Source organism: Bacillus sp. BS3(2021), from assembly GCF_021043345.1.
Classification (GTDB): Bacteria; Bacillota; Bacilli; order Bacillales; family Bacillaceae; genus Bacillus; species Bacillus paralicheniformis.
On sequence record NZ_JAJNDM010000003.1, the window covers coordinates 285152 to 342822 of the forward strand.

At 47.3% G+C, this 57671-nt stretch carries 59 protein-coding genes and 1 riboswitch (2 of these 60 running past the window's edge); of the genes, 11 read left to right on the plus strand and 48 right to left on the minus strand.

The annotated features are described in order from the left end of the window. From LQ247_RS09100 to LQ247_RS09120, 5 genes are all read right to left on the minus strand, one after another. On the minus strand, window positions 1-19 hold the 5' end (the start) of the coding sequence (locus LQ247_RS09100; RefSeq protein ID WP_020452354.1) for a PTS mannose/fructose/sorbose transporter subunit IIC. 785 nt of this gene lie to the left of the window's left edge; only the first 19 of its 804 coding nucleotides appear in the window; the start codon lies at window positions 17-19; the stop codon falls past the left edge of the window. 18 nt (window positions 20-37) lie between these two features. Then, on the minus strand, window positions 38-529 hold the full coding sequence (locus LQ247_RS09105) for a mannose/fructose/sorbose PTS transporter subunit IIB (RefSeq protein WP_023855343.1): 492 nt from the start codon (window positions 527-529) through the stop codon (window positions 38-40). After that, on the minus strand, window positions 529-966 hold the full coding sequence (locus LQ247_RS09110) for a mannose/fructose/sorbose PTS transporter subunit IIA (protein ID WP_020452356.1): 438 nt from the start codon (window positions 964-966) through the stop codon (window positions 529-531). Before LQ247_RS09110 ends, LQ247_RS09105 begins: the two co-directional genes overlap by 1 nt. A 200-nt stretch (window positions 967-1166) precedes the next feature. Further along, on the minus strand, window positions 1167-3953 hold the full coding sequence (locus LQ247_RS09115) for a sigma 54-interacting transcriptional regulator (protein ID WP_231005924.1): 2787 nt from the start codon (window positions 3951-3953) through the stop codon (window positions 1167-1169). Window positions 3954-4358: 405 nt separating this feature from the next. Beyond that, on the minus strand, window positions 4359-4817 hold the full coding sequence (locus LQ247_RS09120; protein ID WP_026579215.1) for a hypothetical protein: 459 nt from the start codon (window positions 4815-4817) through the stop codon (window positions 4359-4361). A gap of 120 nt (window positions 4818-4937) precedes the next feature. Here LQ247_RS09120 and LQ247_RS09125 point away from each other — a divergent pair, with 120 nt between their 5' ends. Next, on the plus strand, window positions 4938-5198 hold the full coding sequence (locus tag LQ247_RS09125; protein ID WP_023855347.1) for a YrhK family protein: 261 nt from the start codon (window positions 4938-4940) through the stop codon (window positions 5196-5198). 82 nt (window positions 5199-5280) lie between these two features. Here LQ247_RS09125 and catA read toward each other — a convergent pair whose 3' ends face one another. Next, window positions 5281-5931, minus strand: a complete 651-nt coding sequence (catA, locus tag LQ247_RS09130; protein WP_231005926.1) for a type A chloramphenicol O-acetyltransferase — start codon at window positions 5929-5931, stop codon at window positions 5281-5283. Between the two features lie 217 nt (window positions 5932-6148). On the opposite strand from catA, the gene LQ247_RS09135 reads away from it, so the two are divergent. Together LQ247_RS09135 and LQ247_RS09140 are read left to right on the plus strand one after the other, a co-directional pair. Further along, window positions 6149-6709: a bifunctional transcriptional activator/DNA repair enzyme AdaA gene (locus LQ247_RS09135; RefSeq protein WP_020452360.1), complete on the plus strand. Its 561-nt coding sequence runs from the start codon at window positions 6149-6151 to the stop codon at window positions 6707-6709. A 4-nt stretch (window positions 6710-6713) separates the two neighbouring features. Then, the gene (locus LQ247_RS09140) at window positions 6714-7283 is read left to right on the plus strand and encodes a methylated-DNA--[protein]-cysteine S-methyltransferase (RefSeq protein ID WP_020452361.1); all 570 of its coding nucleotides are present in this window, start codon (window positions 6714-6716) and stop codon (window positions 7281-7283) included. Here the strand turns inward: LQ247_RS09140 and kdpDN are convergent. The 7 genes from kdpDN to LQ247_RS09170 all read right to left on the minus strand — a co-directional run bounded on the left by kdpDN (window position 7256) and on the right by LQ247_RS09170 (window position 15625). Continuing rightward, a complete protein-coding gene (gene kdpDN, locus LQ247_RS09145) occupies window positions 7256-8404 on the minus strand; it encodes a KdpD-like non-kinase potassium sensor (RefSeq protein WP_023855351.1) in 1149 nt (382 codons plus the stop codon). The genes LQ247_RS09140 and kdpDN overlap by 28 nt on opposite strands. Before the next feature lie 69 nt (window positions 8405-8473). Next, on the minus strand, window positions 8474-9034 hold the full coding sequence (kdpC, locus tag LQ247_RS09150) for a potassium-transporting ATPase subunit KdpC (RefSeq protein WP_020452363.1): 561 nt from the start codon (window positions 9032-9034) through the stop codon (window positions 8474-8476). A gap of 12 nt (window positions 9035-9046) precedes the next feature. After that, entirely contained in the window at window positions 9047-11053 is a 2007-nt protein-coding gene (gene kdpB / locus LQ247_RS09155) for a potassium-transporting ATPase subunit KdpB (RefSeq protein WP_023855353.1), read from the minus strand. Window positions 11054-11132: 79 nt separating this feature from the next. Further along, window positions 11133-12806, minus strand: coding sequence for a potassium-transporting ATPase subunit KdpA (gene kdpA, locus LQ247_RS09160; RefSeq protein WP_025811077.1), 1674 nt, complete (start codon window positions 12804-12806; stop codon window positions 11133-11135). Window positions 12807-12831: 25 nt separating this feature from the next. Continuing rightward, window positions 12832-12909 (minus strand): K(+)-transporting ATPase subunit F, encoded by a 78-nt coding sequence (gene kdpF, locus LQ247_RS22300; RefSeq protein ID WP_116523382.1) that lies wholly within the window; start codon window positions 12907-12909, stop codon window positions 12832-12834. A 224-nt stretch (window positions 12910-13133) separates the two neighbouring features. Further along, window positions 13134-13276, minus strand: a riboswitch (cyclic di-AMP (ydaO/yuaA leader). Window positions 13277-13528: 252 nt separating this feature from the next. Beyond that, window positions 13529-14374, minus strand: a complete 846-nt coding sequence (locus LQ247_RS09165; protein ID WP_023855356.1) for an aldo/keto reductase — start codon at window positions 14372-14374, stop codon at window positions 13529-13531. A 30-nt stretch (window positions 14375-14404) separates the two neighbouring features. Continuing rightward, window positions 14405-15625 (minus strand): MFS transporter, encoded by a 1221-nt coding sequence (locus LQ247_RS09170; RefSeq protein ID WP_025811076.1) that lies wholly within the window; start codon window positions 15623-15625, stop codon window positions 14405-14407. Window positions 15626-15782: 157 nt separating this feature from the next. Here LQ247_RS09170 and LQ247_RS09175 point away from each other — a divergent pair, with 157 nt between their 5' ends. Both LQ247_RS09175 and LQ247_RS09180 read left to right on the plus strand, forming a co-directional pair. After that, a complete protein-coding gene (locus LQ247_RS09175; RefSeq protein WP_020452368.1) occupies window positions 15783-16160 on the plus strand; it encodes a winged helix-turn-helix transcriptional regulator in 378 nt (125 codons plus the stop codon). A gap of 19 nt (window positions 16161-16179) precedes the next feature. Continuing rightward, entirely contained in the window at window positions 16180-16845 is a 666-nt protein-coding gene (locus tag LQ247_RS09180) for a peptidase E (protein ID WP_231005927.1), read from the plus strand. A gap of 302 nt (window positions 16846-17147) precedes the next feature. Here the strand turns inward: LQ247_RS09180 and LQ247_RS09185 are convergent, their stop codons facing one another. Beyond that, window positions 17148-17975 (minus strand): uroporphyrinogen-III synthase, encoded by an 828-nt coding sequence (locus LQ247_RS09185; RefSeq protein ID WP_026579209.1) that lies wholly within the window; start codon window positions 17973-17975, stop codon window positions 17148-17150. A gap of 104 nt (window positions 17976-18079) precedes the next feature. Between LQ247_RS09185 and LQ247_RS09190 the strand changes: the two genes are divergently transcribed. Then, entirely contained in the window at window positions 18080-19024 is a 945-nt protein-coding gene (locus tag LQ247_RS09190) for a cupin (RefSeq protein ID WP_075213054.1), read from the plus strand. 42 nt (window positions 19025-19066) lie between these two features. Here the strand turns inward: LQ247_RS09190 and LQ247_RS09195 are convergent, their stop codons facing one another. Continuing rightward, window positions 19067-20020: an iron-hydroxamate ABC transporter substrate-binding protein gene (locus LQ247_RS09195; protein WP_231005928.1), complete on the minus strand. Its 954-nt coding sequence runs from the start codon at window positions 20018-20020 to the stop codon at window positions 19067-19069. 77 nt (window positions 20021-20097) lie between these two features. Continuing rightward, window positions 20098-20997, minus strand: a complete 900-nt coding sequence (locus LQ247_RS09200; protein ID WP_020452373.1) for a LysR family transcriptional regulator — start codon at window positions 20995-20997, stop codon at window positions 20098-20100. A 120-nt stretch (window positions 20998-21117) separates the two neighbouring features. On the opposite strand from LQ247_RS09200, the gene LQ247_RS09205 reads away from it, so the two are divergent. Both LQ247_RS09205 and LQ247_RS09210 read left to right on the plus strand, forming a co-directional pair. Continuing rightward, window positions 21118-22335, plus strand: coding sequence for an MFS transporter (locus tag LQ247_RS09205; protein WP_231005929.1), 1218 nt, complete (start codon window positions 21118-21120; stop codon window positions 22333-22335). Between the two features lie 146 nt (window positions 22336-22481). After that, the gene (locus tag LQ247_RS09210) at window positions 22482-22865 is read left to right on the plus strand and encodes a YoqO family protein (RefSeq protein WP_105980186.1); all 384 of its coding nucleotides are present in this window, start codon (window positions 22482-22484) and stop codon (window positions 22863-22865) included. Between the two features lie 25 nt (window positions 22866-22890). On the opposite strand, the gene LQ247_RS09215 is transcribed toward LQ247_RS09210, so the two are convergent. The 4 genes from LQ247_RS09215 to LQ247_RS09230 form a co-directional block, all read right to left on the minus strand. Then, the gene (locus LQ247_RS09215; RefSeq protein ID WP_144498630.1) at window positions 22891-26115 is read right to left on the minus strand and encodes a bifunctional cytochrome P450/NADPH--P450 reductase; all 3225 of its coding nucleotides are present in this window, start codon (window positions 26113-26115) and stop codon (window positions 22891-22893) included. A 33-nt stretch (window positions 26116-26148) separates the two neighbouring features. Beyond that, window positions 26149-26724, minus strand: coding sequence for a TetR/AcrR family transcriptional regulator (locus LQ247_RS09220; protein ID WP_023855364.1), 576 nt, complete (start codon window positions 26722-26724; stop codon window positions 26149-26151). Window positions 26725-26989: 265 nt separating this feature from the next. Then, window positions 26990-30133 (minus strand): S8 family peptidase, encoded by a 3144-nt coding sequence (locus LQ247_RS09225; RefSeq protein ID WP_231005930.1) that lies wholly within the window; start codon window positions 30131-30133, stop codon window positions 26990-26992. 170 nt (window positions 30134-30303) lie between these two features. After that, window positions 30304-30909 carry a class I SAM-dependent methyltransferase gene (locus LQ247_RS09230; RefSeq protein WP_023855366.1) on the minus strand — a complete coding sequence of 202 codons (606 nt, stop codon included), beginning with the start codon at window positions 30907-30909 and terminating at the stop codon, window positions 30304-30306. A 281-nt stretch (window positions 30910-31190) separates the two neighbouring features. Here LQ247_RS09230 and LQ247_RS09235 point away from each other — a divergent pair, with 281 nt between their 5' ends. After that, on the plus strand, window positions 31191-31352 hold the full coding sequence (locus LQ247_RS09235; protein WP_020452380.1) for a YjcZ family sporulation protein: 162 nt from the start codon (window positions 31191-31193) through the stop codon (window positions 31350-31352). 96 nt (window positions 31353-31448) lie between these two features. Here LQ247_RS09235 and LQ247_RS09240 read toward each other — a convergent pair whose 3' ends face one another. The 7 genes from LQ247_RS09240 to LQ247_RS09270 form a co-directional block, all read right to left on the minus strand. Beyond that, window positions 31449-31598, minus strand: a complete 150-nt coding sequence (locus tag LQ247_RS09240) for a hypothetical protein (protein WP_164468297.1) — start codon at window positions 31596-31598, stop codon at window positions 31449-31451. 172 nt (window positions 31599-31770) lie between these two features. After that, window positions 31771-31920, minus strand: coding sequence for a YrzI family small protein (locus LQ247_RS09245; protein ID WP_020452381.1), 150 nt, complete (start codon window positions 31918-31920; stop codon window positions 31771-31773). Window positions 31921-32324: 404 nt separating this feature from the next. After that, window positions 32325-32558: a YrhC family protein gene (locus LQ247_RS09250; RefSeq protein ID WP_011198155.1), complete on the minus strand. Its 234-nt coding sequence runs from the start codon at window positions 32556-32558 to the stop codon at window positions 32325-32327. A gap of 87 nt (window positions 32559-32645) precedes the next feature. After that, window positions 32646-33788, minus strand: a complete 1143-nt coding sequence (locus LQ247_RS09255; protein ID WP_025811067.1) for a bifunctional cystathionine gamma-lyase/homocysteine desulfhydrase — start codon at window positions 33786-33788, stop codon at window positions 32646-32648. 1 nt (window position 33789) lies between these two features. After that, window positions 33790-34713 (minus strand): PLP-dependent cysteine synthase family protein, encoded by a 924-nt coding sequence (locus tag LQ247_RS09260; RefSeq protein WP_144498622.1) that lies wholly within the window; start codon window positions 34711-34713, stop codon window positions 33790-33792. Between the two features lie 51 nt (window positions 34714-34764). Continuing rightward, window positions 34765-35460, minus strand: coding sequence for a 5'-methylthioadenosine/S-adenosylhomocysteine nucleosidase (gene mtnN / locus LQ247_RS09265; protein WP_231005932.1), 696 nt, complete (start codon window positions 35458-35460; stop codon window positions 34765-34767). 21 nt (window positions 35461-35481) lie between these two features. Further along, the gene (locus tag LQ247_RS09270; protein WP_231006001.1) at window positions 35482-36123 is read right to left on the minus strand and encodes a class I SAM-dependent DNA methyltransferase; all 642 of its coding nucleotides are present in this window, start codon (window positions 36121-36123) and stop codon (window positions 35482-35484) included. 189 nt (window positions 36124-36312) lie between these two features. Between LQ247_RS09270 and LQ247_RS09275 the strand changes: the two genes are divergently transcribed. Beyond that, window positions 36313-36516, plus strand: a complete 204-nt coding sequence (locus tag LQ247_RS09275; protein ID WP_023855370.1) for a YrzA family protein — start codon at window positions 36313-36315, stop codon at window positions 36514-36516. Between the two features lie 39 nt (window positions 36517-36555). Here LQ247_RS09275 and LQ247_RS09280 read toward each other — a convergent pair whose 3' ends face one another. The 21 genes from LQ247_RS09280 to cymR all read right to left on the minus strand — a co-directional run bounded on the left by LQ247_RS09280 (window position 36556) and on the right by cymR (window position 56896). After that, a complete protein-coding gene (locus tag LQ247_RS09280; protein WP_020452387.1) occupies window positions 36556-37248 on the minus strand; it encodes a YrrS family protein in 693 nt (230 codons plus the stop codon). A 58-nt stretch (window positions 37249-37306) separates the two neighbouring features. Further along, the gene (locus LQ247_RS09285; protein WP_145930163.1) at window positions 37307-39061 is read right to left on the minus strand and encodes a peptidoglycan D,D-transpeptidase FtsI family protein; all 1755 of its coding nucleotides are present in this window, start codon (window positions 39059-39061) and stop codon (window positions 37307-37309) included. Between the two features lie 54 nt (window positions 39062-39115). Next, on the minus strand, window positions 39116-39592 hold the full coding sequence (gene greA / locus LQ247_RS09290) for a transcription elongation factor GreA (protein WP_020452389.1): 477 nt from the start codon (window positions 39590-39592) through the stop codon (window positions 39116-39118). 238 nt (window positions 39593-39830) lie between these two features. Then, window positions 39831-40466 (minus strand): uridine kinase, encoded by a 636-nt coding sequence (gene udk, locus LQ247_RS09295; RefSeq protein ID WP_020452390.1) that lies wholly within the window; start codon window positions 40464-40466, stop codon window positions 39831-39833. A 4-nt stretch (window positions 40467-40470) separates the two neighbouring features. Continuing rightward, the gene (locus LQ247_RS09300; protein WP_020452391.1) at window positions 40471-41739 is read right to left on the minus strand and encodes a peptidase U32 family protein; all 1269 of its coding nucleotides are present in this window, start codon (window positions 41737-41739) and stop codon (window positions 40471-40473) included. A 14-nt stretch (window positions 41740-41753) separates the two neighbouring features. Further along, the gene (locus tag LQ247_RS09305) at window positions 41754-42683 is read right to left on the minus strand and encodes a peptidase U32 family protein (protein ID WP_020452392.1); all 930 of its coding nucleotides are present in this window, start codon (window positions 42681-42683) and stop codon (window positions 41754-41756) included. Then, a complete protein-coding gene (locus tag LQ247_RS09310; protein WP_145624158.1) occupies window positions 42680-43342 on the minus strand; it encodes an O-methyltransferase in 663 nt (220 codons plus the stop codon). Before LQ247_RS09310 ends, LQ247_RS09305 begins: the two co-directional genes overlap by 4 nt. A gap of 146 nt (window positions 43343-43488) precedes the next feature. Then, window positions 43489-44601: an endolytic transglycosylase MltG gene (gene mltG, locus LQ247_RS09315; RefSeq protein WP_023855374.1), complete on the minus strand. Its 1113-nt coding sequence runs from the start codon at window positions 44599-44601 to the stop codon at window positions 43489-43491. A 194-nt stretch (window positions 44602-44795) separates the two neighbouring features. After that, window positions 44796-45080: a DUF1292 domain-containing protein gene (locus tag LQ247_RS09320; RefSeq protein WP_016885528.1), complete on the minus strand. Its 285-nt coding sequence runs from the start codon at window positions 45078-45080 to the stop codon at window positions 44796-44798. Window positions 45081-45090: 10 nt separating this feature from the next. Further along, window positions 45091-45510 carry a Holliday junction resolvase RuvX gene (gene ruvX / locus LQ247_RS09325; protein WP_003183918.1) on the minus strand — a complete coding sequence of 140 codons (420 nt, stop codon included), beginning with the start codon at window positions 45508-45510 and terminating at the stop codon, window positions 45091-45093. Window positions 45511-45516: 6 nt separating this feature from the next. After that, complete coding sequence (locus LQ247_RS09330; RefSeq protein WP_003183920.1) at window positions 45517-45783, minus strand: IreB family regulatory phosphoprotein; 267 nt, start codon at window positions 45781-45783, stop codon at window positions 45517-45519. An 83-nt stretch (window positions 45784-45866) separates the two neighbouring features. Further along, complete coding sequence (alaS, locus tag LQ247_RS09335) at window positions 45867-48503, minus strand: alanine--tRNA ligase (RefSeq protein ID WP_231005933.1); 2637 nt, start codon at window positions 48501-48503, stop codon at window positions 45867-45869. Window positions 48504-48849: 346 nt separating this feature from the next. Then, window positions 48850-49908: an AI-2E family transporter gene (locus LQ247_RS09340; protein WP_023855376.1), complete on the minus strand. Its 1059-nt coding sequence runs from the start codon at window positions 49906-49908 to the stop codon at window positions 48850-48852. Between the two features lie 87 nt (window positions 49909-49995). Further along, entirely contained in the window at window positions 49996-50127 is a 132-nt protein-coding gene (locus tag LQ247_RS09345) for a YrzQ family protein (protein WP_003183926.1), read from the minus strand. A gap of 15 nt (window positions 50128-50142) precedes the next feature. Then, window positions 50143-50334: a hypothetical protein gene (locus LQ247_RS09350; protein ID WP_016885531.1), complete on the minus strand. Its 192-nt coding sequence runs from the start codon at window positions 50332-50334 to the stop codon at window positions 50143-50145. A 15-nt stretch (window positions 50335-50349) separates the two neighbouring features. After that, entirely contained in the window at window positions 50350-50814 is a 465-nt protein-coding gene (locus tag LQ247_RS09355; RefSeq protein WP_023855377.1) for a PRC-barrel domain-containing protein, read from the minus strand. An 88-nt stretch (window positions 50815-50902) separates the two neighbouring features. Then, complete coding sequence (gene recD2 / locus LQ247_RS09360) at window positions 50903-53299, minus strand: SF1B family DNA helicase RecD2 (RefSeq protein ID WP_023855378.1); 2397 nt, start codon at window positions 53297-53299, stop codon at window positions 50903-50905. 51 nt (window positions 53300-53350) lie between these two features. Beyond that, window positions 53351-54001, minus strand: a complete 651-nt coding sequence (locus tag LQ247_RS09365) for a tetratricopeptide repeat protein (protein ID WP_025811062.1) — start codon at window positions 53999-54001, stop codon at window positions 53351-53353. 94 nt (window positions 54002-54095) lie between these two features. Continuing rightward, a complete protein-coding gene (mnmA, locus tag LQ247_RS09370; RefSeq protein WP_050820726.1) occupies window positions 54096-55214 on the minus strand; it encodes a tRNA 2-thiouridine(34) synthase MnmA in 1119 nt (372 codons plus the stop codon). Window positions 55215-55319: 105 nt separating this feature from the next. Then, complete coding sequence (locus LQ247_RS09375) at window positions 55320-56459, minus strand: cysteine desulfurase family protein (protein ID WP_035338447.1); 1140 nt, start codon at window positions 56457-56459, stop codon at window positions 55320-55322. A gap of 20 nt (window positions 56460-56479) precedes the next feature. Then, window positions 56480-56896 carry a cysteine metabolism transcriptional regulator CymR gene (gene cymR / locus LQ247_RS09380; protein WP_023855382.1) on the minus strand — a complete coding sequence of 139 codons (417 nt, stop codon included), beginning with the start codon at window positions 56894-56896 and terminating at the stop codon, window positions 56480-56482. A 637-nt stretch (window positions 56897-57533) separates the two neighbouring features. On the opposite strand from cymR, the gene LQ247_RS09385 reads away from it, so the two are divergent. Then, window positions 57534-57671: the beginning of a replication-associated recombination protein A gene (locus tag LQ247_RS09385; RefSeq protein ID WP_105980170.1), read on the plus strand. Its footprint extends 1128 nt past the window's final position; only the first 138 of its 1266 coding nucleotides appear in the window; the start codon lies at window positions 57534-57536; its stop codon lies beyond the right edge, outside the window.

Genomic DNA, 57671 nt, shown 5'->3' on the forward strand with positions numbered 1-57671 from the left:
TAATTTGAATCGTTGACATGGCTTTAGAACCCTCCTTCTAGGATTTTATTGCGTTTCTTAAAATCTGCATAAAGTCTTCGCTCGAATCTGACGGCAGCTGCCTCAGTTCCAGCTTCACGCCCAATCCGTGCAATTGTTCAAACGATTTGATGTCCTTTTCAGTCACGCTTACCGATTTCGTGATTTGCCTGCGGTTATTCTCGAAGCGCATCCCGCCGACATTGACTGTTTCGATCGGAACACCTGCTTCGATTAAAGAAACAATGTCGCCCGGATTTTCGAATAACAGCATTGCCGTCGTATCTTCGTACCGCGGACTGTGAAACGCTTTGGCCATTTTGGAGATCGAAACGGCGCTGGCTTTCACATTTGAAGGTGCGACAGAAAGGATCAGCGTTTTTCTCATTTCGTCCTGCGCCACCTCATCAGAGACGACGATAATGCGGTCAGCAGCGTGGATTTTAATCCATCTTGTTAATACTTGGCCGTGAATAAAGCGGTCATCAATTCTTGCTAAAACGATTTTCATTACAATTCATCCTCTCTTCCCTGATTAGACTGACTGAATTTTTCCAATTGCTCGCTGCAGATTTGGAAGCATTCCCGGCTCATCTTTTTCAACTGGTTCAGCAGTTGTTTGAGCGGCATATGCTCCCTCAAGCTCAATGCCTCTAACAAAATCGGCAGGTTCACGCCGGCTGCCATATCGAATCTCCGCTCCTTCGCGATGTAAGGAGTCGCTGCGTTGTATGGCGTCCCGCCGAAAATATCCACTAAAAAAAGCACCTCGTGTTCCTCCGGAATGTCCTTCAGCGTCTGATGATATTTTTCTTGCAGTGTCTGAATGCCTTCCCCTTTCAGAAACGGCACCGCGATCAGGCTGTCTTCTTCTCCGAATATCATCCCTGAAGATTCTTTTAATGCTGTGGGAAAGTTTCCGTGGCCGCTGATAATGACTGTAATCATGTACATTGCTCCTTTCTTTTTTCGTTCGCTTATTTATAATGCAAGGATCGTGCCAACAAAGTTGTATTAAGCGCTTTCACTGTATCTCAAGACGAATGATTTTCAAGTTTGAAACACATTCAAGCATAAAAATAAACCTGTATTAAAATGGGATTCCACTTAATACAGGTTTACCTGAAAAAATCGCTCATGGAAAACAGCTATAACTCTTCAGAAAAGATGGTCGCGATAAATATTTTTTCATCTTCGCTGATCGCGAGTCCAAGCTTTTCTTCGTAAGGCTTTAATGTTTTCTCTGTGATGTGAAGAACGTTTTGAAGCTGATCATTCATTTCTTCTTCCTCAGGAAAAGCGATCGGATTCTGTTTGATCACCCTTTCAAAAGCAAAAGCGGTATGCATGATGACTTTGATCAGCACCGCGTTGCTGAATGTGATGCGCAGTTCGTCTTGAACCGTCTGAAGCCACTCCAACAGCATGTCTATCATATGATAGGGATTCAAAAAGACAAGATATTTTTTCAGGCTGTCTTCGCACAGCTCCTTCACCACCACATTTTTACCGGATAATCCGCCGCTCGCAGGGACATTGCCGTTTCCAATCACTTGCTGAATCACTTTTTCTCCTTCGCCTTCAATCAATACTTCTAAAGGCACGTGCGGAGCATCGATTTTAGGATTCTTCGTGCCCACCGTGGCAAGGATCTCATACGCTTTTTCAATTTCTTTCATGCGGCTTGCTAATTTGATCGATGACACCGTCAAAATGCTGATTTGTTCATCTGATGTCCTGCTCACGATTGCTGTTAAGATCTCTTCGAGCTTTTTCGCCGTTCCGCCGCCTGTCGTGCAAATGGAGACGATCGCCTTCTTTTTGCCTGAGACCCGCGGTTTATCGGCCCATAAATCGATGAAATCCTTTGTAACCGAATCATAGATGGCGTGCAAATTCAAATTCAAATAATTCACCTTGCGGACAGCATCAAGCACCATCGATGTCGTAACATTGCTGATCGTTTTTATTTTTACGCCCGTTTGTTGTTCGAGCCTTGTTTCCAGCATCGCAAGCGATCCCATGTCGACAAGCATTAATACGCCTTCTCCTTCATCAACCTGCTTCACTTTCTCCGCCAGACTGCTTACGATTTCCGCAGGTGAAACGGTCAAAGGCATATCAACCGCAGCAATCGGGGTGCTCCCCAGCAGTTCAGTGGCTACTTCAACCATAGAGCTCGCCGTGCTGTTTCCATGGGCCGCCACGACAATGCCCGTCCTTTTGTTTTCTTTCCATGATTTAATCGACTGAATCAGCATCGTCAAGTAGATGACTTCGATTTCCGGAACGGTTACTTTAAAATACGCTTGAATTTTATCTTTGAAAATCAGTGCGACCTCATATTCTTTCACATGGGTTTCCCTGATTTCATCTGTTTCCTGCGGGTTTAAAACATCAATCTGTTTTCCGCGCTTTAAAAATGCGGCGATGTGCATGCTCAGGAAATAGATGAATTTACGGTCGAATTTGCAGTCTAACTCATGTTCAGCGACTTCCTTTAATTCTTTCGTCATCTGAATCACGTCGTCTTCAACGAATTTGAGCAAGCTGTGGTTTTGAAGCATTTTCTGATTAAAAAAGCTTCTGACGTGCAAATGAATATCCGTTAAAATATATTGATTGATTTGTTTTTTTGTTAAGCCTTCTTTATTCAGGATTTTCGCTTTTTCTTCTATGACATGGTATAAGTTAAATGAGTCATCGATTTTCGTTGTATCATCTTCCACAATCGGAGAGATGATCGTTGTAATGTTGACGTATTCAGAAATCATTTTGCTCCGTTCGATATTTTTGCTGCTGGACATCCAGTCCTGTTTGATCTCATCGGGAAGATCCCGGACGGTCAGTTCAACAACCTCGTCTTTGTCAAGGTTATTTAAAAATCCGTGCGCACAGACCAGCTGCACATTTGATTTCAGCTGCCCGACATTTCCGAATTTTGCAGAATGAATCAATGCATTATAGACGTCGATATGAACATTTAAGTTTTTCTTGATCCGCTCTGCTTCTTTCCCCAATAAAAACGTTGTCAGCTCCACTCTTTCTCCAAGGGACCGTTCATCGAGCGACGGAATATGTACGGTCATCGGAATTCTCCGTAAAAATGTCTTCAGCAATGCAGAACTCGGGTTTTCTGTTGTTGCGCAGATAAACAGGACTTTTGCCGTTCGCTTATGCTCTGTTTCACCAAGCCTGTTGTATGTGCCGCTGTCAATGAAATAAAACAGCATTTCCTGCCCCTCCGGCGGGAGACGATGAATTTCATCCATAAACAGAATGCCCCCGTCCGCCTGTTCGACTAATCCTGCTTTGTCTTCGCCGGCACCTGTAAACGACCCTTTTTTATGTCCGAACAATTGCGAGAGCAATAATTGAGGATTGTTATAATAATCGGCACAGTTGAATGTGATGAACGGGGAATCGGGCTTCAATATGTCCGAATAAACGGCGAACTGGTAGATCCGGTTCGCAAACAGCGATTTACCTGAACCCGTCGGACCGAGCAGCAGCATGTGCAAGCCGTGCGGAGGATAAAAGACAGCCGCTTTCGCCTGAGAGATTGCCTTTTTCAAGCTCCCTTTAGCCCCGATCATGAGCTCGAGGGGATCGGCGGACATGTTGCGCGCCGGCTTTTTTTGGCCGTCAGCCAGCTGCTTCAGTTCTTCAACCTCCATCAACTCTGAGTTCCATTTGATGTTCAAGATGTTTTCAACGATTTCCACCGGGACATAGCGCACAGGGAACGTTTTAATCTTGATCACCTTTTTGGCACGAACGAGATTGTTTAATTCAAAGCTGACATTTGAACGCTCCATTTGCAGCTGACCGGCGATTTCTTGAGCCGAATTCCCTTGTATCTTTAAAAGCTGATGGATATTCGTTTCGCGAAAATTATCCAGCAGCTGATGGTAGATTTTATCTATTCTTTTCATATGTATCATCCTTTGTTCTCGATTGATCAGTAAAAAGGCGGCAAACTTCTTGAAGATTCAGAACTTTAAAGCCGAATCACGGGATAAAAAAAAGATCTTTTACAGATTGACAATCCTGACTCTCCTACTTTTATATCGATTTGTTCGTGCTCTCATGACACAGTCTGGTGTTTTTGCTTCATCATCATCCACAGAAACACCCCACCCAAAGTAGCAGCTTGTCAATAGTGTATCATTATTGAGAAAATATTGGTGAAAACATCCTGTATTTTTCTCTAAATGTAAATGTTTTGTGAAAGCTCTGCTGATCAACGTTCACTTCGATACCATGTTGGCCGAACGACCGGCTGCCTTAACTTTCACAAAAAAGGCCGTTGACGGTTCAACGGCCTCTATCTTTATGATTCATCTCCCTTTGAAAATAAACGATTCCTTTAAAAGTCTGCCTTCGCTCCCTTTTTCCGTCCAAATCAAGTCCACTTCCAATTCGGTCGCATTCTCTGCCAATAGCAAATTCCGGTGCTTGACAGGGCTTCCGTCATTTAAGCTTTTGGCTAAAGAGACCGCATTGTCGTGAGGAATATTCCAAAGCGAAAATTTCGTTGAAGAATTGGGTTCATTCCGATAGAGATAAATTTCCGCCGAAGCTATATCGTGTCCAATGTTTTTGATTTCGACAGCATAAGTATGAAACCTACCTTTTTCCGGCTTCGCCATTCCGTTTTTTGCTTCGGCTTTACCGATTTGAACTTCCCATTGTTTTGAAGCCTGTTTAACCGGCAATTCTTCAAACGTCAGCGCTTTTGTTTCAATTGTCGGAACAATCATGCCGAACAGGCACAATGCACATATGAATAGCCGAATATTTTTCACTCCTCGATGGTCGATGTCCCCATATGTTTTTCCTTATTCATAAATCCTATGCATACCAACGTTTCACTCCTGCTTCCGGCAGGGTAATAAAAGGACTGGAGGGATCAAGCAATGCCGCAAAACCACAATGATCGATACGAACTCTTTTTCAAAAAAAGATACAAAGTTCTTCATACATTAAACGATTTTCTCATCGGTCTTTTATTCCTTGTCGGGAGCTTCTGTTTTTTCTTCGAGGAACTGAAGCCGGCGGGAATATGGATGTTTGTGATCGGCAGCTTTCAGCTGTTAATCAGGCCGACGATCCGTTTGGTTCATGATTTTCATTACCGGAAGTTTGTTGAGAGCCGGCGTTCCAAATCCCGTGAGTAAATTTAAACAGCAGGGAGAGATGGCAGGAGACCCGCTAAGAAGTGCATATAAAAAAGGCCGAATCCTATCGGCCTTTCCTCTGTCACATAAGCCACTCCTCACAATCGGCGGCAAGCCGTTCCAACTCGTTCATAAAAGCGCCGGCATGATAGCCGTCACACACTGCATGGTGTACTTGCAGGGAAACCGGCAAAAATGTTTCACCGCCTTCTGAAAAGTATTTCCCGTTTGTAATAATCGGCAGCAAGTGTTCGCTGTTATCTAGGTTTAAATTAAAGTTTGTAAAGCGCACCCATGGAATAGAAGAAACTGAAAACGCATTGGGCGGGATGTCCGGCTTAGCCCATAAGCCCTTTTTGTCTCCAAAGCGCTCAGCATCCTGAAGATATTGACGATAAAACCGCGAGAAATCATTTGAGTATTCTGTCCAGAGGGCGGAAAACGTTTGGTCGTCCTGATGAAAAATCGTATAACATGGATGCATTTGTTCCCAATACCCCAGCTGTCCTTTGTCATCAAACGTTGTTCTAAACTCAGGACGCGAATGAATGGCCCTTGATACGATATAAATAAAAACCGGGTACAGCTTGATCTTCTTTTTCTTGAGCACGGCAAGCAAATTGGTCACATTGACGTTTGTCGTTATACTGAAAGAACATTTCGCTTCCTTCATGTAATGGTCAAAATAAGATTTTCTATACCAAGTGTCGAGATCGATTGTTTGAAAATTCATGTTTTACCTCCTAAAATATAGCTTTTTTATTTTAGGAGGCCTGCTTCTCTGATTTCGGCAATATTCTCACCTCATCCTGTATTGCAAATGAATTGTAGCGCGTTTCGGAGACGCAGGCAACCGTCCCTCTTCTTCTTTGTCTTCTTGCTGTGCCATTCCCCGCCTCTCCACCTCCGGCTGTCATTTAGGTTATACTGACATAGATCGGGGTGAAGATATGAACAGCAAATCACGATTGACGCCTGAAAGGTGGCGGGCGATTACGGAAAACGATTCCGCCTATGACGGAGTTTTTTATTACGCGGTCAAAACGACCGGGATATTTTGCCGCCCTTCCTGCAAATCGAGAGTTCCGCAAATCGAAAATGTGCAAATCTTTTTCAATGCAAAAGATGCTTTATCAGAAGGGTACCGCCCCTGCAAACGCTGCAATCCGGCCGGGATGCTGCTGCCGGATGAAGAGCTGGCACAGCGGGCGGTGCAAATCATCGAGGAATCTTATCGCGATCCGCTGTCTCTGCAAGCTTTGGCTGACAGGTGCCATATCAGCCCTTTTCATCTGCAGCGGACGTTTAAACGAATCAAAGGCGTCTCGCCGGCAGAATACATCCTGCAGAAAAGGATTGAGAAAGCATTCGTTTTGCTTGCCCATTCTGAACGAACGATCGCAGAAATCGCCTCAATGGTAGGCATCGGGAATGCGGATTATTTTGCCGCTTTGTTTAAAAAGAAAACAGGGCAATCACCGACGTCATACCGGCAAATGAAACGGAGGTAAACATATGGAAGATCAAATCGTATACTGGCGTACGCTGACTTGCCGCCGCTCGCAGATTCACATTGCGGCGACTACCCGCGGGCTCTGTTTTACAGGGGCATGGAATCAAGGATTCGGGGAGCTGGCCGCTTGGGCTGAAAAAAGGTACGCACAGCCAGTTTTCATTCGGGATGACAAAGGATTGGCAGAATACGCCGAGCAGATTCAGGCGTATTTAGATGGCAAGCGGACTCATTTCAGCTTTCCTGTCGACCTTGCCGGAACGCCTTTTCAGCTAGCCGTGTGGCAGGCGCTCTCCGAAATTCCTTTCGGCAGCACGCGTTCCTATTCCGATATCGCCGGGCATATACAAAAGCGGAACGCTGTCCGGGCCGTAGGTACGGCGATCGGCGCAAATCCGCTGTTAATAGTAGTGCCGTGCCATCGGGTTATCGGCAAAAACGGACAGCTCACGGGATACCGGGGCGGATTGGAGATGAAAAAAGAACTGCTGATACTGGAGGCCGCAGGCGCCGCTGAACATCCTTTAACAACGGCATCCCGATCTCAAGCTTTCTCATCCGAGACAATGTGAAGGTCGATTCCGTCTGTATGCCTCATAATGCTGTTGACAATCGAGCCTTTTCTGATTTCTTCCCATCGCGATCGGGCGGATTGGCCGAGCACGATTTGTGTAATGCCGTGCTGTTTCGCTGTATCAGTGATCGTTTCAGAAATGCGCCTTTTGTTTGAGTGTTTAAAAATGAATTCGGCGCCGAATTGTGCACAGAGCGTCTCCCATTGCCCGATTTTATCCCGTTCTGTCGGGGCCAGCTGCTCCTTTGACGTGCGCGACACGTTTAAAACGAGCAGATCGGCCTTCAGCCGGCTTGCGATTCTCCATCCGCGCCGTATCAGTTTTTCGGCATTTTTTCCGTGCTGGACGCACACCAAAATCTTTTCATTCGTTCCCCTCGGCCGGAGGCTGCCGTTCGTCCGCTCCAGACGATCATCCACATCATCTGCAACTTCTCGCAAGGCGAGCTCTCTCAACGCAGCTAAATTATTTTTCGTAAAAAAATGGGTTAAAGCCTGTTGTATCTTATGTTTTTCATATACCTTTCCTTCCTGAAGCCGCTTTTGCAATGTTTCCGGAGTGACGTCAATCAAGATGACTTCATTCGCCAATTCCAACACGCGGTCCGGGATCCGTTCTCTCACTTTCACCCCGGTGACGTGTTGAACGATATCATGGACGCTTTCGATATGCTGGATATTGACGGCGGACAGCACGTTGATGCCTTCCTGTAAAATATCTTCAACGTCCATGTACCGCTTTTCATTTTTCGAACCTGGCACATTGGTGTGAGCCAGTTCATCGACAAGCACAAGGTCTGGCTTCCGGTTAATAATCGCATCGACATCCATTTCTCCCATCGTTATCCCTTTATATGAAATGTTTCGTTTTGGAATGACTTCTAAACCTTTGACGAGTGCGGCCGTGTCTTTTCGATGATGCGTTTCGACAAGGCCGATCACGGCATCGATCCCTTCCCGCTTTAAATCGTGCGCTTCCTGGAGCATCCGATACGTTTTTCCGACTCCCGGCGCAGAACCGATATAAATGGTCCAATGCCCTCTTTTCAGCTGTTCAATTTCGGCCAGCAGCTCTCCCGGCGTCTTCCTTCGATAATCACGGGTGTTTTTTGTCCGCATTGCAGCATCTCCGTTTTCTCATCAAGTTTGTTTTTCCCGGTGTCGTATGATCAGACACCGGGCAGCATTCTACTTCAGTTTTTCTTTTAAATCGATATTGAGAAGCAGCACGTTGACGCGCGGTTCACTTAAGAAGTCGCTTTTGGTATGCTGATGAACAAGCTGCACAAGCTCTTTCTCCGGCAGTCCTGTCAGACGGCTGATTCTCGGAATTTGCGCCATCGCCCCGTCGGGACTGATATCAGGGTCTAATCCCGAAGCGGAGTTCGTGACTAAATCGACCGGCAGTTTACTGATAGGAACATCAGGATTTTCCTCCTTCCACTTTTCAATCGATGCTTTCATCCGTTTCAGCAAATCGGGATTTGACGGCGCTTCGTTTGGCGATCCAGATCCTGCGGCATCATACTTGATGCTGGATTCCCTTCCTTGAAAGAGCCGCGGGTCTCTAAACCGCTGGCCAATGAGTTCAGAGCCGATCACATTCCCCTGCCGGTCATACACAAGACTTCCATTTGACTTTCCAGGCATGGCGGCCTGTGAAATCCCTGTCAGCGCGAGCGGATATCCAAGCCCGCAAACCAGCATTAATAGCAGGCTGATTCTGAAGATTACTCCGATTTCTTTCATGACGATTCCTCCTTACAACATAATCTGAAGCAGCATATCGATCAGCTTGATTCCGATGAAAGGGACGATGACGCCGCCGAGGCCATAGATCAATAAATTGCGGGCCAGCAAAGCATTTGAGCTCATCGGTTTATAAGCAATTCCTTTCATGGCTAAAGGCACAAGAAGCGGGATGATCAGCGCGTTAAATATCAGCGCAGATAAGATCGCTGAAATCGGCGAACCAAGCCTCATGATGTTCAGCGCGTTCATCTCGGGAATCGCCAGCATAAACATCGCCGGGATGATGGCAAAATATTTGGCGATATCGTTTGCGATGCTGAACGTAGTCAAAGCGCCGCGCGTCATAAGCAGCTGCTTTCCGATCGAGACGACTTCAATGATTTTTGTCGGATTCGAATCAAGGTCCACCATATTCGCTGCTTCCTTGGCAGCTGTTGTGCCGCTGTTCATGGCAAGCCCGACATCAGCCTGCGCAAGTGCGGGCGCGTCATTGGTTCCGTCGCCCGTCATGGCGACAAGCTTTCCTTCAGATTGTTCGCGCTTGATCACATTAATCTTGTCTTCGGGCTTGCTTTCGGCAATAAAGTCATCAACGCCCGCTTCCCTTGCGATCGTAGCGGCCGTTAACGGATTGTCGCCTGTGCACATCACCGTTTTGATCCCCATTTTGCGAAGCTCGGCAAAGCGCTCTTTCATGCCCGGTTTAACGGTGTCTTTTAAATAGATCAAACCGAAGATTGTTCCGTCTGCCGCTACTGCCAGCGGTGTGCCGCCTTCTTTTGAAATCCGTTCGCTTTCCAGATCGAGATTCGAAGGTATCGTTCCGCCATTGTTGATCACCCACTTTTTCACGGCATCGACAGCGCCTTTGCGAATGTGCCTTCCGTCGGGCAGGTTCACGCCGCTCATTCTCGTTTCCGCCTTGAATTCAATCGGTTCTCCTGCTTCAGCAACGGACGAGTCATAATGAATCGAGAGTTTATCAGCGAGTTCGATGACTGAGCGTCCTTCCGGTGTTTCGTCATGGATGGAGCCAAGCGCCGCATATTCACCAACGGTTTGAAGCGATTCATCTCCGACAGGAACAAATTCCCCGGCCATCCGGTTTCCAAAAGTGATCGTCCCTGTTTTATCAAGAACAATCGTGTTAATGTCGCCCGCAGCCTCGACAGCTTTCCCCGACATCGCCAGAACGTTGAAGCGGGTCACGCGATCCATTCCCGCAATCCCGATGGCTGACAGGAGCCCGCCGATCGTCGTCGGTATAAGACAGACAAGCAGGGCAATCAAGACGGCGGGATCAATTTGAAAACCGAGATAGGACGTGAAAAACGGGAGTGTCGCAACAACAATCAGAAAAATCAGCGTTAAGCTCGTTAAAACCGTATTCAACGCGATTTCATTCGGCGTTTTTTGCCTTTCAGCCCCTTCGACTAAAGCGATCATCTGATCGAGGAACGTTTCACCCGGATCACTCGTGATCTTGACTTTAATCGAATCGCTGACGACCCGGGTGCCTCCCGTAACAGAGCTGAAATCACCGCCTGCTTCCTTTATGACCGGAGCAGACTCTCCCGTGATGGCCGATTCGTCTACTGATGCGAGACCCGCGATGACTTCACCGTCGCCAGGTATCATTTCTCCCTGGGAGACGATGACGATGTCCCCCTTTCTAAGCTCGGCAGACGCTACCTTCTCAATGCGGTCATCCATTACTTTATTGGCCGAAACCCCTTTTTTCGTCTGTTTTAAAGAATCGGCCTGCGCCTTTCCTCTTCCTTCAGCCAGCGCTTCGGCGAAATTCGCGAATAACACGGTGATCAGCAAAATGAAAGAAACCGCCGGATTGAACCAGGGAGCCGCCGTACTGCCGAAAAACCGGGGAAACACGGAAAGCAGAACCGTTATGAAAAATCCAACTTCTACGACAAACATAATCGGATTTTTGATCATAGTTCGCGGATCTAATTTTAAAAAGGCATGTTTGACCGCATCTTTGATGATCGTGTCGTTCATCGTTTGCTTTGTTGTGTGAACGGCATCCGGTGTGGCCTGTTGACTGGAATGATGCAAATCGTTCATGAGTAAAGCCCCCTTATCGTAATGTTAAATATTCTGCGGCCGGTCCCAACACAAGCACCGGAAAGAATGTTAAAGCCCCGACGATCAGGATCGAAGCGATAAAAATCCCGCTGAACAGGCTTGAATCGGTGCGAAATGTTCCGATTGTTTCCGGAACGGTTTGCTTTTTCAAAAGTGACCCTGCAACTGCGAGCAGTGTGACAATTGAGAAATAACGGCCGATAAACATCACAATTCCCGTTGTTATATTCCAAAAAGGCGACGCGTCTCCGAGCCCTTCAAATCCTGAACCGTTATTCGCGGCTGAAGACGTATATTCGTATAAAATCTGGCTGATCCCGTGAAATCCGGGATTTGAAATTGCAGCCTGACCCGCTTGCGTCATGACGGCAAGCGCTGACGCCCCTAAGATTAACAAAGGATGAATCAGCAGAGTAACGGCTAAAAGCTTCATTTCTTTTCCTTCAATTTTTTTGCCTAAAAACTCAGGCGTTCTTCCGACCATTAAGCCCGACAGAAAAACCGCAACCATCGCGTATAGAAGCATGTTCATCAATCCGGCGCCTATTCCGCCAAACACCGTGTTCAGCATCATATTAAGCAATGCCAAAAGACCCGTTAGTGGCGTGAGCGTGTCGTGCATCGTATTGACGGCCCCTGTCTCGCTTGCGGTGGTAACCATCGCATAAAAAGCTGAATTCAATGTTCCAAACCGCACTTCCTTACCCTCCATGCTGCCTTCTGTGTGCTCGATTCCGAGCTGATTGATGACGGGATTGCCTTGCGATTCCGCCATGAAAGCTGCCCCGGCTGAAAGCAAAAACAAAAGACCTGCGGATACAAAAAGAATGCGGCCTTGCTTCAGATTCCCAACCATTTTCCCATACGTAAACGGCAGTGAGATGGTAATCAAGAGCATTAATAAAATTTGTATCGCATTGCTCCATCCATTCGGATTTTCAAATGGATGAGAAGAGTTGACGCCAAAATACCCCCCGCCGTTGTTCCCCAGCTCTTTGATGGATAAAAAGGACGCCACCGGCCCCCGAACAATGGACTGCTCACCTCCGCTCACCGTATGGGCTGTCACGGAACCGTCAAGCGTCTGCGGTACGCCTAGGGCGACGAAAACAAGCGACACCACAACTGTGATCGGCAGTAAAATCCGCGTGATCGAACGGACCAAATCGACAAAAAAGTTGCCGAACGGTTTCCCGGCGAGCCCCCGAATCATCGCAACCGCGGCTGCCAGCGCCGTAGCGGGAGCGGCAAACATTAAAAAGGTGATCGCAATCATCTGCGAAAGCATGGACAGACCGCTTTCGCCGCTGTAATGCTGCAAATTTGTATTCGTCATAAAACTGACTGCCGTATTAAAAGCCAGTGTGGGTTCCATTCCCGCTACCTTTTCAGGATTTAAAGGCAGTACACCCTGCAGACGAAAAATGAGATAAACGATGAAAATCATCGCCGTATTCGTGAGTACCAGCGCGGCGGCGTATTTCTTCCACGATTGGTTTTCTCCTTTTACTCCGCCCAGCTCAAGCAGCAAGCGTTCCGCCGGAAGGAAAAACCGGTCGATTTTGGACGGGGCGCCGTCAAATACCTTCGCTATGTAAAGCCCCATTGGTTTGGCTGCCAGCAATGCGGCAAGCAGGATAAAACAGATGGATATGAGCGACGTCATTTCAATACCCCCAATTTGTGTACAATTAAAATTTCTCAGGATTCAATAAAGCATAAGTCAAATAGACAAACATGGCGGCTGCTCCCGCTGCCAATAGCGTCATGGCAATCACTCCTTTCACATTTATGATTGATCAGCGGTTTTCCCCGCCCATCTTAGCAATAGAAACATCATCCCCGCTAAAAATGCGACAATGGCCAGCATCACGATATCCAGCACTCCGCTCACCTCCTTTCATGTTTTTTGCACGAAAAAAAGCCGCAAGAGAACAAACCTCTTACGGCTTTTTTGGGCACAGTTAAGAAACCGTGCTTTATGCACGTTTTTTGGTTCTCTTTAAACGCTTGCGAGGTTAGCTGTCGGATTCAGGTGCAAAGAGTCACCTTACCTTGAAAAGGATTCACCCCAAGTGGCAGCGCCACAAAAAATTGGTTCCCCCGCTTCCAATTGGAATTCAGCGGTTACGTTAATTGGAAATTTTATTCAGTTTTTTGATGAGATTTATATTACGCCCGTTCAATCATCGTGTAAAGTTTCATAAATGATCAAATTTCCTCGTTTATCAATTTTATAACCTTTTTTACACAGTTTATGACTTATTACCTTCTATTTTCTCTTAATATCTCGTTTTCTCTTTCATGTTATGGCCTTTACCTGTGAAAAACGGCGGATAAAAAATGTGTCGAAGCCCCGCTCGGAAATTCGAACGGGGCCGTTTTTTGTTAAAAGTCAAAGTTATCAGGATCAGGACCGACACGGGTGTTTTCATTCAGCCCGTCAATTTGCTTCATTTCCTCGAGGGTCAGTTCAAAATCAAATACGTCCGCGTTTTGGGCAATTCGCTCCGCTTTTGTCGACTTTGGAATGGTGATGACTCCGTTTTGCAAATCCCAGCGTAAAATGACTTGAGCAGGTGTCTTGCCGTGCTTGTCCGCGATATCTTTCAGCAGCGGGTGGCTGAGCAATTGGCCTTGCATCAGCGGCGACCATGCTTGAAGCTGGATGCTGTGCGAACGGCAAAACGCTTGCAGCTCTTTCTGCGTGAGCCGCGGGTGATACTCGACCTGGTCGATCACCGGTTTGACGGCGGCATCTTTCAGCAAGTCTTCCAGATGGTGAACGTGAAAATTGCTGACGCCGATTGCTTTTACGCGCCCTTGTTCATAAAGAGTTTCAAGGGCTTTCCACGCCGCTTTATAGCGCCCTTCAACAGGCCAGTGGATCAGGTATAAATCCAGGTAATCGAGCCCGAGCTTTTCGAGACTCGCTTCGTAGGCTGCAATCGTTTCGTCATAGCCTAAATCGTCATTCCAGACCTTTGATGTTACAAACAAGTCTTCTCTAGAAATTCCGGCTTCTTTCAACCCTTCGCGAATTCCTTGGCCAACCCCTTCTTCATTTCCGTAGATGGCTGCCGTATCGATACTGCGGTAGCCGTGCTTGATTGCCGTTTTTACGGCTTGCACCAGTTCGGGCCCTTCCTCTACTTTAAACACGCCTAGTCCAAACCAGGGCATGTCCGTCCCGTTATTCAATGTGATTCGATCTTGCAGATTTTTTGCCGTCATCTAATTGGCCTCCTCATATTTTTGTATACATCATGCGCAGTTTTTCTTTAAAGCTTGATTTTGTTTTTGGTCATTTCGTTCCAGCGCCCTGCTCCAGCCCGTCAGCGCGACGGCGCCGAGCACCATCAAAGCTCCGGCCCATGGAGTGTGAATCAAACCGATCGACTGTGTGATGGCGCCTCCTGTATAAGATCCGATCGCGATCCCGGCGTTGAATGCAGCGATATTGACAGCTGATGCGACATCTACCGCCCCCGGAACAAACCGTTCAGCCAGAATTACCACATAGGACTGGAGCCCGGGGACATTCATAAATGCTAAAAATCCCATCAGCATGATGACGATAAAGCCCGCTGCCTGATAAGGAGCGGCCGCCGTTAAGATGAGAAGCACAACCGCTTGGGCGATGAACATATAGAATAATGCAGTAAGCGGTTTTTGGTTGGCCGCTTTACCTCCGATGATATTTCCGAGCGCGACGGCAATGCCGTAAGCAAGCAAAATGACGGCAACAGCTTCTTGTTTAAAACCTGTCACATGCTGAAGCAGCGGGGATAAATACGTAAAGACAACAAATGTTCCTCCATAACCAAGCGCCGTAATGATGAATAAAAGCAGCAGACGGCCATTGGTTACAAGTTTCAATTGGCTCTTGAAAGACGTTCGGACGCCTTTCGGCAAATCGGCCGGAACAAGAAAGCTGTTGGCGATAAACGCCAGTGCGCCGACAGCGACGATCGCCGCAAAAGCAATCCGCCAGCCGAACAGCTGACCGAGGAACGTGCCGATGGGAACTCCGGTAATCATCGCAATCGTCAGACCGGTAAACATAATTGATATCGCTCCGGCTCTTTTATCCGCCGGGACTAGGCTTGCCGCAATCGTTGAACCGATTGACATAAATACGCCATGAGAAAACGCGGAAATCACGCGGGCGGTTAATAAAACACCGATGCTTCCGGCACATGCCGCAAGCCCGTTTCCGATCATAAAAATAATCATAATCACAAGCAACAGCGCTTTTCTCGGCATACTCGATGTGACAGACGTCAATACGGGTGCGCCGACTGTCACGCCCAAAGCGTATAACGATACAGTCAGCCCCGCGGTCGTCACTGAAATGTTCATGTCATCAGCAATTAAAGGCAGAAGCCCCACGCTGATGAATTCGGTTGTTCCGATGGCAAATGCGCTGGCCGCCAAGGCTAAAAGCGCTAATGTACTGCGTTTTTTATCATGAACAGAAGTCATTCTTTTTCCCCCTTTCGTTTTTAATGTATAGCAAATTTCTGCCGGCAAATGATATTATGGTACATATCATCTATAAAAAAAAGTACGCACTTTTAAGTGCGATAGGAACCAAAAAGTTAGATAGGTACTTTTCGGTTCCTATGGTTTGGAGGAGAACATGAAGCCGAAAAAGTACAATATATCTGTCGAAGCTACACTTGAAGTAATTGGAGGTAAATGGAAATGTGTGATTTTGTGCCATTTGACGCACGGCAAAAAACGCACGAGCGAGCTGAAGCGGCTGATGCCGAACATTACGCAGAAAATGCTGACCCAGCAGCTGCGCGAACTGGAGGAGGACGGCGTCATCAATCGGCTCGTGTACCAGCAGGTGCCGCCGAAGGTCGAATACGAACTCAGCGAATACGGATGGACGCTTAAAGACATATTGGATTCATTGTGCGCCTGGGGTGAAACACATATTACGAAAGTGTATGGAGACAAATTTGCCGTTTTGGAGGACAGCGTGCTGAATGAACAATTAAAGGAAACATAATAAATAGATGGAGGTCAGGATGGGAAAATGGTTTCTTTCCGGGGGCGGAGATGCGCACCAAACTGAACGGCTGGATCGGCATTTTGCCGGGAGCCTCTGCCCGCATAAGCCTTTGTTGTATATTCCGATTGCCATGGACGCCGACAGGTATGATGAAGGCTTCGATTGGATCAGCCGGCTCTTTCACCCGCTCGGCGTTAAAAATATCGTGATGTGGACGGATGTCAAAGGCAAAACCGTGCACGATTTAGACGCATTTTCTGCCGTATATATTGGCGGAGGAAATACGTTTCGTCTGCTCAAACAATTCATTGAATCACACTTTATCGAGGTTTTAAAGCGCTATGCCGAAAGCGGCGGCGTCATTTACGGCGGAAGCGCAGGCGCCGTCATTCTCGGAAAGAACATCATGACTTGCTCTTATATGGACCGCAATGCTTGCGGATTGCGCGATTTTAACGGATTAAAGCTTCTGGGAGACTATGCGGTTTGGTGCCACTACAAGGTTGAACATGATCCGCTGATTAAAAGGTATAGGCATGCTTTAGACACTCCCGTCATCGCTTTGCCGGAAGAAACGGGAATCGCCGCAAGCATTTCAGACATCCGGGTCATCGGAACAAAGCCTGCCCGGATTTTTAATGAAGACGGCGCGGTATTCGTTTCAGATCAATTTGTTTTATAAAGCAAAAAACGCTTCGGCTCATCGGCGAAGCGTTTTTCTTTTTTTTGCGGCTGCAAGCCGTTTGACCAGGCTTTCCGTCAGAAAAAACACGGTGAGACTCAAACCCAGCAAAACAGAAAAATTTGGCATCAACGGCTCACGATCAACATATTCAAAAGCATGATGCACAAAAAGTATCACGGCCCAGAAAATGATAGCCGCACGGCAAGCTGTGTCTGCGGCTTTTTTCCTTTTGGGTCTGCATACATGACAGCGCCTCCCAAGGAGACTCTCACACCCCAATCTGCTGATTTCCTTCGCACTTACTGTGTTTTGATTTCCTCTTCCGTTTCATAAAACCGGGCCAGCTCCACAATCATCGCTCCCATTCGTTCGAGGCCGGGAGCGAGCAGGCGTTCAACTCCTTCTTCTCTTAAAGCTTCTGCCGTCACTTTTCCGACAGCGGCTGCCAACACGCTGTCTTGAAAAGATTGGACAATTTTCTCCGCATAGCCGTTTTCTTTCGCAAAATGAAAAAGCGAGCGGACTTGGACGGCTGTTGTAAAGCAAACCGCATCCACTTCACGGTTGATGACCTCGCTGCACAATAAAGCGACGGTTTCCCGGTCCGGTGCAACATGGCGATACGGCAGAAGCGGAAAAACAGCTGCACCTTTCTCTTCCAAAAACTGAAGCAGTGACGGTGCGTTTTCGCCGTGAAGCTGTACCATCACCCGTTTCCCGGAAAAATCATGGGATTGAAGCGAGTCGATCAGTCCTTTGGTGGTGCCGTCTTCATCCGCCGCAACCGGCGTAATGCCGAGCTTTTTTAATGCGGCGATTGTTTTGTAGCCTCTCGATGCCGCCTTCGCCCCGCGGATCGCTTGTAAATAGCGCTCACCGATCCCCAGTTTATCAGCTAGGTTGACAAGCGTCTCCGTCCCGATTCCTGTCGTAAAAATCACCCAGTCGGCCCCCGTTTCAACAAAGGCTCGCAAATCAGGACCTACTTCTTTTTCGGCCAAAAACACGGTACCCTGAAGGGAACGTACGACGGGAACCCCGCCTTGCTTTTTGATTAATGTGCTCATTTCATCCGTTTTTCGCGATGCTCCGATGGCAATTCTTCTGCCGTTCAATCCTTTTCCCAATCCAATCCCTCTTTTCCGTATCTGTTTCTATCAATGTAATGGTTTACTATCATCTTCCAAATGAGATATGATTGAATTATCAAAAAATAACAGGAGGTTTTTCAATGCATTCTCAATTTGAAACCCGAGCCGAGCATTTGACGAAACATGCCCGTTTTTTCGAGTATACCACTGCCTCTGACCCGATTGGAAGCGGAATAATCAGTCCGGTTCCTGTGAAAGAGTTCGGACCTGAATTGTATGAAACAGGTGAAACGCGGATCATCCCGCTGGACATCTCAGAAGAACTGAAGACGGAATATCCCGCTTCAAGCCCTTCCCTTCTCGCCCACTTCATCAAGATTCGTTCGGGCGACACGATTCACACCGCCCCCCGCGCGACAAGCGAACTATATTACATTGTCAACGGCGCAGGGCGTACCGAAGCGGGCGAAGATACGATTCACTGGCAGAAAGGCGATTTTTTGACTTTGCCTGCCGGTTCAAGCAGCCAGCATACCGCAGCAGAAGATGCAGCCATTTATTACATCACCGATTCACCTCTCCTGCATTATTTGGGCGTAAAGCCGTCGGAATCCCGCTTTCAACCAACCATCTACACCGCTGAACAGGCAAAAGCAAAATTGGCTGAAGCGGCCGCCGCTCCTGACGCCCGTTTCCGAAACCGTATTTCCGTTCTTTTAAACAATGATATATTCGATCAAACGCTGACGATCACCCATGTATTGTGGGCGATGTTCGGCATCGTGCCTCCCGGCTCCAATCAAGCGCCCCACAGCCACAAGTCGGTGGCTCTCGATTTTGTCGCCTATGCCGCACCAGGGACGTACACATTAGTCGGAAGCAAAATCGATCCGGCCACAAAGGAAATCATCGATCCGAAACGGATTGACTGGGTAACCGGAAAAGCCTTCATTACACCGCCGGGATTATGGCATTCCCACCATAATGAGTCAGGTGAAGCGGCCTATATCATCCCCATCCAAGATGCGGGCCTGCAAACGTACCTCCGGACACTGGATATTCAATTTCAGCATTATGAAAAATGAAAAAGCGGGAAGCCGGATCATTCTTTTCGGCTCCCCGCTTTTCTATTCGTTTTTCGCTTTCTTGGAAATCATGTCCGCGATTTCTTCGGCCTGCGCCTGAACAGCGTTTGGATCATAGGGCCAGAACCTGTCCGGATCGAGGAAAAAGACCTTGCCTTTTTTCACCGCGTCAAGCGACTTCCAAACCGGATTGTCCTGATCAAGCTTTCCGTTGTATGATTCATCGACAAATATGTAGTCTCCGGCATATTTCGGCAGAACTTCGAAAGATATGGCTTTATATCCGTCAGCTGTATCAATGGCATCCTTTTTAACAGATTCAGGCGGCGTCAGTCCCAGCTGCGTATAGATCGCTTCTCCGCCCCGATACCCGTAGGCCCCGTAGACATACACAGATTTTGCATATGCGCCGATTAAAGAGAACGTTTCACCTTGTACAGATGCATCTTTGATTTTCGCGCGGGCGGCTTTCATTTTTTGATTAAACGTTTTCGTCCACTCCCGAGCCTCCTTTTCCTTGCCGAGCAGCGTGCCAAACGTTTTCATTTCATCGCGTGCATCTTTAAACGTGCCGAACGGATAAACGACAGTCGGAGCGATTTTTGAGAGCTTTTCATATTCTTTTTTATCGTTTGTCATCGATACGATCAAATCGGGTTTAAGCTTAAGAATCTTTTCCACAGATACTGAAAAACCGTCTTTTCCCCCGATATTCTTTATTTCTGAAATATGATCTTTAATATAGGGACTTTCAAGATATTTCCCTGTTTCTCCAAGCGGCTTGATTCCGAATGCAAGCATTGTCCCGGCATATCCTATCGTAACGACGCGCTTCGGATTGGCCGGTACAGTGACATTTCCGTTGATTGTTTTCACCACTCTTGTTTTCGCTTCGTTCTTTGATGCCGTCTGTTTTTGGCCGCTTTGACAGCCTGAAAGAAAAACAGAAAATGCGAGTAAAACGGTCAATATATAAGAATACTGCTTTTTCGTCATGTTCAACCCTCCAATTGATAATAATTATCATTATCAATATACAGGATAATTGTCACCATGAGAAGTCTTTATTTGCTTTACGGCTGATCAGGCCGCTCATTCCGTCGATAGTATTCGATGACAAATTCTTTAAAGTTGCGTGCCGCCGGCGATAAATAATAGTCTTTCAAAACGGCGAGACCGATCGTCCTCTCAGAACGGTAGTCTGACACTCGGCAAAATGCCACCGGAGAATGGATGTGTTCCGCCGTTTTCGGCAGGATCGCCGCACCGAGCCCTGCTGACACAAGGCCCAAAATCGTCGACACTTCTTCCCCTTCAAACGCAAGCTTCGGGCTGATGGACAGTTCCCGGCACATTTGATCAAACACATATCGAAGACCATAACCCGGCTTAAAACCGACAAAGTCCTCATGGGCAATGGATCTGATCGCGACTTCTTTCCGATCTGCGAGCGGGTGGTCGGCGGGAAGCACCAGGTAAAGCGGTTCAGTATCCAGCACCGTCCATTCAAGAAGTTCGTTTGGAAGGGGTGGTGAGCTGAGACATATATCAGCCTCGCCCGTCTCCACCATATGCTGAAGATGTTCATTTGCGGCCTGATACAGACGGAACGCAACATTCGGGTATTTCTTTTTAAAACCGGCAATCAGCTGCGGCATCAGGCGTGAACCAAGCGTATGCAAAAAAGATACCGAGATTTCCCCGGCATTCGGATTGACGCTTTCCCTGATTTGCTGGACGCCTTCGTCAAGAGCAAGGCGGGCCTGTTTCGCTTTGATGAGGAACTGCTCGCCGTACTTTGTCAGGCGGATCGATTTTGTTTTTCGAATAAACAGCGGGACGCCCAATTCTTCTTCAAGCTTTTTGATCGACCTGCTCAAAGCCGGCTGGGAAATCCTTTGTTCCAGGGCGGCTTTTGTAAAGTGTTTATGCCTGCTCACGGCAATAAAATGGTCAATTTGATAGAGTTCCAATGCTCATCCGCTCCTTCATAACTAGAATGCATGATGTTGATAGATATTATAAATTAGACACATCACAAATGAAAGCGTACCATGAAACATAGATTGTCATTCTGGAAAAGAGGAGCTACCATGACTTACATACAGCCGCATACGAAAGATTATCAAAAAGCAAGCATCGCTTTATTCATCAGCGGTTTTGTGACATTTGCCACGCTTTACACCACACAGCCGCTCATGCCTCTGTTTGCGGAGGAATTCGGCATATCGGCGGCAGCTGCAAGCTTAACTTTATCCATTTCAACAGGTATATTGGCTTTTGCACTGCTTACCGCAGCAGCTTTATCTGACGGATTCGGCCGGAAGACAATTATGGCAATATCCCTGTTTGCGACATCTGTGCTCGGCCTCTTGACCGCCTTTAGTCCGAACTTCGCGGCGCTCTTGGTGATGAGAGGGCTGCTTGGCTTTTTCCTTGCAGGCGTACCCGCGATCGCCATGACTTATGTCGGAGAGGAATTTGATCCGCGAGGGCTCGGGAAAATGATGGGGTTATACATTAGCGGCACAAGCCTTGGAGGAATGAGCGGAAGGCTTTTGACCGGCCTTTTGACAGACTTGTTCAGCTGGCGTGCAGCGCTTGGAATCATCGGGGGATTATCAGTGCTATTAAGCTATTTGTTTTGGATTTTGCTGCCCCGTCCACAGCACTCCGCTAAGCGAAAAACGAGCATGAAAAAGGCGAGCCTCGCCTACTCTGCCGTCTTGATGAACAAACGGCTGCTGTCGATTATTTCACTCGGATTTCTATTAATGGGAAGCTTTGTTACGCTGTTCAATTATATCGGATTTCAATTGATGGGCCCTCCGTACAGACTCTCTCAAACTGTCATCGGGTTCATCTTTATCGTTTATTTGGCAGGGGCAATTAGTTCCGTTTATATGGGAAAGAAAGCCGACCATTTTGGCAGCCCGCTGATGCTGAAAATCGGGATTGCCATTATCGCGGGAGGCGCATTGCTTACGCTTCTGCCTCAGCTTTCTCTGAAAATCGCCGGAATCGCTGTCTTTACATTCGGATTTTTCGGCTCGCATTCGATCGCAAGCTCCTGGGTCGGGCAGACGGCCGGCGAACAGCGCGTTCAAGCTTCCTCCCTTTATTTGCTGAGCTATTATCTCGGCTCAAGCTTAGCAGGGTCTTTCGGAGGCTTCTTCTGGACTCATTTTAAATGGCCGGGAATCGTCGCCTTCATTACCTTGCTGCTTTTGGCCGCTTATCCGGCAATTTTCTTTGCCGAAGCCAAAAGGAACAGGCGGCAAGACGATACACAGATCCGAAATAAAAGCTAAACTTTCTTCACCGCATGCCGATATTTAAACCAAAGCCAGCATGACGATTCCTCCTGAAGATCAGCCGTTTTTAGAATGAATAAATGCAGCCTGTCATGTTGGCTTTTCCTTTATCTCCCTCTATAATGGTTTGAGGGGGAATCATCTTGCTTAAAACAATCGGATTTTACGGATTTTTGGCATCTGTAGGTTTGAATCTTTTTCTCCGGGCAGGACTCAAGATCAACGGCACAGCGAATGATATCATCTCAGTGGCCTCCCTGGTTTTCGTGCTGATGTACGTATGGAACGATTTGAAAAAACGAAGTGCAAAAACGCTCATTTCACAAGGAATCGCGCTTGTCATTTTAGTGGCATTATTGGCATTTGCCATCATAAAAGGGCAAACATACATTGCCGCTCTGCCTTTTTTCGAGGGCTGGGAAACGCCGGCAAAATGGGTGTATATTTTGCTCGTTTTGTTCTTGGGATCAAACCTTTACATCCATATCAATGAAAAAATCACAAACTCTAAAAAAGAGGCATCCTGATCGGTTCAGAATGCCTCTTTTTGTTTTACGTACTTGCGATGCTGTCCGCATTCACGTTATGTTGGGAAACGCCGCCGTCCCACACATCCTTTACATAGCGCCCTTCTTCCAAAAGTGCGGACAGCCAGCTTTGCGACTCTTCCTGGCTCGCTCCCTGTACAATCCGATATGCCTCGCAGAAAGCTTGTTCAACAGCGGGAGCCATGCGGCTTCCGTCTCCGCACACATACAGGCGGCCGCCTTCGTTCAACAAGTGAATCAGCATGTCTGCATCCTCTCTGAGCAAATCTTGCACATATGTTTTCGGACGGCCTTCAAACCTGGAAAACGCTGTATGCAAATGGACGATTCCGTCCTTTTCCGCTTGCTCCAATTCGTCTCGATACAGAAAATCTTCATTCGGACGGCGGCAGCCGAAGTACAAATGCGCTTCACCGAGCTTTATCCCGGCATCACGCTGGAGGCGGCGCGCCTGAAGAAATCCGCGGTAAGGTGCGATTCCGGTGCCCGGTCCGACCATGATCATCGGTGTTTCAGGATCTTCAGGAAGCCTGAAGCCTGACTGGGGCTCCCTGATGAAACAAGAAATCGCATCTTTCGGCTCAAGGCCTGCGAGATAGTTCGATGCAACCCCCTTATATTGCCCGCGGCCGCTCAATGCCGGTCCGCTTACGACAGAGACGGTGATGCTTGTTTGCCGAGGGTTAATCTGCGGCGAACTGGAAATCGAGTAATACCTCGGTTTTAGCGGAGGCAGAAGCGCCAGAAAGCGGGCGAACGGCAGTTCACAGGCCGGGTATTGCTCAAGCAGGTCAAGCATTGTCAGCCGTTTTTTCAACACTTGATTCTTATAGACGTCATCTTTCAGCAAATCTTCAAGCTCGCGCTGATGAGGCGGACATACAGTATGTGCCGCCAACTCGCGAATCTGGGCCCTTGCAGCCGGTTCCTGCAGCTCGACACAATGTTGAAAAAGATCCTTGACATGAACGGGCCGCTCCAAAGGCAAATGTGATGCTTGACTCCGGCCGCTGATCATAATTTGTTCATTTCCGTTCAGCCCAAACCGCTGAAAAACGCGTTCAATCAGCACCTCGCTGTTTTGCGGAAGCACCCCGAGATGGTCTCCCTCCTGATATACGGTACCTTCAGGAAGCGATATTTCAATATGCCTCGTGCTTCTCCCGCTCTCTTCACACTGCAGTTCCCGGTTTGCCGATATTTTCGCTGTAAACACTTGATAAGCTTTAGCCAGCGGCGAAGCCGCAGGTGCGCTTACAAACTCGACAGATATGGCTTGTCTGTCTGTTTCTGTTTGATTCGGCTCGGGTTCGGACAATGAAAATTCGGTTCTTAAAAGCGGCCACAGATCGTTTTTCCATGACTCAAACTGTCCTTCAAAATCATCGCCTGCGTCCCCTTCTCCAAGCTTGTGCAGCCTTTGGGCGCCTCTTTTTTCCAATGCGCTGTCAATCAGGCGCGGAATCCGCTGGTAGGTGCTGGCCCAGCTCCGGTTACCGCAGCCGAATACCGCATATTTGACACCGCGCAAATCGCCTGTCTGATCATGCTCAAGCCAATGGACAAATTCCCTTGCGCAATCGGGCGGGTTTCCGTTATAGGAAGCCGTCACAATAATAACAGCCCCTTCTGCCGGGAGGTCGCCTGAATATTGATCAAGCTCCGCCATCCGGCTTCGATATCCTTGCTCACGCGCTTCTTCAGCAAGCTCCTTTGCAACCTCTTCGGCTGTGCCGAGATTTGAACCGTAGAGCACAAGGAGAGGGGTTCCGTGCGTATTTTCCGCAGCCGGTGCGGAAGGCTTTTCTTCCTGCCGCATGTTCTCTTCAGGTTGAGCACCCGGCGTCACCATCATTGCTTCTTTTTTCCTCGGCCTTACCCTGATTGTGAAGCCATCCGGTTTTAATGTCAGCGATTCTTTGATCTTCAATTGATAGTTTGCATGATCTTCAAGATCAAAGTACTGAAGAATCATGCCGAGCACAAGCGTCGCTTCGTGAAGGGCAAACTGCATGCCGATGCATGCCCTTTGGCCGTTGCCAAACGGTTTGTATGCGTGCGCCGGAATGCTGTCCATCTGCTCGAACCGTTCAGGCCGGAACGCCTCGGCATCTTCTCCCCAGACGCTTTGATCCCTGTGCAGTTTTGGGATGAGCACTGTGACGCTCTGGCCTTTCGGAATCAAGTATTTTCCCCCGATAACTGTTTCGTCTTTTGCGTAAAGAGAAAAAGCCGGCGCCGTCGGCCAAAGCCTTATCGATTCATTCAAAATCATTCGAATGTATTTCAGCTGCTGAACCTGTTTGTAGGAAGGAACGGGATCGGTCAGCACGCGGTCCGCTTCTTCATACGCTTTCTTAAGCTTATCCGGATGCTTCAGGAGCAGATAGATCGCAAACGATAATAAACCGCTCGTCGTCTCGTGCCCGGCGATCAAAAACGTAATGATTTGATAGCGGATATTCTCATCATCCAGTTTTTCGCCGGTCTCAGGGTCTTTCGCATGAAGCATAAGCGATAAAAGGTCATTTCCGCTTTCGCTGCTGGCCTGCTTCCGGTCAGCGATGATCCGGTCAACAAGAGAAAACATCGACTCAACATCGCTGTCAAACTGACGCTTCGTTTGGACCATCAGCTTCTCCTGCAGCGGAAAGCGCTTCGTCTGTCTCATCGCTTCGCTCAAACCCCGGACCATGCTCTCGATAAACGGATGCTGCCCTTCGCGGTAGAAGCTGTTAAATCGGTAGTTAAATCCGCATAAGCCGATCGTATCCAGCGTCAGCCGCGTCATATCATCCGGTACGTCAATACTTTCATCCGGATTGAGACGGGACCATTTTTGGATGAGCTGGACGGCGATGTCCTGCATCATGGGATGGTATCCCTTCATCGCTTTTTGGCTGAAGCTCGGCAGAAGGATATTGTGGGCTTTCCGCCAATTGGGTTCCTTCGTCCAGCTCGTAAACAGCCCGTCTCCGCTGAACTCGCGAACTTTCAATAGCCCCTTCCCCATGTTTTTGTCAAACCGGGATTCGTCAGAGACTTCTTTAACCAGTTCATGGCTGGACACAAATACCCCAATCGCATCTGCAAACTTAAATTGAAAGATAGGCCCCATCTCATCCGCGATTTTCCAAAGAGACTGGGAGACCTTGTTTTTGTCAAGCAAAGGCAGGTTGCCGAGCGGTCCGTAAGTTTTAGGGATTGGAATTCCATTTAACGTGTTCATGAAAATCATCCTTTCTGTTTTGAAAAAAGCTTTTCATCCATGATGTTTGACAGCATGCCAGGAACATTCTTCAATCTCTTTGATCAGTCCGGTAGGATCTTCGATTTCCCCGGCCCTTACCAATTTCTGAATATGAACGAACGCCCCGAATACCACAGCCGACAAGATGTGAGAAGGCAAGGGGCGAATCACGCCGGCCGCTTTCCCTTTTTCAAAAAATAAATAGACGAAATCCAGCAGTTCGTTTAAGACTTCACGGCTTTTCTCTGTCAGGTAATGAGAGGTTTTGTCAATTTCCAAAAAATAAAGCGCATGGACATTTTCCTGAGAAAACTCGAAAAGGCAGCGGAAAATATGCTGAAATTGTTTTTTTATCCCTGCTGAATCTTCAGGATAGTCCTCCTCAATCTTTTCTTTAAATCTCTTCACACTGTCTTGGAACAAGACGTTCACAAGGTCTTCCTTGCTGTCAAAGTAGCGGTAGATGGTGCCTGCACCGACGTTTGCCTTCTCGGCAATCATCGGAATGGTTGCGGCGTCAAAGCCACGGTCTGCGAAAAGGACGAGCGAAGCCTCGATAATCTTCTGATATTTGCTTTCCGATTCCATTGATTTTGCCCTCCAAGCCAGCGGAATGAACGTTCATTCCGCTTTTTCCAATACATTCACTTTTTGACAGAACACTCGAAAATTCCTTTTTTAATATAAAATTTTTTAAAGGAAAACAAAAAAAGGGAGAATAGACCCAACTGTTGATATGAGTTGAAATTCATAAATCGAATGCAGGCAGTGCGGCTGTTTAATAGTATTCTTATATATTAATTTCGATTAAAAAAGAGGAACTGATATGTCATCAGTTCCCTCTGCCATCGGATTATTTTGCTTTTTTGACTTTTAATATGCTCGCTTTGCTCGTATTGCCGGCTTTATCTTTTGCAGTGACCGCTAAAACAGTGTTTGCCTTTTGTTTTTTTATTTTAACGGAAAACGCGCCTTTTTTATCGGCCTTGCCGGTTCCAAGCGTTTTCTTTCCTGCTTTGACGGTGATGGCGGCGTTTGCCTCTGCTTTCCCCTTAACGGCCGTGCTCTTGTTTGTTACCGTATTCACTTTTGGCGCGGGCGGGGGAGTTTTGTCAAACACAGTGACGGCTTTCGCTTTGCTGACATTCCCGGCTTTATCCTTTGCTGTTACACTGATGACCGTTCCGGCTTTTTGCCTGCTGATTTTCAGCTTGTATTCACCTTTTCCGTTCGCTTTACCGGAAGCGATCGTCTTTCCTTTTACTTTTGCGCTGACTTGCGCGTTTGCTTCTGTTTTTCCCTGAATCACCGTACTTTTATCGGAAACCGGATAAACTTTCGGGGCGCCTGGCGGGATGACATCAGCAACCGTCATTTTAACATCGCCGCTTTCTCTGTAGTCATCAGCAGATGCGGAGACATACAAAACGGCATATTCTTTTTGCTTATTGATGTTCACTTTAAACGCTCCGGATGCATCCGCTTTGCCTTGCGCGATCACTTTTTTGGACGCGTTTTTCACTTTGATCGTGTAGCCGGCTGCCGTTTTCCCCGTTACGGCAGTATCTTTGTTCGTGATGCGTTTGACGGAAGGGTTTTTCGGCGCTTTTTCCACGACGGTTCTGAGCGAGGCTTCCGCCTGATAACCCGATGCCGCGACATGAAGAACTTGCCCCGCCTTCTGGGCCGGAATTTTCACTGAAAACGCGCCTGATTTTCCGGCTGTTCCCGTGCCCAATACTTGCTTCCCTCGCAAGATTTTGACCGCCACACCGCTTTTGGCTGTGCCTGTCACTGCCGTATGGCGGTTTAAAACGGGATGAACCTTCATGTTCAGCTCAAAAACGCTGGCTGCGTGATAAACATTCAGCCTCCCCCACCCGGAAACGAAATCATAACCAGGGATTTGAGCAGCCGGTTCTACATCCAGATCATAGTCCGGGTTGGGATTATCCTGTTCTTCAAATGCCACATCTGCTGTCGTCTCGGTCAATAGCTTTGCGACTTGCTTTGGTTTCAAAGATGGATTCTGTGACAAAAGAAGTCCTGCTGCAGCTGCAACATGCGGCGCCGCCATAGATGTTCCGCTCATATAAGTGACATTTCCGTCCGGAACGAGGCTTGGAATATCGGTTCCCGGCGCCACCATATCGAGACCTTTTCCATAATTGGAATAGTCCGAGACGAGATCGAGGTTATTGGTCGCCCCGACTGAAAGCGTATATTTCGAAGATGCCGGGTACGAAATCTCCGACACTCCGTCATTGCCGGTGGCGGCAACGATCGTCACATTTTTGGACGCCGCGTATTTGAGCGCATATTCCATCACCCTGCTGTATGGTCCGCCAAGGCTTAAATTAATGACTTTTGCACCGTGGTCGGCAGCATAGATGATGCCGTTGGCAATCTGTTCCGTATCTCCGCTTCCTGAAGAATCCAGCACTTTGACAGGCAGGATTTTGGCATAGGCATTGATTCCCGCCATTGAAAAATGGTTGTCTTGCGCAGCTGCGATGATGCCTGACACGTGTGTGCCGTGGCCATTGTCATCCATCGCGTCCGCGGTGCGGCTGATATAGTTATAGCCTTCGTCTTTTTTGACGCTGCCGCTTAAATCGGCAAGCGTATGATCAACACCCGTATCGACAACGGCGATTACTGTATCTCTCAGCTTTTTGCCTTTCATCAGTTTTTGAAGCTGTTCAAATTGTATGTCTGCATTCGCAGCACGGTTTTTGCCGTTATTTTTGAGCGACCATTGATATGGATACTGGGTGTCCGCTGACAGTGCTTCATATTGCTGAACCTGTTCGACGAATTCCACTTCAGGCATCTTGGCAATCTTGGCTGCTGCCGTCTGATATTGCTTTGCCGCCGCTTTGAATCCGGCTGAACGGCTTTCCTTCATTTCCACAACGTACATATCTTTAAATTTCGTTTTACTTTTACCAAGTGGTTCTAATGCCTTGACGCCGGAAGATTGGGCTTTAGATTTGAAAGAACCCAGTTTTTTGCCGTCTTTCAATTTTACAATATAGCGTTTTTCAGGGGCGCTTGATGTAGCTGTCGCCATCCCCGCTTTCTCCAGCACAGCCGATACTTTGCTGCCTGTTAATTGTTCGATGCCGATGTCTTTTGCCACTTGATCCAGCTGTTTTTTCAGCGACTCGGGAACGGACTCGCGCGCTGTTTCGTACAGACGGCTGATCGCTTTTTGATCATCATTCGTAATGGTGTATGCGCTCTCTTTTCCGTTTTTTGCGACATCGGAAAACAGCGGCTTCAGCTGCACCAAGTCTTTGTAGACACTGTCTCTCATCGATTTGTTAAAGAGCATTTTTGCGCTGATGAATGGAGCTGCTTTATAGTAAAGGGAAGACAGCTCTTTTCCTTTTTCAGTTTTTGAAAGAACTTCATCCCTGATCGTTCTTAACTGTTTTAATATGCCCTTGCCGGTTTCCCTTTCGGAGACGCTTAATTCTGCAGGACACTCTTCTTCCGCCTCCTGGTTTGCCGGAGGCAGGGTGACGCCTTCATAGCTGATGGTGTAAGAAATATCTGTAATTGAAGTGGTTTCGTTTTCCTCATCATGGTGATTTTCTACTTTTATGTAGTAAGGACCTTTCCAGGCAATCGGAAAATCGATTAAAGCGGGATTATTTTCATAGGAGTAGCCGTTGTATCTGTCAAACGTTTGGTGATCAGCTGCGTTTTCCAGGCTGGAGTAAACGGAAATGTTCAGCTCTGCATCTGATTTCAGTTTAACGCGGAAATGCGTGTGGTTTGCGATTTCCTGATTTGAAGGATTGATTTTATACCAATGCACCTCATCATCGCTTTGAAATGACGCTTCAACTGGGGACGCGCCGGTCAGTGTGGTTTCGTTAATCGGAACGCTGTCTTCGGCCGCCATAGTCTTCGGTAGAGGCAGCTGGCCAAAAATCAATGCAACAAGGAGAAAGAAAGCAATTGAACTTTTCACGATCCTTTTGTTCATAAATACCTCCGGAAAATATAGTAAAAACGTTCACTTTGATATTAAACCATGTTTGCTATGTTATTGGAATACTTTTCTTTAAAAATCAAAAATATGATATTTAAGATCTGGTTTCAACTCTATCAAACATAAAAAATCCCTCTCGTATGAAAGGGATGATCGTACAAAGCTCACGATTTTACCGCAGAAATGCAGCAGTCATTTTCGTTCATATGTACCGTGATGTCTCTGAAATGGCTTTCTTCAAGCAGTTGCTTGATTTGCTCTTCTGAGTATAAGGAAAAGCCTTTTGTTTTTTTCGATTTTTTCATTTGCCCTTCCAGATCGACGGCGAGAAACAGCGTGCCGTCAACCTGTAAAACACGGTAAATTTCTTTTAATGCTTGTTTGAAATCCGTCCAAAAATAAAGGGTGTGGACTGAATATACTTTATGAAAAGAACGGTCCGGATAAGGAATGTTTTCGGCATGGCCGAGCTTCAATTCGGCTTTTCCTTCTTCTTTCATATGACGGATTCGCCGCATCCCTTGCTTGACCATGCTTTTTGAAGCGTCTATGCCGCAGGCTTTGCCGCTTTCAAGCATCTCCGCGATCTGATAAAGCGCCGCTCCGCTTCCCGTTCCGATTTCAAGGATGCGCTCATGCGGACAGACATCCATTAAATTGATGGTCCATTCGTTTATATCATGATTTCCGTTTTCCATATATGACGCGACCCATTTCGACAAAATGCCTCTCGGGCTCCGCAATTGTTTTCCAAGCCATTGTTCAAACACGTTATAACACCTGCTTTAATATCTAATTAGCCCGGTTTTTCAGGTTGCAAATCGTTCAAACGGGCCTTTCACCACTCATATCGGTCAATAAACCGAATATTAAAAGCATTAGCAAAAATAACTGCATTCTTTTGTTACATTCCATAACTAGACGGCTTCAGCTTTGAAAATGTTTCGCTTTAAGAAAACTGTTTTTTTAATGAATTGGTCTATCCGCCCTTTCCACAACTCAAACCCATGCATAGTATATATGGAATTTTCACTAAAAGGTGGTGCTATTTATGGGCTTTGGTTACGGCGGCGGATGCTGCGGCGGCTGGGGTGGCTACCCTGGCGGATACGGCGGTGGATACGGCGGCGGATACGGCTATGGAGGCGGATTCGCGCTTGTTGTGGTTCTATTCATTCTGTTAATTATCATCGGCGCTTGTTACGTCTGCTAAATGAACAGGAGGGGGGCTTTAAATCCCCCCTTTTTATTTTGCCATTCAGTTTGTCCACATGAAAAAGAGCAGAAAACAAACGTTTTCTGCTCTTTCTCAATAATACCAATAATGCGGCCAATACCCGAATTGGCGCGCCATCTCCATTCTTTGGCGCCGGTACGGATTACCGTATCCGTGCTTGAAAGAATGAGGCATTGATGTATACCCGTGGCCGATAAAAGGCATTCTGCCGTTTTTCTGCATGCTTTTCACCCGCATTCATTGAATTGCTTGCTTCATATTATGCAGAAAAGCGGAGATGCGGAACTCGTTTCAGCCCCGGCTAAACCTGGTCCTTCTCCCGAGTGTAATGTGCCAACAGTTCCCTTCTATGCATCATCTTGATCTCCTCCTTTATTTTTTTTCGCGCTTTAAGCTAGCGCTGGCTGTTCATGTAAAGATATTTCAGCTGCAGGTCTTTCATTTCATTGTACATTTGTTCGATTTCGTATTCTCGCTCGTACTCTTCCGGACTTTTAAATCGTCTCTGAATGGTTAGTGTTAAGAAGAATAGATTTATTGTCACATCGCTCACCTCCTTTCAAGTTCGCTAAAAACAAAACAGCCCGCAGATTATCTGACAAACCTGCGGGCGCAAACAAAAACCGCCAGATAAAAACGAATCGAGTCTTTATCTTGCGGGAGGAGCAGCGTATTATTATGCCTAACTTCCTAACGGACCGGCTGTGCTGAAAAAGCATCGGTTAAGGAAGTGCACAATCTCTCCCACAGGTTTGATGAATCATGATATTGGCGTTCACAAAGTCTAATGTATGTAGTCAGTGCTGGTTTCATGTTCATCAACCTCCTTTGCTTTTTGTTTACTTTGTAAGTATATCCATCAAATTCCTGTTTGTAAACCGTTTTTTTAATAAATGGACGGATTGATCAAACAAAAAAAGCGGAGAGCCCCTCTCTGAGTCTCTCCGCTTACGATTCTTCCATCTCATCTAATTGTCTTTTATATTTAAGCGAGCGCTTCACACAATAGAAGGCTCCTCCCAAAAAGCCGCATGTCGCGAGCATCATTGTCATCTTTTGGCCGGTTTCCAAACCTTGTCCGGGAATGACCGATCCGATATATAAAAATGCGCTTACGCTGAGAAGCGTAAAAGCAAACTGCTTATAGTCTTCCATCAGCGATTTGACTTTTTTCTTCTGCATGTCATGATCACCTGCTTTTGTTTCATAATGGATATGATTCAGGATAACATAGATTGACAGATGACCAGACATGTAAATTCAGCCATTTTAAGAAATCGGGGCCAGCGCTTGCTGCAAGTCTTCCAACAGATCGTCAATATCTTCTACCCCGGCGGAAATGCGGATCAATCCGTCTGTAATGCCAAGCTCCAGCCGGCGTTCACGCGGGATCGAAGCGTGAGTCATCCGCGCCGGCACTGAAATCAGGCTTTCAACCGCGCCAAGGCTTTCGGCAATCGTAAACCATTTCAGACGGCCAAGGACAATGTCCACGTTCTCTTCTTTTCCGATATCAAACGAGATCATGCCGCCGAAGCCCGTGCTTTGCCGCTTGGCAAGCTCATGTCCCGGATGGGACGGCAGCCCTGGATAATAAACCTTTTTGACGGCCGGATGATCATCTAAAAAAGCTGCGATTTTCCTGGCATTTTGCTCATGCGCTTCCATTCTCAAGCCAAGGGTTTTCATCCCCCTCATTAAGAGCCAGGAATCCTGAGGCCCGAGAATCCCGCCTGTAGAATTTTGAATGAAATGGATCTCTTCTGCGAGTTCCTTCGAGGCTGTCACAACCAGTCCGCCGACGACATCGCTGTGTCCGCCCAAGTACTTCGTCGCGCTGTGAAGGACGATATCGGCTCCCAACGAGATTGGGTTTTGAAAGTACGGTGTGTAGAAGGTGTTGTCGACAATCAGCAACAGGCCGTGCTTTTTCGCTGTTTCAGCGGCTTTCTTGATGTCCGTGATTTTCAATAAAGGATTTGTCGGCGTCTCAACATAAATCGCTTTTGTATTCGGCTTGATCGCTTTTTCGATGTCTTCAATGCTGCTCGTATCACTGAAGGTCGCTTCAATGCCGATGCGATTCATCACCTTTGTCATCACGCGGTATGTGCCGCCGTATACATCATCTGTCAACACGATGTGATCGCCGCTTTTAAAAAGCATCATGACCGCTGTGATCGCTGCCATCCCAGAGCCGAACGCGTAGCCTGCTTTACCGCCTTCAACATCCGCGATCAAGGATTCGAGCGCCGTTCTTGTCGGATTTCCCGTCCGGGAATATTCGTATCCTGTATGCTGTCCGGCGCGCGGCTGTTTGTACGTGCTGACTTGGTAAATAGGAACCGATACCGCTCCTGTTTTTTCGTCTCCTGTAATGCCGCCGTGGATCATTTTCGTTTTTGGCTTCATCTTATATTCCTCCTTCGTAAATTTTTTTGCTTAAATAGCGGTCGCTGCTGTCGGGGAAAATTGTCACAATGTTTGTGCCGGCTTTCGCTTTTTCGGCTTCTTTCAACGCGGCAAACAACGCGGCGCCTGATGAGCTTCCGATCAGAAGCCCTTCCTTTTCAGCGGCTTCTTTTACAAGCCGGAACGCCTCTTCGTCAAGCACGGTGTAAATCTCATCGAAATGGCTTTCGTCCATATATTCCGGAATGAATTCCATTCCGATTCCTTCGGTTTTATGTCCGTGCGGTTCTCCTCCGTTTAAAATCGAGCCTTCAGGTTCAACAATAACCGTTTTAATGGACGGATTTTTTTCTTTTAGAAACTTGGCGGTTCCCGCAAATGTCCCGCCTGATCCCGCACCGGCGACGAAGACGTCAATCCGGCCGTCAAGATCATCCCATATTTCCGGGGCGATCGTTTTATAGTAAGCCAATGGATTTACTGGGTTTTTAAACTGCAAAATGCAATAAGAATCAGGAATCTCCTTCTCAAGTTCAAGTGCCTTTTCAATCGCACCCTTCATTCCGGCACTTCTGGGGGTATGAACAATTCGAGCGCCGAGCGCTTTCATGATCGACTGTTTTTCCATGCTGAAATGCTCGGGCACGCAAAAAACGGGTCTAATCCTGTGCTTTCTGGCGGCGAGGGCAAGGCCGATTCCCGTATTGCCTGCTGTCGCCTCAATAACCGTTCCACCGGGTTTCAGCTTTCCCGAATCGACGGCTTCAGCAATCATCACTTCTCCGAGCCGGTCTTTAATGCTGCCTCCCGGATTCATCATTTCAAGCTTTGCATATATGTTAACACCGCTGGGGATATGAAAATTCAAAATCTGCAGAAGCGGCGTTTTACCGATCAATTGGGTGATGTCCTTGATCACATTCATGTTCCTTCCTCCTTCAAGAGGTGCAAAACAGAGGGGGGCTCCCCCCTGTTTTTAATTGATTCTTTTGATCATGCGGAGCACAAGATCTGTCGAATGCTTGGCAGCCTGCTCCAAAAATTGGTCAAATGAAATTTCAGACTCTTTTCCGGCGATGTCTGAAAGCGCCCTGATGACAACGAACGGCGTATTAAATTGATAGGAAACCTGTGCGACAGCAGCCGCTTCCATTTCAACCGCGTAAAGATCTGCAAACTTGCCGCGGATGAATGTCACGCGGTCAGGATCGCTCATAAAGGAGTCGCCTGTTGCAATCGTTCCTTTGACAACCTGAATGTGTCCCAGTTCAGACGCTTCGGCTTCCGCCGCTTGGATCAATGTACTGTCGGCCTTGTATGCGGCCGGCAGATTCGGAACCTGTCCATATTCATAATCAAATGCCGTGACATCGACATCATGATGGCGGACTTCGGTCGAGATGACGATGTCTCCGACATTAAGCGAATGATGGAAGCCGCCGGCTGATCCGGTGTTGATGACAACGTCCGGTTTAAAGCGGTCGAGCAGAATCGTCGTGCTCATGGCTGCATTGACTTTGCCGATGCCGGACTTTAAAAGTACGACTTCTTTTCCTTCATAAAATCCGCTGGTAAATTCACAGTTTGCGATGACTTCTTGGTTCGTCTGTTCGAGCTTGCTTCGCAAAATCGTGACTTCTTCTTCCATTGCTCCGATAACTGCGATTTTCATATCTTAAAACTTCCCTTCAAATTACAATTTTGCCGCTTCCATTACCCAGACAAAATCATTATGCTTTTGAAAGGCGATACTGAATTGTTCTGAGGTAAAGATCATTTCCATTTCCGAAAGCGTCGGATAATGTTCCGTTTCAAGGTCTTCCGCCAATTGCAGGAACCCTTTTTCCTTCGCTTTTTTAACAGCGGCAGAGAAGGCTTCCCGATCCTTGAAGACGGTATCAGCAAACACTATTTTACCATGCATTCCGAGCATTTTTCCATATCGCTTCACAGCCTCCCGTTTCTCTTCGTTTGTCAGGTGGTGAAACGCATAGGAACTGACAATCGTGTCGGGAGAAAACGGCGGTTCCGGAAAGTCGAGAAAGTCTCCGTCAACGATCACTGCAGTCTCCGCTAGCTTTGCCTCGGCAATTTCCCTCATTGCTTTTGAAGGTTCTACACCTGTGACTCCCTTTCCGGCTGCCAGCAATTTTGCAGTCAGATTGCCAGTGCCGACGCCGAATTCAAGAACTTTATGCCCGGAGCGGCTGACGACATCATCCAGAATGCCGTCGTAGTTGCGAAACACTTCTTTGTACTGAAGATCGCGGCCAACTACTGTATCATCATAAGAATTTGCCCAGTTCTCAAATAAAGGAATGAACTCTCTTCCCATTTTATCGTCACTCTCCATCTATTTTTACAATTCCTATAAGTATAGTATGATTTATTCAGTTGATTAGTTCTTATCCTACCACAAGTCATTCGTTTTGGGTACAAAAAAGGCTTGGTTATATTTCCCTTGTCACCCGGACGCTTCTTTGCTTTAATAAAAAATGACTTGAAACGAATGGAGGATTGGTTTATGAACTTCGGGCTCGATCTGATCAAAGATAAAATTGAGTTTTTTGAGGCGCTGAGCTTAGAGGAGCTTGAAAAAAAGATCAGTCAGCAGATTGAAAACAACCAGGCGCTTTTGCTGAGGGTCCATTCGGTTTCCCATCAGACGGCGGTCATTGACGGACGGATCCACTACAGCGCAGTCGTGCATTTTAAAGCCGAATCATAAAAAAAAGCGCCCGGTTGTTAAAACCGGACGCTTTTTTCTTTACTTCAACTGTTCAACTTTTGTCGGCTTCCAGCCTTTCCCGTCAACCCAAGTAATGGCTACCTGGTATTTGACGCCGGTGTCCTTCGCCTGAATGGTTCCTTTCGCATCTTGCGGGCTGCCGTTGTTTCCGAGCCAGATCAACGTCATGTTATCCTGGGAAACCCCTGTCGCATATGAAATGGCTTCAAGCATTTCTTTCCAGTCTTGTGAAGACGAATCATATGTTGCGGTATGCTGTCCGCTCTGTTGTGTGCCGACAGGCTTCCAGTCAGGATTGATGATCGTTTTTTCAACATTGGCGCTTGAACCGCCTTCTTTCACTTCGGCTCCTTCAAACGGATCATCTGATGTTGATTTGTCCTCGTCTGAAGCAGAGTCTTTATCCTTGTCCGAGTCGGAATCGCTGTCTTCTTTGTCGGCAGAATCACTTTTTCCTTTGTCCTCATCTTTTACATCTTCGTCAGACGTTTGTTTCTTATTGTCGGAAGCAGGTGCTTCTGTCGTCTGTTCAGAATCGTTTTTCGAAGCATCTTGCTGCGCCTGCTCCTTCGGGCTGTTCATCATCAGACTGCTGGCGACGACAACGATTAATACCAATACGATGCCTATTAAAATGTTAAGCACAAGATTCGCTTTCCTGCGCTTATCACGATTTTCAAAACGAGATTCCCTTGTTTCGCTCAAGTTCATTGCACTCCTTTTTCCCTCTTGCCTCGCTTTCTATTTTATCATCACCTGAGGCATTCTTCTATGTCTGGTTCTTTTCAATTTCATATACTTTTTTAACAATATCATAAAATACGGCATTTGTCGCAGCCTTGCTATCCGGCGTATCCATATGGACGACGACGAGCGCATATTTCGGTTTGTCCGCCGGAAAATAACCTGCGAACCATTTATGATAGAGCGATTTTTTGTCATCTGCCGTCCTGCCTGTCTGAGCTGTGCCCGATTTGCCCGCTACTTCGTACGGAAGATCTCTGAAGCGCCGGCCTGTCCCCTTTTCAGACGTGACGACTTTTCTGAGCAGTTTCTGCAGCTTTTGCGCGGTATACTGATCGATTTTCTCTCCGGGGAGCTTGTGATCTTTAAAAGCCGTCATCAATGTGCCGTTTTTATATTCGATCTGGTCTGCGATCTTGACTTGTTTTTTCTCTCCGCCTCTTGCAATGGTCGCCATCATGTTGGCGATTTCCAACGGGGTCAGCTTCACATTTTTTTGGCCGATGGCGGTCTGGGCTACAGCTTTTTTGACTTTTTTGTCCTTTTCATCCCCCCAGATTGATCCGGCAGTTTCATGATGAAACTGTCTGAACTCATCTTCATGATACAGCTTCCCTTCCCAGCCGACCCGTCCGGTCAGCCCAAGCTTTGCGGCGGTATCTTCGATCACGGAGCTGTTTTTTTCAACGAGCTGCCCAGCAAGATTTGTAAACGTGTAGTTGCAGCTTTCCGCAAAACTGTCTTCCAAGCTGAGCTTCCCTTTGTCTTCTCCGGCCTCACCGTACAGGTTCAAATTGCAGTTAAAGGTTTTTGACGGATGGTCCAAGCCGTTTTCGATCGCTGCCGCGGCAATCACGGTTTTAAAAACCGAGCCGGGATATACCGGTGTCAGCATATAGTTTTGCCTTGTTTTTTGCGATGCCATGTTGAGATCGGGCTTGCTCGCAATCGCCGCCACGCCGTTCGTCTCGATGTCAATCAGAACCGCTCCGCCTTTATCAAGCTGATGGTCAGCCAGTACATCTTCCATTGCCCGCTGAACCTTTTTGTCGATCGTTGTTTTGACTTGCAGCGGGTAAAACGGATTTGCATCTGCCGTATATTTGACGTCCATACCGAACAAAGGGTTTCCCAATCCGTCCACATGATACAACAGTTTTGTATCTTGTTCAGGCAGCAGGAATTCATCAAATGTCCGCTCCATGCCGAAGGTGCCGATTTTCGTGCTGATGGAGAGGCCCTCTTTATCGGGATATTTTCGTCGGAGAAGGTCCGGGTCTTGATTGGTCATACCGAGCGTATGCGAAGCCAGCCTGTTTTTTTCTGTTTCTTCTATGTATACGCCGTAAACGCCGGGATATTTCAGTTTATTGATTTTTTCGAGAGCCGTCTTTGAAATGGACGCTCCTTCATGTTTTGTAAGAATCACAGGTTTTTTCGCATGCTCAAGCTTATTCTCGAGCTCATCTTTTGTCATGTTTAAAATTTCGGCTGCTTCTTCGGCCGGCCATGGCTGATGTTTTAAAAAAGGAAATAAGACGATGGCCGGTTTTTGGGTGACGGACAAATGTTCGCCGTTCCGATCTAAAAAAGATCCTCTCCCGTCTGAAATCCGAACTTCCTCAGTGCGCTGTTTGACGCTTTCCTGGATTAAGTTCACATTCCGTTTAGAAAAGGATTCGGTAAAAAACAGTTGAATTTCAGCGAGCCTGATCAGCAGAAATAACAGGGCAGCCGAAATGATAATCGACACCCACTTCATGCGCTTTTGCCATTTCATAATAAAAACACCTCATCCACATTGTGGACGAGGTCATCGTTTGCTAAACAAATTTTATGAAATTTTCACAATCTTTACAAGCATTTCGCCGCCCGGTGTTTGAACGGTCACTTCGTCCCCGACCTGTTTGCCGAGAAGGCTTTTCGCGATTGGGGAATCGTTCGAGATTTTTCCTTCAAACGGATCGGCTTCCGCGCTGCCCACAATGGTATAAGATTCTTCTTCACCGTCAGGAAGCTCCGTAAATGTAACGGTTTTTCCGAGGCCGACGATATCTGAGTTTGCACCGTCGTCTTCGATGATCTTTGCGTTGCGGATCATATTGTCAAGGGTTGTGATGCGCCCTTCTACAAAAGCTTGTTCTTCTTTTGCTGAATCGTATTCGGAGTTTTCGGAGAGGTCTCCGAAGCTTCTTGCCACTTTAATACGTTCAACAACTTCTTTACGTTTAACCGTTTTCAAATACTCAAGTTCTTCTTCCAGTTTTTTCTTTCCCGTTTCTGTCATAGGAAATACTTTCTCTTGTGCCATGTTCCTTCACTCCTTCTAGTTGGTTCCTCATCACTTGTATGTGAGGTATAGACTTGAATATACAAGAATGAGGACAACCCTTGTCCCCTTCTTCTCTCCCATATTTGTAAAGTATCATATAAACCGGATGGAAGGCTCCGGTAAATGGTGCTTATACAGTTAAAGAAGGGCTCAGGATGAGAACCCTTCAATTTCTATACATAATATGGTCAGAGTTGTGTTTGTCTATGCTATGTTATTATAAAATCGCGTTTTGTTCAAGAATAGTTTGTATTTTTGTTACCATCAGGTCGATGGCGACGCGGTTTTGTCCGCCCTCCGGAATAATGATATCGGCATAGCGTTTCGTCGGTTCGACAAACTGGTTATGCATCGGTCTGACGACTGAGATGTACTGCTCGATGACAGAATCGATCGAACGTCCTCTTTCTTTTATGTCTCTGACCATCCTTCTGATGATCCGCAGGTCGGCATCCGTATCGACATACAGCTTGATGTCCATTAAGTCGCGGAGCCTTTCATCCTCGAGGACAAGGATTCCTTCCAAAATAATAACATCTTTCGGATCGACGTGCACGACTTCCTCTGAACGCGTATGCAGCTTGTAATCGTAAATCGGCTTTTTGATCGGCTTGTAGGCAAGCAATTCGTTTAAATGCTCGATCAAATAGTCATTATCAAATGCAAGCGGATGGTCGTAGTTCGTGTTCAGCCGCTCTTCAAACGGCAGATGGCTCTGATCTTTATAATATAAATCCTGTTCCAGCATCAAGATCGAATGACCTTTAAACTGTTCATAAATGGATCTGGTGACGCTCGTTTTTCCAGATCCGGAGCCTCCCGCTATGCCGATAACTACCGGTTTTTTCCCCATGCCATTACTGCCCCTTTCTCATCATGTTGCTAGGATATATCTTGTTGTCCACTTTAAATTTGACGATCTGCAGGGGATGGCGGGCTGCATCAAGCACATTGCCTTTTTCGTCCCATATCGTGTCAATTTTGCATGTGAAATTTTCGATTTCCGGACCGAAAAATTCGACTTCATCTCCGGTTTTAAAGAAGTTCCGCTGCTGGAGCGTAACCATTTTTGTCTCTTCATCATAATCAAGGACAAGTCCGGCAAAGTCGTATGTTGTCTTTTTGCCGTGGACGCCGAACATCTGCTCTTCATATCCGGGGGTTCCTTCAAAGAAAGCAGGCGCCGTGTCTCTATTGGCGCATTTGTCCAGTTCTTTCAGCCATTCTTCTTTGATGACGAAATTTTCAGGGTCAGCGCAATAAGAATCGATCACTTTTCTGTACACACTGACGACTGTCGCAATGTAGTGGATCGATTTCATCCGGCCTTCTATTTTCAGGCTGTCAATACCCATTTCAATCATTTGCGGAATCGATTCGATCAGCTTCAGATCTTTCGGGCTCATCGCAAACGGTGCATCGCCTTCTTCATATAGCGGCAGTGCATTCGCCCCGTCCGTCTGATACAAATCATAGTCCCATCGGCATGACTGGCAGCAGCCTCCGCGGTTAGAGTCTCTGGCCGTCATATGGTTGCTGAGCACGCAGCGGCCGGAATAAGCGATGCACATCGCACCATGTATGAATGTTTCGATTTCAATATCCACTTTTTCTTTCATTTCTCTGATCTCAAGTGCGCTCGTTTCGCGCGCGAGCACGACCCGCTCAAGGCCTTCTTCCTTCCAGAACTGAACGGCTTTCCAGTTTGAAAGGGACTGCTGGGTGCTCAAATGCACTTCCAGCTTCGGCGCGACCCTGCGGCATGTTTCAATGATCAGGGGATCAGCGACGATAATGCCTGACACGCCTGCTCCCTCGAGGTCGCGCAAATAGTCTTCTAGCCCGTCGATATTTTCTTCATGCGCAAAAATGTTTGTCGTCACATAAATTCTTGCGCCGTATTTTTTCGCAAATTCGACACCTTCAGCCATTTCTTCAATTGAAAAGTTATCTGCGTTTGAGCGGAGTCCATATTCACGTCCGCCGATAAATACAGCGTCTGCGCCATAGTGGACAGCGATTTTCAGTTTTTCCAAATTTCCCGCCGGAGCAAGAAGTTCTGGCTTTTTCGTAATGACGCGTTTTCCATCAACGATTTTGGAAATTTTATCTTTTACTGCAGACATGGCTATCCCTCCTTTTAGTATACTGTTTCTTTGAAAAAGAATCCGGTATCGATGCTGCGGTTTGCAGGCTGCAGCTGTTCAATCCGCTCGATCCATTCTTCTTTCTTGTCTTCGTATGCTTCTCTGTCTGCGATGCAAAGGTCGATGGCTTCGCGGTACATGGCCGTTACCTCAGTCATGTATTCGACCGATTTTAAAATCCCTTCAATTTTAAATGAATCGACGCCGGCATCGATTAAATCCTCAAGCTCATCAATGATGCAGACGTCATTCGGACTCATGATGTGCGTGCCGTTTTCGTCTTCGAAAATCGGATATTTGTTACCGCGTTCTTTATCATGAAGATACATGCCTTTTTCTTTTTTCTTTCCTTCGATATCCATGACTTTTCCCTGGTATTCAAAATAGTTGCCGATCAGGGAGCGCTTTGACTGGAACATACATGTCATGCCGTGAACCTGAATTTCGATCTCGACTTCTGCTTTCTCTTTAATCTCAACGATGCTGTCCATGTTGAGCTCTCTTGCGAGCACCGCGCGCTTCGCGCCCTTTCGACCCCAATAGTTGCAGGAATAATGGTTGGTTGCGGTCGTTTCCGTATTCCAGTGAAGTTTCATATTCGGCGCTGATTCCCGTGCAGCCATCAGTACGGCGGGATCGCCGAAGACAACTGCATCGGCGCCTGCCTCGTCCAAGAAAGAAAGGTAGTCATTCAGTTCTGGAACCCGGTCATTGTGAAAAATCGCATTCACGGCAACATATACTTTTGCGCCTTTTTGATGAGCCTGAATGATGGCTTCTTTTACTTCCTCTCTGGAAAACTCCCCGGCTAAACGCAGACCGAACCTTTGTTCACCGATGATAAACGCATCGGCGCCCGCCTCTGCCAAAGGCTTAATATCCGAAACAGCCGTCGGCGTCACAAGCAGTTCAGGCTTTTTCATATCCGTTCACCTCTTTTTTGACTGACGGCCAATCCGTCGCCCACAGGCAGGATCGCCGTGTGGTAGTCAGGATGCTCCATCAGCCAATGATTGTAATGATCTATTTTCGATACAAGCTTTTTGATGCGCTTGTTTTCGATCTGATTGTAATCTGATGCGACAAGGCCTTTGAAAAGGACATTGTCAGTAAAAATGATGCCGTCATCGGCGAGCATTTTTTCATATATACTGAAAAACTTCTGATACTGGCCTTTTGCGGCATCGATAAAAAGCGCATCATAAGGAGCCATCGATTGAACGGCGTCCGATTCGCTGAGCGCATCGCCGAAGAACACGTGAATTCTGTTTTCAAGCTGGAATGACCGGATGTTTTTCAACGCTTCCCGATACCTGTCTTCATCGCGCTCGATCGTAAAGATTTCAGCTTCGGGAAGGGCAAGTGCCATCCGAATCGCCGAATAACCGATGGCGGTACCGATTTCAAGAATTTTTTTCGGATTTTTGAGTGAAAGAAGCTGCAGGAGCACTTCGATTCCTGTCGGTTCCATAATAGGCACGCCATGCTTTTCGGCATAGGCCTCCAGTTTCATAATTTCAGCCGATCTTTGCTTCAGCAGCTTTTCAAGATAGCCGGTCAATTCTTCGTGTCCAATCTTCACGGGCAGATGGCCTCCCTTTCATAAAAAAGAGCCTTAGGTCAGATGTGCAGCACTCTCCTAAAGCAGTCGACTGTCTTTTCTCAATAAACAACCCGATATATTTTATCATAAAACCTTTGTATTTGCGAATAAAAGGAGAGTAATTTTTACTCTCCTTTTTCCTCGTCCTGCGTGTTCGTAATGTATTTTGCTTTTGCTTTATTGTGTTCTTCAAGCGTTTTTGTAAAGACGACTTCCCCATTTTTCTTTGCAAGGAAATAAACATAGTCTGTTTGCTCCGGATTTAATGCCGCTTCCCAGGAGCTCTCTCCCGCGTTAGCAATCGGCCCAGGCGGTAGACCGGCATGTTTGTACGTATTATACGGGGAATCCGCTTCAAGGTCTTTGTACATGACACGGTTTTTATGCTCCCCAAGCGCGTATAAAACGGTCGGATCCGTTTGCAATGGCATGTTTTTGCTGATGCGGTTGTAAAAGACGCTTGAGATTTTGTGCCGGTCCGCTTTTTCGGTAGCTTCTTCTTCAATTAACGAAGCCATCGTCAAGGCTTTGTGGACGGACATCTTTTTGTCTTTCATCTGCTTTTCATACTTTTCAGCCAGCTGATCTGTTTGTTTGATCATCGCTTCGATGATTGCGTCCAGCTTCGTCTCAGGGTCGTAAAACGGATATGTCGCAGGATACAGGTATCCTTCAAGCGGATGCTTGATATTCTTGTTTAGCACGTCGTCGGTGATCAGTTTCGGATACTTCTGTTTTAATCGGCTGATGAATTCGCGGTCATCCAGCTTTTTCATAATGTCCGCTGCCGAGTAGTTGGTTTGTCCGGCGATGATAGCTGCGATTTCCTGGAGCTGTCTTCCTTCAGGAACGGTAATTTTAAATGCCGGTACATGCGAAGCGCTCGTCAGCTTTTTGACCATGCCGGCCGCATCCATCGACTGGCTGAGCTGAAAGTTCCCCGCTTGAAAGCCGGAGGCATTTTTAAATTTCACATAAGCGATAAATACTTTTTCGTTTTTAATTAGGTCCTCTTTTTTCAGTTTGGCGGCGATGGACGTAACGGTCGATCCTTCCGGAATATAGACGCTGACCGTTTTTGCATTATTTTTATCGACCGGTTCGAGCGCCGATTTGACGTAAAGCGAAACAGCGCCTGCGGTTAAAATCAGCAGAACCGCGACCACAGTCAGCCAAAACTTTATTTTATGTTTAAGGAGTCTTTTTATAAACGGTTTCTTTGTCTGATCTTCAAACATTGGTGTCCTCCTCTCCTCCCATGGTATATACTACATGATTCGTTATCATTCGGCAATTTATTACAAAATGTTTTAATAAAAAAAGCCGCCTGTCGGCAGCAGGGCGCAAATGATTGCAGATGCCCATTTAAAAAATGACAAAATCCTAAAACGGTTTAAGTTTTAGGATTTTGTCAAGCGGTTCAGCCGCTGCTTTATTCTTCTTCGTCTTCATCCGCTAAAAACGTGTTCAGCGTCTCTTCGATCATATCCCACTCTTCTTCTGTTTCAATCGGCATCAGTTCGCCGTCTTCTCCGGCTTCATTCGGTACGAAGCTTGAAGCATGGATCTCGATCTCTTCCTCATCCTGTGCTTCAACCGGATAATAAAGCACGTATGACTTGTTAAACTGATCGCTGTCAAATGTGAAGAGCACTTCACACAGCTGTTCGTTTCCTTTGTCGTCTACAATCGTAATGTTTTTTTCTCCGTGTTCCATCTTATTCACCTCATGAGTTTAGGCTGTCGAGATATCCTTGAAGGATCATCACGGCCGCCATTTTATCTATTACTTTTTTTCTTTTCTGCCTGCTTACATCTGCTGAAATCAGCATTCTTTCGGCCGCCATTGTCGAGAGGCGCTCGTCCCAAAGCACGACGGGAACTTGAAACGTTTCTTCAAGCACTTCCGCGAACTTCTGGCTCGCCTCCCCCCTCGGGCCGACGGTTCCATTCATGTTTTTGGGAAAACCGAGTACAATCTTGTCAATGACATAGTCTTTCGTCAATTCGGCGAGGCGGTTCAAGCCGTAGTCACCGCCCGCCTCGTCGATTTTAATCGTTTCTATCCCTTGAGCCGTCCAGCCCATTTCATCGCTCAACGCTACGCCGAGCGTTTTCGAACCTAAATCCAGACCTAATATTCGCATGCTTGTTTACGCCTCTTTATGCTGTTCTAAGTACGATTTAACCAATTCTTCGATTATCTCGTCTCTTTCTATTTTCCGAATCAGGTTACGTGCATCTCGATGCCTTGGAATGTAAGCGGGATCTCCTGATAGCAGGTATCCGACAATTTGGTTGATCGGGTTGTAGCCTTTTTCCTGAAGCGCATCATGGACGGTTATCAGCACTTCATTTACATTGGTTTCCATCGAATCGTCGGAAAAGTTAAATTTCATCGTCTTATCAAATGAGCTCACCGTTTTGCACCTCTTTCCCAAATTCGCAGGCAAAGTTTCAGCCTGATTACCTTCTAATCACCATTCTACACCACAACGGCTATTTATAAAACGGATTTTACCCATTCTTCCGCAGATGCTAATGCTTCAACAAGCTGCTCAGGCTGTTTTCCTCCCGCCTGCGCCATGTCCGGACGGCCGCCTCCGCCGCCTCCGCATGCTTCTGCGACTTGCTTGACAAGCTTGCCTGCGTGAAAACCCCGCTCTATTAAATCTTTTGTAACTCCGGCGGAAATATTCACTTTTTCGTTTTGAACCGCCCCGAGAACGATGACGGCTGAGCCCAGTTTCGCCTTCAGATCGTCAACCATTGTGCGCAGGTGATTCATATCTTTGGCATTCACTTTTTCTGCGAGCAGTTTGATTCCGTCAATTTCTTTTACTTTTTCTAAAATCTCTCCGGCTTCTTTATTTCCCAGTTTCGCCAATAAAGATTCGTTTTCTCTCTGAGCTTCTTTCAGATCAGACTGGAGCGCTTCGATCCGTTTCGGCACTTCCTTCACATTGGTTTTCAGGACTTCTGCCGCCTGCTCGAGAAGCTCCAGTTTGGCGTTCATTTCTTCATAAGCGCCCTGCCCAGTTACCGCTTCGATTCTGCGGGTGCCGGCCCCGATGCCTGATTCGGACACGATCTTAAAGAGACCGATTTCAGCCGTGTTTCTCACGTGGCAGCCTCCGCACAGCTCGATGCTGTAGTCGCCGACTTGAACGACGCGGACGATGTCTCCGTATTTTTCGCCAAACAGCGCCATGGCTCCCATCGTTTTCGCTTCATCAATCGGTTTTAAGTCGATTTGCACAGGAATCGATGCCCAAATTTTCTCGTTCACTTTTGTTTCTATTTGTTCGAGTTCTTCCTTAGTCACCTGTCCAAAGTGAGAGAAGTCAAAGCGCAGACGGCTGTCAGTGACTAGCGAGCCGGCCTGGTTGACATGCGTACCGAGCACATCTTTCAGCGCCTGATGAAGCAAATGTGTCGCGGTATGGTTTTTGACGATGTCTTTTCTGAGCCGCTCCGTGACTTCTGCGGTCACGCTCATGCCTCTTTTAATTGCGCCGCTTTCCACGATCCCTTCATGCAGGTTCTGGCCGTTCGGCGCTTTTTTAACGTCTGTGACGCGAATCGCGGCATCCCCGCTTTTAACCCAGCCTCTATCACCGATTTGTCCGCCGCTTTCAGCATAGAACGGGGTTTTTTCCAGGATAAACTGAACCTTCTTGCCTTCTTGAACGAGGTCGGCAAGTTCCCCGTCTTGAAGAAGCTCGGCGATTTTCGTTTCCGTTTTGATATCGGAATAGCCGATGAATTCGCTTTTTGTCATGATATCGCGGAGAGCGCCGCCTTGAACCTGCATGCTACCGACGTCCTGGCGCGCCTGCCGGGCCCGTTCGCGCTGCTTGTCCATCTCGCGCTCAAATCCGTCATGATCGACTTCCATGCCTTCATCTTCGGCGTATTCTTCGGTCAGTTCAACAGGGAATCCATACGTATCATACAGTTTAAAGACATCTTCCCCGGAAATGATGCGGTTTCCTTTTTCTTTTTCCTTTTGAATCACTTCTGAGAGAATCGCCAAGCCCTCGTGCAATGTTTCATGGAAGCGTTCTTCCTCTGTTTTGATGACTTTCGCGATAAAGTCCGCTTTTTCTTTGACTTCGCCGTAGAATGCGGCCATGATGTCGGCAACTACCGGCACGAGCTCATACATAAACGGACGGTTAATATTGATGGACTTCGCATAGCGGACAGCGCGGCGAAGCAGTCTTCTGATGACATAGCCGCGCCCCTCGTTTGACGGAAGCGCTCCGTCGCCGACCGCAAACGCAGCCGTTCGAATATGGTCGGCCACAACCTTAAATGCCGTATCTTTTTCAGCAGATGTGCCGTACTTTTCTCCTGAAATGGCTTCTGTCGCCTTGATGATCGGCATAAACAAATCCGTATCATAGTTCGTCTTGGCATCTTGAATAACAGATACCATCCGTTCAAGACCCATCCCCGTATCGATGTTTTTCTTCGGAAGCGGTGTGTATGTTCCGTCAGGATTGTGGTTGAACTCGGAGAACACAAGGTTCCATACTTCAAGGTAACGCTCGTTCTCCCCACCCGGGTAAAGTTCCGGATCAGACGGGTCATTTCCATAATCTTCACCGCGGTCATAGAAAATTTCGGTATTCGGTCCGCTCGGGCCTTCACCGATATCCCAGAAGTTTCCTTCCAGTCTGATGATCCGTTCCTCAGGAACGCCGATTTTTTTTGACCATAATTCATACGCTTCGTCATCTTCCGGATGGACCGTGACTGACAGCCGTTCGGGATCGAAGCCGATCCATTTTTGATCGGTTAAAAATTCCCATGCCCACTCGATCGCTTCTTCTTTGAAATAATCGCCGATCGAAAAGTTCCCGAGCATTTCAAAGAACGTATGGTGGCGGGCTGTTTTCCCGACATTTTCAATATCGTTCGTCCTGATTGATTTTTGAGCGTTGCAGATGCGCGGATTCTCCGGCACAACCCGTCCGTCAAAATATTTTTTCAGCGTCGCAACTCCGCTGTTGATCCAAAGCAGGGAGGGATCTTCATGCGGAATAAGAGAGGCGCTCGGTTCAACGTCATGCCCTTTTTCTTTAAAAAAATCTAAAAACATTTGGCGCACTTGTGCGGATGTCAATGTCTTCATTGTTTTTTCCTCCTTTAAATGATGCACATGCAAATGAAAAAGCCCCCGCCCTATGCAAACAACGTTTACACAGGGACGAGAGCTCCTCTCGCGGTACCACCCTGATTATGGGCGTAACAAAACGCCCATCACCTTGATATCCGAATAACGCCGGATGAAGACGGCAGGTTTTCGCCTGCACTCAGGATTAGCTTCTACTGATCTTCTGTTAAAGCTCTTTCACCGCAATGGAGCTTCTCTCTATAAAACAGGGCTTCAGTATACTCGGATCCGTCAATCGAGATACGTATGTATGTCTATTTCGAAATTATAGACAACGGAGGCCGTTATGTCAAACTTCTGCCGCTCACGCTTTTCTTGCCGCTAAAAAATGGACGAGCATCACTTTGATAACGGCCATGACAGGCACAGCCAGAATCATGCCGATGATGCCGGCAAGCTCCCCGCCCGCCAGCAATCCAAGCATAATGACGACGGGATGCATATGCAGGCTTTTCCCGACGACAAGAGGGCCGAGAATATTGCCTTCGATAAACTGCAGCACCAAAATCGTAATGATCACCACGAAAACGAGCCTCGTCGATAAAGCGGCAGCTACCATAACGGCGGGAATCGCGCCAATGACGGGACCGAAATACGGGATGACATTTGTCGCGCCGATGACAAGGCCGAGGATCAGCGGATAGGGCAGGTCAAAAAACCAAAATGACAGGCTCGCTCCCAAGCCGATGACAAGACAGACAAAAAGCTGGCCTCTGATGTAGTCTCCAAGAGAATCATCGACATCGCGGATGAATTCGCTGCCTCTCGCCCTCCATGAAGAAGGCGTCAAATACCATACCGCCTTCTTCATCGTATCAATATCTTTCACCATGTAGAATACTAAAAAAGGAATAATCGCCGCCACGAGCATATAATCAAAAACGAACCGGATGCTTCTGATCGTCCGTTCCACCCAGCTTGCTACGAATTCCTCCGTCTGATTGACGAACCTGTCGATCCTGTCGTGCATGCCGTCGGGCCAGCCGTCTGTATGATGATGCAGCTGATCCAGCATGCTTTCGTAAGATGCGGCAAGAAACGGAATTCCCTCTGATAGCTCTGTCAGCTGTTTAATGAGGATCGGCACCCCTTTGTAAAAGGCGTAGCCGAGACCGGCAAAAAACAGAACATAAATCAGCAAAATACTCAATGTTCTCGGCACGCCGGCCCGGTGTATCTTTTCAACGACAGGCAAAAGCAGATAGGTGATAAAAACCGCAATTACAAGCGGGATCAGAATCGACTTCAGCAGCACGCAGACAGGCTCCCAAATCATTCTCAGCTGCAAAAAGATATAGACGGTTAATAGCAAAAGCATGAAGATCGAGACCCACATTAAAAGCTGCAGCGGTTTTTTCAGCATTTTTTTCACCCCTTGTTAGCTTTTGATTTCTGCTTGTAATTATTCCCGAAGAAAAAAGGGACACCCTTTTAAGGGTATCCCTTCTGCTTAAAACATTTTCATGACGCGTCTTCTCAGCTTTCTCATGTTTCGCTTGTTCATCATATCGTTCTGAGACGCCATGTAGTACATCAAAGCCCCGGCTCCTAAAGAAATGAGAGAAGTCATTGTACGATTCAACTTTCTAACCTCCATTCAAAGGTTAATCGTTCGTTCGTCATCTGAAAACAGATCGTCCAGGCTGCTCAATGTTCCGTCCTCTTCGACTTGATGAGTCGAAATTTTTCCTTTTGAAAGGGTCAGCTCAATAAAGCATCCCCAGCAGTAATATTGATTTACACCGATTTTGCCGATGTTTTTGCTTTTGCAATTCGGGCAAACGAGCATTTGAACACACACCTCTTATTCGTTCAAGACGATTGTGCTTCTGCCTACTTCAAGCGGTTCCCCAGATGAGTGAATCTGCTTTTTGTCGCCTGACAAATCGGCAAAAAAACCGTCTGATAGTTCATATGCTACGATTATGCCCGTGTCGGAAGAAAAGTATACATCTTCCAGCATGCCCAGCGTATCTCCTGCTCCGTTTTTGACCATTTTTTGTTTCATCTGGTCATAAGAAAGACTCTGCTTCGGGATTTGCATCGGCTTGAATTCGGTGAAATCAACATATACGCTGTCACGTCCGATTTCGGTGACAGCGGGAAGCGGAAGAAGCGAACGGGGATTGTAAAAGCGCCGCTTCTCTTCCATAATCAATCCGAGACATGTCCCTTCATTGGAAAAACAGATATCTGTTACCACCCCAAGCGGGAGAGAAGATTGTCTGTCGTAAACATTGAGTCCTTCCAGTTCATTGCATGTTCTCAAAGTGTGATCAACCACCTTTTTACGAACATTCTTATGATCTGCTGTTGCGACGAGACTCATACGATGAAATGGATTCCATGAAAAACACTTATTCTGCTTCCTTTTCCATAAAATCAAAAGGTGTAATGCCTTCCATCCCGATATTGGCGTCATAGACGCTAAAAGGCAGCTCTTTTTGCAGCGCCATGAGCTCTTCATCCTCTTCATGCGCCGCCTGCTGAAGCCTTCTTTTAAGCGATGTCTGCCTTTCCGATGATTCCTTATTTTTCACGCCCCATTCAAGGGCCTCTTCTTCCCCGCACAAAATCAGGAATTTCTTGCTTCTTGTGATGGCCGTGTAAAGCAAGTTCCTTCTCAGCATGCGGTAATAGCTTTTGACGACCGGAAGGATGACGATCGGAAATTCGCTGCCCTGCGATTTGTGGATTGAACAGCAATAGGCGTGCGTAAATTGGTTAAAATCTTTTTTTGTAAAGGTGATTTCATTCCCGTCGAAAGAGACGACGGCCATATCTTCTTTTTCCGTATTTTCTTTTGCATAAAAAATCGAGACGATCTCACCCATATCACCGTTAAACACGTTGTGTTCCGGCTGGTTGACGAGCTGAAGCACTTTATCCCCGGTACGGTACACGACATCGCCGTACTTCATTTCCCTGCCTTTCGGCTTCGGGGGATTCAGGATGCCCTGCAAAAGCGCGTTTAACTCGTTGATACCGGCTGCTCCCCTGTACATCGGAGCCAAAATCTGAATATCCCTGGCCGAATACCCTTTTTGCAGCGCGTTTTTGACGACTTTTTCGACGACTTCTTTAATCTGCTGCTGGCGGCAGCGAATGAAAGAACGGTCTTTTGTCGGCGCGGTCAAGTTTTCAGGAAGCTTTCCTTGTTTCATTTCATGCGCCAGTTCAACGATGGAAGAGCCTTCAGCCTGCCTGTAAATATCGGTTAATCTGACAGAAGGAATGACATTCGATGCCAAAAGATCCCTCAGCACCTGTCCGGGACCGACGGACGGAAGCTGGTCTTCATCTCCGACCATGATGACCTGAATCCGGTCGGGAATCGCCTTGAACAATTGGTTGGCGAGCCATATATCAAGCATGCTCGTTTCATCAATGATGAGCAGCCGTCCGTCAATCGGATTGTCTTCATCGTGCGTAAATCCTTCGGCTCCATTCCAGCCGAGAAGCCTGTGAATCGTTACGGCCGGCAACCCGGTCGACTCGCTCATCCGCTTAGCGGCCCGGCCGGTCGGTGCTGCGAGCACAAACGGAAACGTTTCATCCTTTTTGTAATCAGCCGGATTTAAGCTTAAGCCGTGCAGCTCGCTGTACAACTCGACGATTCCCCTAATGACGGTCGTTTTCCCGGTTCCCGGTCCGCCTGTCAAAAGCAGCATCGGCGACATCAGCGCTTTTTGAATCGCTTCTTTTTGACTTGGCGCGTACTGCACTTTCATCCGTTCTTCAAGCTCCCCTAAAGCGAGCAGGAATTCCGATTCGGGAAACTGGTCATCGTATTCGGTCTGTCCGGCGATTTTCTGCACCCTTTTGGCAAAGCTTTGTTCAGCGTAGTAAAGGGACGGATAATAACACCTTTCATCTTCAATGAACAGCTCTTTTTGCTCCCCTAAAGAAATGATCGCGTCCGCCACATCCATCTCGGTTACTTTTTCATCACCTGCAGACTGGTTTAACAGTTTTTGCGTCTCGATGATGAGCTGTCTCGTGTCTATGTATGTATGCCCTTCTTGAAGGCATGTCGCTTCAACCGTGTATAAAATCGCCGCCTTGATCCGCTCTTCATGTTTGCCTGAGATCCCCATTCTGCCGCCCAGTTCGTCCGCCTTGATAAAGCCGATTCCTTCGACATCCTTGACAAGCTGGTACGGATTTTCGCGGATTTTATCAAGCGTTTCCGCTTCATACGCCTGATAAATTTTCATGGACAGCTGGGGGCCGAAGCCGAATTCGCTCAAGGAGATCATAATCTGTTCGAGCCCCTGATGCTGCTGCAGGGCAGCGGCAAGCTTATCCGCCTTTTTTTTGGAGAGCTTCGGAACATCATACAGGACGGCGCCGTCGCTTAAAATTTTGTTGATCGCACCTTCCCCAAGCTTATTAACAATTTCCTCGGCCGTTTTTTTGCCGATTCCTTCAAATAAATCGCTGGCCAAGTATTGGATCACACCTTCTTTCGTTGTCGGCACTTCTTTTTTAAAATGATCCGCTTGAAATTGCAGGCCAAATTTCGGATGGGAGGCGGTTTTTCCGTAAAAAGTGTAGATATCGTCTTCATGGATCAAAGGAAAGTAACCCGTGACAGAAACGGTTTTGTCTTCAAAAGACTCCGATGTTTCTTCCACTTTTACTTTTAATACGGTATACAGGTTTGTTTCATTATGATAAATGACAGCCGCAACCGTTCCTTTTACAAATGAAGCTTCTTCCATTTCAATTTGGTCCGGGTTATGGCGCTGCATCACTGTTCTCCCCCTCTCCATTCAAAATCCGTTATGACGGCCCTTGATCAATCAAGCTTCTTCCAAAAGCTGCTTGGCGCGAATGCTGAGCATATGGTCCGGCTGAATGTCCAGCGCCTTGTTCAGCATGGCAAGCGCGGTTTCCCGATCTTCCTTAAACGCATAGGCAACGCCTAAATTATAAAAAGCATCTGCATGGGACGGATCGCGCTCTGTTACATTTGAAAACTCCGTGATCGCTTCGTCCAGCATCCCTTCATTGGCAAGGCACATCGCGTATTGAAAACGGGCTTCGACATCCGTATCGTTCAGCTCAGCGGCCCTTTGCAAATACGGCATCGCGAGCTTCGGCTGCTCAAGCTTCACAAGCGTCGTCCCGAGCATATAATATAAGTCGCTGTTTTCCATGCCCGTCCGATGCGCTTTTTCAAACATGTCCTTCGCTTCTTGATACCGTTCTTTCATGACATAGACATTCCCGGCTCCATAATAAGCTGCTCCCGCTTTCTCGTCCAAAGCAGCCGCCCGGTCGTAAAACTTAAGCGCCCTGTCCAGTTCCCCGACTGCCGAAAGCAGATTGGCAAAGTTGATATAAGGCACCGGATCGCCGCTGTTTTCATCAATTGCCTTTGTAAAGGCTTCTGCGGCTTTTTCAAAGTCGCCTTTTTGCATAGCATCTATTCCAATTTGATTGTAATCCAAAAGCCCTCTCCCTTTCACGAACTATTTTAAAAAGGCCGCCGACATTGCCGGCAGCCGTTCGAGAAGCTCCGGGGTGTTATCCAGAGCCCCGGTTTTATACATACCAAAGTTGTTGTCCGTCTTTAAACACATCATCAATCGTTCCGCCGCCTAGGCATTCTTCACCTCTGTAAAAGACAACCGCTTGTCCCGGCGTAACGGCGCGGACCGGCTCTTTAAAGACGACCTCTGCTTCATCTGTCCCGGTCATTCTGACAGTGACTTCGTGATCGGCTTGGCGATAGCGGAATTTGGCCGTGCAGGCGAGCTCGTCTTCGCCGCCGAAGACGCCGTCATGCACAAAGCTTACGTTTGTCGCCGTGATCTTATCGGAGAAAAGAAGCGGATTGTCGAATCCTTGGTCAACATACAAGATGTTTTTTTCAAGGTCTTTTCCGACGACGAACCAAGGGTCTCCGCTTCCCCCGATGCCGAGGCCGTGCCTTTGTCCGATCGTATAGTACATTAAACCGTCGTGGCGGCCTTTGAATTCGCCTTCCATCGTCCGCATATCTCCCGGCTGTGCTGGAAGGTACTGGCTGAGAAACGTTTTGAAGTTCCGTTCTCCGATAAAGCAGATGCCTGTGCTGTCTTTTTTGGCAGCTGTCGCAAGCCCCGCTTCTTTTGCGATTTCCCTGACGCGGCTTTTTTGAAGCTCGCCGATCGGAAACAGCACTTTGCTTAACTGCTCTTCTGTCAGCTGGTTAAGAAAATAGGTCTGATCTTTATTTTCGTCCAGCCCTCTGAGCATTTTAACACGCCCGTCCGTACGGTCGACCCGCGCATAGTGGCCGGTGGCCAAATAATCGGCTCCAAGCGACAAAGCGTGCTCCAAAAAGGCTTTAAATTTAATCTCTTTGTTGCACATCACATCCGGGTTCGGCGTTCTGCCCGCTTTATATTCATCAAGGAAATATTGAAAAACCTTTTCCCAATACTGCTTTTCAAAATTTACCGCATAGTACGGAATTCCGATTTGATTACATACCTTTATAACATCTTCGTAATCTTCCGTCGCTGTGCAAAAACCGTTCTCATCTGTGTCATCCCAGTTTTTCATAAAAATTCCGATGACATCATAGCCCTGCTCTTTCAAAAGCAAAGCCGCCACAGAGGAATCAACGCCTCCGGACATTCCGACGACCACCCGTGTATCTTCAGGCCGCTTCGTCATTTTCATCAACTCCAATAAATCAATTCAAAAACTTGTCCTTTCAGATCATATCATCATTTTCGGGCAAGATGCGAATCTTTAGCTCGGAGCGTCGCTTCCCGACACTTATGACAGGCGCTGAACAATTGCCGCAAGTTCTTTCGCGGCCCGCTCCACCTGCTCCTCTGTATTGCCAAAGCCGAAGCTGATCCGTATGGATGACGTCAGCCGGTCATCTTCCTCGCCAAACATGGCGGAGAGAACATGAGACGGAAGCACAGATCCGGCCGTGCACGCCGATCCGCTCGATACTGCAATTCCCGCCATATCGAGATTAACGAGCAGCGATTCAACAGATACTCCCGGAAAATACAGATTTAAAATATGCGGCAGGCTGTGCTCTCTGCTGCCGTTCACATCGAAGGAGACGCCATCTGCTTCCAGCGTACGAATGACGATGTCTTTAAACCGGCGGTAAAGCGCCGATTTTTCTTCTCTTTCCTGACCTGACAGCAAAACGGCTTCACCGAGTCCCGCGATTCCCGGGACATTTTCCGTTCCCGCCCGGCGTTTGCGTTCCTGCTCTCCTCCGAAAAGCAGCTGGCTGAGCTTCACCTTTTCGTTGACGTATAAGAAGCCTGTCCCCTTCGGCCCGTTCAGTTTATGTCCGGAGACTGACATCATATCGATGCGGCTTTTTTGCACATCAATCGGCAAAAAGCCGAAGGCTTGTACCGCATCTGTATGAAACAGCGCCCGATGGTCTTTTAGCAGATCGCCGATCTCATCTATCGGCTGTATCGTTCCCACTTCATTGTTACCATACATTACCGTCACCAGGATGGTATCGTCCCGCAGCGCGTCTTTCACCTGCTCAGCGGAGATTCTTCCGCTTTCGTCGACATCAAGATATGTGACGTCAAATCCCATTTCTTCAAGCCTGTTGCACGTATGCAGAACGGCGTGGTGCTCGATCTTTGTCGTGATGATGTGGCGGCCCTGCTGCTCTCTCGCCAGCGCGGTTCCGAGAATCGCCATATTGTCGGCTTCGGTTCCCCCGCTCGTAAAAACGATTTCATTGGGATGCGCTCCGATTTCCCGAGCAATCATCTCCCTCGTGCCGTCAAGCCATTTTCGGCTCTCCCTCCCAAAGGAATGAATGCTTGAAGGGTTTCCGAAGTTTTCCGTTAAGTAAGGCAGCATTTTTTCCACTACCCGTGGGTCAGTCGGAGAAGTCGCTGCATGGTCTAAGTAAATCCGTTCCATCCTACCATTACACCTCAATCTTAAATGTAAAACATATACGCTTCTTGCTCGCCCTCTGTATAGCTGGCCAAGTCTTCAAGCGTCGTGGAGTCCAGCACTTCCTTGACAGCGTCGCGAATCTTGATCCACAGCTCGCGCTTTGCCGGCTCCTCATTTTCAAGTACTTCCACCGGGCTGATCGGTCCTTCCAGAACGCGAATGATATCGCCCGCGGTAATCGCCTCAGGCTCGTCACCCAGAATATAGCCGCCGTACGCGCCGCGGATGCTTTTCACAAGCCCTGCGTTCCGCAAAGGTGAAACAAGCTGTTCCAAATAATGTTCCGATAAATCGTTTGTCTGAGCAATACTTTTCAAAGAAGTCGGGCCTTCCCCATGCTTTTTAGCAAGCTCAATCATAATCGTCAGCCCGTATCTGCCTTTAGTTGATATTTTCAAAATAAACACCTCTAACCTATAATAAATCATGCCTTCAGGACGAAGGTACTCGGCGTTTTTCGCAGGACGCGAAAGCCTTTAGCCGAGTCTCCTTTCTCACCAGGACAAAGCTACTCGGCGTTCCTCGCAGGACCCGAAAGCCTTTAGCCGAGTCTCCTTTTCTCACCAGAACAAAGCTACTCGGCGTTCCTCGCAGGACGCGAAAGCCTTTAGCCGAGTCTCCTTTCTCACCAGGACGAAGCACTCGGCGTTCCTCGAAGGACGCGAAAGCCTTTAGCCGAGTCTCCTTTCTCACCAGGACAAAGCTACTCGGCGTTCCTCGAAGGAGGAAAAAGCACGCAGCCGAGTCCCGTTCGGACGCAGGAGGCGCCCGGCACATCCTAACAAGGCATAAGCCGTTCTCCAAATGAAATTACCGGTGCAAGCCGGCTGTTGGTTTTTAAGCATCTGTTATATATTAAAAACTCGGTTAAGGCAAGGTTCCAGCCTTGCCCTTCTGATAGATTACAGGTTATTATAGCACACTTTATATAAACTTTCATTTTCGGCCCTATATTCAGCTTGCCATATTCATTTCTTTTCTAATCGTCTTTTTTCCGTTACTCTATAAAAAGAATACATTCGGGAGAGATCAATCATGAAACCACTCGCATTTCGAATGCGCCCTACAAAAATCGAAGAGGTTCTCGGCCAGGATCATCTGGTCGGAGAAGGAAAGATCATTCATCGGATGGTGCAGGCCAAACACCTCTCATCGATGATTCTGTACGGCCCC

What these genes read in the sequence shown, in the direction of transcription:
- LQ247_RS09170 (WP_025811076.1), bottom strand. Translation starts at nt 15,625, where the DNA reads ATGACTTCTGTTCATGATAAAAAACGCAGTACATTAGCGCTTTTAGCC.
- LQ247_RS09190 (WP_075213054.1), top strand. Translation starts at nt 18,080, where the DNA reads ATGCATTCTCAATTTGAAACCCGAGCCGAGCATTTGACGAAACATGCC.
- LQ247_RS09135 (WP_020452360.1), top strand. Translation starts at nt 6,149, where the DNA reads ATGAACAGCAAATCACGATTGACGCCTGAAAGGTGGCGGGCGATTACG.
- LQ247_RS09220 (WP_023855364.1), bottom strand. Translation starts at nt 26,724, where the DNA reads ATGGAATCGGAAAGCAAATATCAGAAGATTATCGAGGCTTCGCTCGTC.
- LQ247_RS09305 (WP_020452392.1), bottom strand. Translation starts at nt 42,683, where the DNA reads ATGAAAAAGCCTGAACTGCTTGTGACGCCGACGGCTGTTTCGGATATT.
- catA (WP_231005926.1), bottom strand. Translation starts at nt 5,931, where the DNA reads ATGAATTTTCAAACAATCGATCTCGACACTTGGTATAGAAAATCTTAT.
- LQ247_RS09240 (WP_164468297.1), bottom strand. Translation starts at nt 31,598, where the DNA reads ATGCAGAAAAACGGCAGAATGCCTTTTATCGGCCACGGGTATACATCA.
- LQ247_RS09285 (WP_145930163.1), bottom strand. Translation starts at nt 39,061, where the DNA reads ATGAAATGGCAAAAGCGCATGAAGTGGGTGTCGATTATCATTTCGGCT.
- mtnN (WP_231005932.1), bottom strand. Translation starts at nt 35,460, where the DNA reads ATGAAAATCGCAGTTATCGGAGCAATGGAAGAAGAAGTCACGATTTTG.
- LQ247_RS09270 (WP_231006001.1), bottom strand. Translation starts at nt 36,123, where the DNA reads ATGGGAAGAGAGTTCATTCCTTTATTTGAGAACTGGGCAAATTCTTAT.
- mnmA (WP_050820726.1), bottom strand. Translation starts at nt 55,214, where the DNA reads ATGACGAAGCGGCCTGAAGATACACGGGTGGTCGTCGGAATGTCCGGA.
- LQ247_RS09260 (WP_144498622.1), bottom strand. Translation starts at nt 34,713, where the DNA reads ATGAATGTGATCAAGGACATCACCCAATTGATCGGTAAAACGCCGCTT.
- LQ247_RS09140 (WP_020452361.1), top strand. Translation starts at nt 6,714, where the DNA reads ATGGAAGATCAAATCGTATACTGGCGTACGCTGACTTGCCGCCGCTCG.
- LQ247_RS09180 (WP_231005927.1), top strand. Translation starts at nt 16,180, where the DNA reads ATGGGAAAATGGTTTCTTTCCGGGGGCGGAGATGCGCACCAAACTGAA.
- LQ247_RS09165 (WP_023855356.1), bottom strand. Translation starts at nt 14,374, where the DNA reads ATGACGGCAAAAAATCTGCAAGATCGAATCACATTGAATAACGGGACG.
- LQ247_RS09300 (WP_020452391.1), bottom strand. Translation starts at nt 41,739, where the DNA reads ATGTCTGCAGTAAAAGATAAAATTTCCAAAATCGTTGATGGAAAACGC.
- kdpB (WP_023855353.1), bottom strand. Translation starts at nt 11,053, where the DNA reads ATGAACGACACGATCATCAAAGATGCGGTCAAACATGCCTTTTTAAAA.
- LQ247_RS09195 (WP_231005928.1), bottom strand. Translation starts at nt 20,020, where the DNA reads ATGACGAAAAAGCAGTATTCTTATATATTGACCGTTTTACTCGCATTT.
- LQ247_RS09250 (WP_011198155.1), bottom strand. Translation starts at nt 32,558, where the DNA reads ATGCAGAAGAAAAAAGTCAAATCGCTGATGGAAGACTATAAGCAGTTT.
- LQ247_RS09215 (WP_144498630.1), bottom strand. Translation starts at nt 26,115, where the DNA reads ATGAACACGTTAAATGGAATTCCAATCCCTAAAACTTACGGACCGCTC.
- mltG (WP_023855374.1), bottom strand. Translation starts at nt 44,601, where the DNA reads ATGTTTGAAGATCAGACAAAGAAACCGTTTATAAAAAGACTCCTTAAA.
- LQ247_RS09275 (WP_023855370.1), top strand. Translation starts at nt 36,313, where the DNA reads ATGAACTTCGGGCTCGATCTGATCAAAGATAAAATTGAGTTTTTTGAG.
- kdpA (WP_025811077.1), bottom strand. Translation starts at nt 12,806, where the DNA reads ATGACGTCGCTCATATCCATCTGTTTTATCCTGCTTGCCGCATTGCTG.
- kdpDN (WP_023855351.1), bottom strand. Translation starts at nt 8,404, where the DNA reads ATGCGGACAAAAAACACCCGTGATTATCGAAGGAAGACGCCGGGAGAG.
- LQ247_RS09350 (WP_016885531.1), bottom strand. Translation starts at nt 50,334, where the DNA reads ATGCTCGTTTGCCCGAATTGCAAAAGCAAAAACATCGGCAAAATCGGT.
- LQ247_RS09235 (WP_020452380.1), top strand. Translation starts at nt 31,191, where the DNA reads ATGGGCTTTGGTTACGGCGGCGGATGCTGCGGCGGCTGGGGTGGCTAC.
- LQ247_RS09105 (WP_023855343.1), bottom strand. Translation starts at nt 529, where the DNA reads ATGAAAATCGTTTTAGCAAGAATTGATGACCGCTTTATTCACGGCCAA.
- LQ247_RS09255 (WP_025811067.1), bottom strand. Translation starts at nt 33,788, where the DNA reads ATGAAGCCAAAAACGAAAATGATCCACGGCGGCATTACAGGAGACGAA.
- LQ247_RS09115 (WP_231005924.1), bottom strand. Translation starts at nt 3,953, where the DNA reads ATGAAAAGAATAGATAAAATCTACCATCAGCTGCTGGATAATTTTCGC.
- LQ247_RS09125 (WP_023855347.1), top strand. Translation starts at nt 4,938, where the DNA reads ATGCCGCAAAACCACAATGATCGATACGAACTCTTTTTCAAAAAAAGA.
- LQ247_RS09205 (WP_231005929.1), top strand. Translation starts at nt 21,118, where the DNA reads ATGACTTACATACAGCCGCATACGAAAGATTATCAAAAAGCAAGCATC.
- kdpC (WP_020452363.1), bottom strand. Translation starts at nt 9,034, where the DNA reads ATGAAAGAAATCGGAGTAATCTTCAGAATCAGCCTGCTATTAATGCTG.
- recD2 (WP_023855378.1), bottom strand. Translation starts at nt 53,299, where the DNA reads ATGCAGCGCCATAACCCGGACCAAATTGAAATGGAAGAAGCTTCATTT.
- LQ247_RS09280 (WP_020452387.1), bottom strand. Translation starts at nt 37,248, where the DNA reads ATGAACTTGAGCGAAACAAGGGAATCTCGTTTTGAAAATCGTGATAAG.
- udk (WP_020452390.1), bottom strand. Translation starts at nt 40,466, where the DNA reads ATGGGGAAAAAACCGGTAGTTATCGGCATAGCGGGAGGCTCCGGATCT.
- LQ247_RS09375 (WP_035338447.1), bottom strand. Translation starts at nt 56,459, where the DNA reads ATGGAACGGATTTACTTAGACCATGCAGCGACTTCTCCGACTGACCCA.
- greA (WP_020452389.1), bottom strand. Translation starts at nt 39,592, where the DNA reads ATGGCACAAGAGAAAGTATTTCCTATGACAGAAACGGGAAAGAAAAAA.
- ruvX (WP_003183918.1), bottom strand. Translation starts at nt 45,510, where the DNA reads ATGCGAATATTAGGTCTGGATTTAGGTTCGAAAACGCTCGGCGTAGCG.
- LQ247_RS09320 (WP_016885528.1), bottom strand. Translation starts at nt 45,080, where the DNA reads ATGGAACACGGAGAAAAAAACATTACGATTGTAGACGACAAAGGAAAC.
- LQ247_RS09340 (WP_023855376.1), bottom strand. Translation starts at nt 49,908, where the DNA reads ATGCTGAAAAAACCGCTGCAGCTTTTAATGTGGGTCTCGATCTTCATG.
- alaS (WP_231005933.1), bottom strand. Translation starts at nt 48,503, where the DNA reads ATGAAGACATTGACATCCGCACAAGTGCGCCAAATGTTTTTAGATTTT.
- LQ247_RS09175 (WP_020452368.1), top strand. Translation starts at nt 15,783, where the DNA reads ATGAAGCCGAAAAAGTACAATATATCTGTCGAAGCTACACTTGAAGTA.
- LQ247_RS09225 (WP_231005930.1), bottom strand. Translation starts at nt 30,133, where the DNA reads ATGAACAAAAGGATCGTGAAAAGTTCAATTGCTTTCTTTCTCCTTGTT.
- LQ247_RS09110 (WP_020452356.1), bottom strand. Translation starts at nt 966, where the DNA reads ATGATTACAGTCATTATCAGCGGCCACGGAAACTTTCCCACAGCATTA.
- kdpF (WP_116523382.1), bottom strand. Translation starts at nt 12,909, where the DNA reads ATGACGCTATTGGCAGCGGGAGCAGCCGCCATGTTTGTCTATTTGACT.